The sequence below is a fragment of the Streptomyces sp. NPDC030021 genome (assembly GCF_055574035.1).
The window spans coordinates 22,017-72,769 of the sequence record NZ_JBVIAH010000007.1 but is presented as its reverse complement, the minus strand read 5'-3'; the positions used below and the strand labels follow the sequence as shown (position 1 = coordinate 72,769).

At 72.5% G+C, this 50,753-nt stretch carries 46 protein-coding genes, 1 pseudogene and 1 riboswitch; of the genes and pseudogenes, 24 read left to right on the top strand and 23 right to left on the bottom strand.

Going from position 1 to position 50,753, the window contains the following annotated elements:
- Window positions 1-55 precede the first annotated feature (55 nt).
- Window positions 56-1,477, bottom strand: a complete 1,422-nt coding sequence (cobC, locus tag ACZ4YL_RS15600; RefSeq protein WP_468116879.1) for an Rv2231c family pyridoxal phosphate-dependent protein CobC — start codon at window positions 1,475-1,477, stop codon at window positions 56-58.
- A gap of 143 nt (window positions 1,478-1,620) precedes the next feature.
- On the opposite strand from cobC, the gene ACZ4YL_RS15595 reads away from it, so the two are divergent.
- A complete protein-coding gene (locus ACZ4YL_RS15595) occupies window positions 1,621-2,346 on the top strand; it encodes a ZIP family metal transporter (protein WP_468116878.1) in 726 nt (241 codons plus the stop codon).
- Window positions 2,347-2,366: 20 nt separating this feature from the next.
- Here the strand turns inward: ACZ4YL_RS15595 and ACZ4YL_RS15590 are convergent, their stop codons facing one another.
- From ACZ4YL_RS15590 to ACZ4YL_RS15560, 7 genes and pseudogenes are all read right to left on the bottom strand, one after another.
- Window positions 2,367-3,836, bottom strand: a complete 1,470-nt coding sequence (locus ACZ4YL_RS15590) for a cobyrinate a,c-diamide synthase (RefSeq protein ID WP_468116877.1) — start codon at window positions 3,834-3,836, stop codon at window positions 2,367-2,369.
- Complete coding sequence (gene cobO / locus ACZ4YL_RS15585) at window positions 3,830-4,429, bottom strand: cob(I)yrinic acid a,c-diamide adenosyltransferase (protein ID WP_030013115.1); 600 nt, start codon at window positions 4,427-4,429, stop codon at window positions 3,830-3,832. Before cobO ends, ACZ4YL_RS15590 begins: the two co-directional genes overlap by 7 nt.
- A complete protein-coding gene (locus ACZ4YL_RS15580; RefSeq protein ID WP_468116875.1) occupies window positions 4,429-6,570 on the bottom strand; it encodes a putative cobaltochelatase in 2,142 nt (713 codons plus the stop codon). Before ACZ4YL_RS15580 ends, cobO begins: the two co-directional genes overlap by 1 nt.
- A 271-nt stretch (window positions 6,571-6,841) precedes the next feature.
- A pseudogene (locus tag ACZ4YL_RS15575) lies at window positions 6,842-8,398 on the bottom strand (cobyric acid synthase); the annotation flags it as partial.
- Window positions 8,395-9,357 carry a cobalamin biosynthesis protein gene (locus ACZ4YL_RS15570; RefSeq protein WP_468116873.1) on the bottom strand — a complete coding sequence of 321 codons (963 nt, stop codon included), beginning with the start codon at window positions 9,355-9,357 and terminating at the stop codon, window positions 8,395-8,397. The gene ACZ4YL_RS15570 and the pseudogene ACZ4YL_RS15575, both read right to left, overlap by 4 nt.
- Window positions 9,358-9,393: 36 nt before the next feature.
- Window positions 9,394-9,548: riboswitch (cobalamin riboswitch) on the bottom strand.
- A 123-nt stretch (window positions 9,549-9,671) separates the two neighbouring features.
- Window positions 9,672-9,893 carry a hypothetical protein gene (locus tag ACZ4YL_RS15565; protein WP_030012731.1) on the bottom strand — a complete coding sequence of 74 codons (222 nt, stop codon included), beginning with the start codon at window positions 9,891-9,893 and terminating at the stop codon, window positions 9,672-9,674.
- Window positions 9,894-9,924: 31 nt separating this feature from the next.
- Entirely contained in the window at window positions 9,925-11,193 is a 1,269-nt protein-coding gene (locus tag ACZ4YL_RS15560; protein WP_468116872.1) for an inorganic phosphate transporter, read from the bottom strand.
- 310 nt (window positions 11,194-11,503) lie between these two features.
- On the opposite strand from ACZ4YL_RS15560, the gene ACZ4YL_RS15555 reads away from it, so the two are divergent.
- Both ACZ4YL_RS15555 and ACZ4YL_RS15550 read left to right on the top strand, forming a co-directional pair.
- Window positions 11,504-12,634, top strand: coding sequence for an alpha/beta hydrolase family protein (locus ACZ4YL_RS15555; RefSeq protein WP_468116870.1), 1,131 nt, complete (start codon window positions 11,504-11,506; stop codon window positions 12,632-12,634).
- A 239-nt stretch (window positions 12,635-12,873) separates the two neighbouring features.
- Window positions 12,874-14,301 carry a hypothetical protein gene (locus tag ACZ4YL_RS15550; RefSeq protein WP_468116868.1) on the top strand — a complete coding sequence of 476 codons (1,428 nt, stop codon included), beginning with the start codon at window positions 12,874-12,876 and terminating at the stop codon, window positions 14,299-14,301.
- 77 nt (window positions 14,302-14,378) lie between these two features.
- Here the strand turns inward: ACZ4YL_RS15550 and ACZ4YL_RS15545 are convergent, their stop codons facing one another.
- A complete protein-coding gene (locus tag ACZ4YL_RS15545; RefSeq protein WP_030010786.1) occupies window positions 14,379-14,774 on the bottom strand; it encodes a VOC family protein in 396 nt (131 codons plus the stop codon).
- Between the two features lie 63 nt (window positions 14,775-14,837).
- Complete coding sequence (ypfJ, locus tag ACZ4YL_RS15540; protein WP_468116866.1) at window positions 14,838-15,731, bottom strand: KPN_02809 family neutral zinc metallopeptidase; 894 nt, start codon at window positions 15,729-15,731, stop codon at window positions 14,838-14,840.
- 290 nt (window positions 15,732-16,021) lie between these two features.
- Between ypfJ and ACZ4YL_RS15535 the strand changes: the two genes are divergently transcribed.
- The 8 genes from ACZ4YL_RS15535 to amaP all read left to right on the top strand — a co-directional run bounded on the left by ACZ4YL_RS15535 (window position 16,022) and on the right by amaP (window position 21,415).
- Entirely contained in the window at window positions 16,022-17,620 is a 1,599-nt protein-coding gene (locus tag ACZ4YL_RS15535; RefSeq protein ID WP_468116864.1) for an ABC-F family ATP-binding cassette domain-containing protein, read from the top strand.
- 364 nt (window positions 17,621-17,984) lie between these two features.
- Window positions 17,985-18,206, top strand: a complete 222-nt coding sequence (locus ACZ4YL_RS15530) for a helix-turn-helix domain-containing protein (protein ID WP_030010789.1) — start codon at window positions 17,985-17,987, stop codon at window positions 18,204-18,206.
- A gap of 159 nt (window positions 18,207-18,365) precedes the next feature.
- A complete protein-coding gene (locus ACZ4YL_RS15525) occupies window positions 18,366-19,145 on the top strand; it encodes an enoyl-CoA hydratase/isomerase family protein (RefSeq protein ID WP_189735835.1) in 780 nt (259 codons plus the stop codon).
- Between the two features lie 127 nt (window positions 19,146-19,272).
- Window positions 19,273-19,704, top strand: coding sequence for an Asp23/Gls24 family envelope stress response protein (locus ACZ4YL_RS15520; protein WP_468116861.1), 432 nt, complete (start codon window positions 19,273-19,275; stop codon window positions 19,702-19,704).
- Between the two features lie 15 nt (window positions 19,705-19,719).
- A complete protein-coding gene (locus ACZ4YL_RS15515) occupies window positions 19,720-19,905 on the top strand; it encodes a hypothetical protein (RefSeq protein ID WP_030010792.1) in 186 nt (61 codons plus the stop codon).
- Window positions 19,906-19,912: 7 nt separating this feature from the next.
- Window positions 19,913-20,278 carry a hypothetical protein gene (locus ACZ4YL_RS15510; protein WP_389113358.1) on the top strand — a complete coding sequence of 122 codons (366 nt, stop codon included), beginning with the start codon at window positions 19,913-19,915 and terminating at the stop codon, window positions 20,276-20,278.
- Window positions 20,275-20,853, top strand: coding sequence for a DUF6286 domain-containing protein (locus ACZ4YL_RS15505; protein ID WP_468116859.1), 579 nt, complete (start codon window positions 20,275-20,277; stop codon window positions 20,851-20,853). Before ACZ4YL_RS15510 ends, ACZ4YL_RS15505 begins: the two co-directional genes overlap by 4 nt.
- 4 nt (window positions 20,854-20,857) lie before the next feature.
- Complete coding sequence (amaP, locus tag ACZ4YL_RS15500) at window positions 20,858-21,415, top strand: alkaline shock response membrane anchor protein AmaP (protein WP_468116857.1); 558 nt, start codon at window positions 20,858-20,860, stop codon at window positions 21,413-21,415.
- A gap of 32 nt (window positions 21,416-21,447) precedes the next feature.
- On the opposite strand, the gene ACZ4YL_RS15495 is transcribed toward amaP, so the two are convergent.
- The 6 genes from ACZ4YL_RS15495 to ACZ4YL_RS15470 form a co-directional block, all read right to left on the bottom strand.
- Window positions 21,448-22,203 carry an SDR family oxidoreductase gene (locus tag ACZ4YL_RS15495; protein WP_373042993.1) on the bottom strand — a complete coding sequence of 252 codons (756 nt, stop codon included), beginning with the start codon at window positions 22,201-22,203 and terminating at the stop codon, window positions 21,448-21,450.
- 9 nt (window positions 22,204-22,212) lie between these two features.
- On the bottom strand, window positions 22,213-23,004 hold the full coding sequence (locus ACZ4YL_RS15490) for an SURF1 family cytochrome oxidase biogenesis protein (protein WP_468116855.1): 792 nt from the start codon (window positions 23,002-23,004) through the stop codon (window positions 22,213-22,215).
- 143 nt (window positions 23,005-23,147) lie between these two features.
- Window positions 23,148-23,381 carry a hypothetical protein gene (locus tag ACZ4YL_RS15485; RefSeq protein WP_030009585.1) on the bottom strand — a complete coding sequence of 78 codons (234 nt, stop codon included), beginning with the start codon at window positions 23,379-23,381 and terminating at the stop codon, window positions 23,148-23,150.
- A 92-nt stretch (window positions 23,382-23,473) separates the two neighbouring features.
- On the bottom strand, window positions 23,474-24,451 hold the full coding sequence (locus ACZ4YL_RS15480; protein ID WP_468116853.1) for a DEDDh family exonuclease: 978 nt from the start codon (window positions 24,449-24,451) through the stop codon (window positions 23,474-23,476).
- Between the two features lie 53 nt (window positions 24,452-24,504).
- Complete coding sequence (locus tag ACZ4YL_RS15475) at window positions 24,505-27,093, bottom strand: MXAN_6230/SCO0854 family RING domain-containing protein (protein WP_468116851.1); 2,589 nt, start codon at window positions 27,091-27,093, stop codon at window positions 24,505-24,507.
- 152 nt (window positions 27,094-27,245) lie between these two features.
- Window positions 27,246-27,920, bottom strand: coding sequence for a TetR/AcrR family transcriptional regulator (locus ACZ4YL_RS15470; RefSeq protein WP_468116850.1), 675 nt, complete (start codon window positions 27,918-27,920; stop codon window positions 27,246-27,248).
- A gap of 123 nt (window positions 27,921-28,043) precedes the next feature.
- Between ACZ4YL_RS15470 and ACZ4YL_RS15465 the strand changes: the two genes are divergently transcribed.
- From ACZ4YL_RS15465 to ACZ4YL_RS15450, 4 genes are all read left to right on the top strand, one after another.
- Window positions 28,044-28,841: an acetoacetate decarboxylase family protein gene (locus ACZ4YL_RS15465; RefSeq protein ID WP_468116848.1), complete on the top strand. Its 798-nt coding sequence runs from the start codon at window positions 28,044-28,046 to the stop codon at window positions 28,839-28,841.
- Between the two features lies 1 nt (window position 28,842).
- On the top strand, window positions 28,843-29,727 hold the full coding sequence (locus tag ACZ4YL_RS15460) for an SDR family NAD(P)-dependent oxidoreductase (protein WP_468116847.1): 885 nt from the start codon (window positions 28,843-28,845) through the stop codon (window positions 29,725-29,727).
- An 84-nt stretch (window positions 29,728-29,811) separates the two neighbouring features.
- Window positions 29,812-31,074, top strand: coding sequence for an amidohydrolase family protein (locus tag ACZ4YL_RS15455; RefSeq protein WP_468117256.1), 1,263 nt, complete (start codon window positions 29,812-29,814; stop codon window positions 31,072-31,074).
- Window positions 31,071-32,294 carry an amidohydrolase family protein gene (locus tag ACZ4YL_RS15450; RefSeq protein ID WP_468116846.1) on the top strand — a complete coding sequence of 408 codons (1,224 nt, stop codon included), beginning with the start codon at window positions 31,071-31,073 and terminating at the stop codon, window positions 32,292-32,294. The genes ACZ4YL_RS15455 and ACZ4YL_RS15450 overlap by 4 nt, the downstream gene beginning before the upstream one ends.
- Before the next feature lie 22 nt (window positions 32,295-32,316).
- Here ACZ4YL_RS15450 and ACZ4YL_RS15445 read toward each other — a convergent pair whose 3' ends face one another.
- Window positions 32,317-35,409, bottom strand: coding sequence for an NACHT domain-containing protein (locus ACZ4YL_RS15445; protein ID WP_468116844.1), 3,093 nt, complete (start codon window positions 35,407-35,409; stop codon window positions 32,317-32,319).
- A 115-nt stretch (window positions 35,410-35,524) separates the two neighbouring features.
- On the opposite strand from ACZ4YL_RS15445, the gene ACZ4YL_RS15440 reads away from it, so the two are divergent.
- The 3 genes from ACZ4YL_RS15440 to ACZ4YL_RS15430 are packed head-to-tail and all read left to right on the top strand — an operon-like array spanning window position 35,525 to window position 38,273.
- Window positions 35,525-36,490 carry a sterol desaturase family protein gene (locus ACZ4YL_RS15440; protein WP_468116842.1) on the top strand — a complete coding sequence of 322 codons (966 nt, stop codon included), beginning with the start codon at window positions 35,525-35,527 and terminating at the stop codon, window positions 36,488-36,490.
- Window positions 36,487-37,200 carry a lysoplasmalogenase gene (locus ACZ4YL_RS15435; RefSeq protein ID WP_468116840.1) on the top strand — a complete coding sequence of 238 codons (714 nt, stop codon included), beginning with the start codon at window positions 36,487-36,489 and terminating at the stop codon, window positions 37,198-37,200. Before ACZ4YL_RS15440 ends, ACZ4YL_RS15435 begins: the two co-directional genes overlap by 4 nt.
- Window positions 37,201-37,229: 29 nt before the next feature.
- Window positions 37,230-38,273: a zinc-dependent alcohol dehydrogenase family protein gene (locus tag ACZ4YL_RS15430; protein WP_468116838.1), complete on the top strand. Its 1,044-nt coding sequence runs from the start codon at window positions 37,230-37,232 to the stop codon at window positions 38,271-38,273.
- Window positions 38,274-38,362: 89 nt separating this feature from the next.
- Here ACZ4YL_RS15430 and ACZ4YL_RS15425 read toward each other — a convergent pair whose 3' ends face one another.
- Window positions 38,363-39,919, bottom strand: coding sequence for a S8 family serine peptidase (locus ACZ4YL_RS15425; RefSeq protein ID WP_468116836.1), 1,557 nt, complete (start codon window positions 39,917-39,919; stop codon window positions 38,363-38,365).
- 257 nt (window positions 39,920-40,176) lie between these two features.
- Between ACZ4YL_RS15425 and ACZ4YL_RS15420 the strand changes: the two genes are divergently transcribed.
- From ACZ4YL_RS15420 to moaA, 3 genes are all read left to right on the top strand, one after another.
- Window positions 40,177-40,542 carry a DUF485 domain-containing protein gene (locus ACZ4YL_RS15420; RefSeq protein ID WP_468116835.1) on the top strand — a complete coding sequence of 122 codons (366 nt, stop codon included), beginning with the start codon at window positions 40,177-40,179 and terminating at the stop codon, window positions 40,540-40,542.
- Entirely contained in the window at window positions 40,539-42,167 is a 1,629-nt protein-coding gene (locus ACZ4YL_RS15415; protein WP_468116834.1) for a solute symporter family protein, read from the top strand. The genes ACZ4YL_RS15420 and ACZ4YL_RS15415 overlap by 4 nt, the downstream gene beginning before the upstream one ends.
- Before the next feature lie 178 nt (window positions 42,168-42,345).
- On the top strand, window positions 42,346-43,335 hold the full coding sequence (gene moaA, locus ACZ4YL_RS15410) for a GTP 3',8-cyclase MoaA (protein WP_382536856.1): 990 nt from the start codon (window positions 42,346-42,348) through the stop codon (window positions 43,333-43,335).
- Window positions 43,336-43,415: 80 nt separating this feature from the next.
- Here the strand turns inward: moaA and ACZ4YL_RS15405 are convergent, their stop codons facing one another.
- Entirely contained in the window at window positions 43,416-43,667 is a 252-nt protein-coding gene (locus ACZ4YL_RS15405) for a hypothetical protein (protein ID WP_468116832.1), read from the bottom strand.
- A gap of 136 nt (window positions 43,668-43,803) precedes the next feature.
- The gene (locus tag ACZ4YL_RS15400; protein ID WP_468117254.1) at window positions 43,804-44,082 is read right to left on the bottom strand and encodes a DUF3099 domain-containing protein; all 279 of its coding nucleotides are present in this window, start codon (window positions 44,080-44,082) and stop codon (window positions 43,804-43,806) included.
- Window positions 44,083-44,322: 240 nt separating this feature from the next.
- Between ACZ4YL_RS15400 and ACZ4YL_RS15395 the strand changes: the two genes are divergently transcribed.
- Window positions 44,323-44,598, top strand: a complete 276-nt coding sequence (locus ACZ4YL_RS15395) for a GlsB/YeaQ/YmgE family stress response membrane protein (RefSeq protein ID WP_030720149.1) — start codon at window positions 44,323-44,325, stop codon at window positions 44,596-44,598.
- Between the two features lie 108 nt (window positions 44,599-44,706).
- Here the strand turns inward: ACZ4YL_RS15395 and tyrS are convergent, their stop codons facing one another.
- The 3 genes from tyrS to ACZ4YL_RS15380 all read right to left on the bottom strand — a co-directional run bounded on the left by tyrS (window position 44,707) and on the right by ACZ4YL_RS15380 (window position 49,007).
- Window positions 44,707-45,975 (bottom strand): tyrosine--tRNA ligase, encoded by a 1,269-nt coding sequence (gene tyrS, locus ACZ4YL_RS15390; RefSeq protein ID WP_468116830.1) that lies wholly within the window; start codon window positions 45,973-45,975, stop codon window positions 44,707-44,709.
- A 72-nt stretch (window positions 45,976-46,047) separates the two neighbouring features.
- A complete protein-coding gene (locus tag ACZ4YL_RS15385; protein WP_468116829.1) occupies window positions 46,048-47,448 on the bottom strand; it encodes a metallopeptidase TldD-related protein in 1,401 nt (466 codons plus the stop codon).
- Window positions 47,445-49,007 carry a TldD/PmbA family protein gene (locus ACZ4YL_RS15380; RefSeq protein ID WP_468116827.1) on the bottom strand — a complete coding sequence of 521 codons (1,563 nt, stop codon included), beginning with the start codon at window positions 49,005-49,007 and terminating at the stop codon, window positions 47,445-47,447. Before ACZ4YL_RS15380 ends, ACZ4YL_RS15385 begins: the two co-directional genes overlap by 4 nt.
- 145 nt (window positions 49,008-49,152) lie before the next feature.
- Between ACZ4YL_RS15380 and fabG the strand changes: the two genes are divergently transcribed.
- Together fabG and fabI are read left to right on the top strand one after the other, a co-directional pair.
- Window positions 49,153-49,872 (top strand): 3-oxoacyl-[acyl-carrier-protein] reductase, encoded by a 720-nt coding sequence (fabG, locus tag ACZ4YL_RS15375; protein ID WP_301371981.1) that lies wholly within the window; start codon window positions 49,153-49,155, stop codon window positions 49,870-49,872.
- A gap of 5 nt (window positions 49,873-49,877) precedes the next feature.
- Window positions 49,878-50,648, top strand: a complete 771-nt coding sequence (gene fabI, locus ACZ4YL_RS15370; RefSeq protein WP_314249208.1) for an enoyl-ACP reductase FabI — start codon at window positions 49,878-49,880, stop codon at window positions 50,646-50,648.
- Window positions 50,649-50,753: the final 105 nt, after the last annotated feature.

The window sequence follows — 50,753 nt, the reverse complement described above, 5'->3', positions numbered from 1 at the left end:
ACGCTCGGCCCGCGCAGCTCACGCTCGGCCCGCGCAGCTCGTGCTCGGCTCACGGTCAGCGCGCGGCCAGTGCGAGGGCGTGGTCCAGGGCCTGGAGCAGCCGGCCCGTCGTCGCCCGGTCGCGCACCGCCAGCCGGAGCCAGGAGTGGTCCAGCCCCGGGAAGGTGTCCCCGCGGCGCACGGCGAAGCCGAGGGCGCGCAGCCGGGTGCGGACCTCGGCCCCGCCCGCCACCCGGATCAGGACGAACGGCCCCTCCGCCACCCCGACGACCGTCACCTCGTCGAACTCCGCGAGTCCGGCCAGCAGATGCGCCCGGTCCACCGCGATCCGCCGGGCCGCCTCCTCCGCCTCGGCCAGCGCCGCCGGAGCCACACAGGCCTCGGCCGCCACCAGGGCCGGGGTCGACACCGGCCACAGCGGCTGTGCGGCCGCCAGTTTCGCGATCACCCCGGACTCGGCCAGCACGTAGCCGATCCGCAGCCCCGCCAGCCCCCACGTCTTGGTCAGGCTCCGCAGCACCACCAGCCCCGGCAGGTCCATCCGTCCGGCCAGGGCCTCCCGCTCGCCCGGGACCGCGTCCATGAACGCCTCGTCCACGACCAGGATCCGGCCCGGCCGGGCCAGCGCGGAGAGGGTTCTCGCCGGGTGCAGCACGGACGTCGGGTTGGTCGGATTGCCGATCACCACCAGGTCCGCGTCCTCGGGCACGTCCGCCGGGTCCAGCCGGAAGCCGTCCGCCGCCCGCAGCACCACGCGCTCGACCTGGTGCCCCGCGTCCCGCAGAGCCGCTTCCGGCTCGGTGAACTGCGGATGCACCACGACCGGCCGTACGGCTCCCAGGGCCCGGGCGATCAGTACGAAAGCCTCCGCGGCCCCGGCCGTCAGCAGCACCCGCTCGACCGGCAGCCCGTGCCGGGCCGCCACCGCCGCGCGGGCGCGCCGCCCGTCGGGATATGCGGCGAGATCCCCGAGGGAGGCGGCGATCCGCTGCTTGAGCCAGTCCGGGGGAGTATCCGCCCGTACGTTGACCGCCAAGTCCACCAGCGCGGAGCCCGCGTCGATCACCTCGGCGTCCCCGTGATGGCGCAGGTCGTGCGCGTGAGACGTGGCCACGGCGCAGGTCGCCGACACCGACCGCCGCTTGGGCACGAGGAGTTCCCCGCCGCCCGCGAGGGCCGCGGCCTCCGCCACCGAGGGGGTCCCGGTGGCGGCGCGCGCCGCCTCCGAGGGGTGCGGCACGGCGATGGCGGCCAGCTGTGCGGCGGGGTAGCTCAGCAGGGGCACGCCGAAACGTTCCGCCGCACCCGTGATCCCGGCCTCGCCCGCCTTCGACTCCACCGTGGCCAGCGCCGTCACCGCCCCCACGGCCAGCCCGGCCCCCCGCAGCGTCTCCTCGACCAGGGCGCAGACCTCCGCGACGGAAACCCCCGCGCGTCCGCCGACCCCGACCACCACCTGCGTCGCGTACTCGCCCACCGGGGGCCCTCCTTCCGTAGTCACCGTCGCCGTCGCCGTCACCGTCACTGGAACACCACCGGCCGGTCGGTCGTCAACCCTCCGCCACCCGCTACCCGCGCGGGGACGTGCGCGCGGGGCGAGGAGTCTGTATTCAGGGGCGCATGGCCGTGATCGTGGCGTTGGGCGCGTTCCTGATGACCCTGGCGGGCGGATGGGCGGCGCAGCGCGTCACCGACCGCCGCCACCTCGTGCTGGGCCTGGCCGGCGGGCTGATGCTCGGCGTCGTGGGCCTCGACCTGCTCCCGGAGGCCCTCCACGCGGCGGGCGGCGAGGTGTTCGGCGTACCGCTCGCCCTGCTGCTCTTCGTCGGCGGCTTCCTCGTCGCGCACGTCGTGGAACGGCTGCTGGCGGTCCGCCAGGCCGCGCACGGCGCCGAGAACGGCGGCCGCACCCCCCAGGTCGGGCTCACCGCGGCCGCGGCCATGGTCGGCCACAGCCTCGCCGACGGGGTGGCCCTGGGCGCGGCCTTCCAGGTCGGCGGCGGGATGGGCGTGGCCGTAGCGCTGGCCGTCATCACCCACGACTTCGCCGACGGGTTCAACACGTACACGCTCACCAGCCTCTACGGGAACGACCGCCGCAAGGCCCTGATGATGCTCTTCGCGGACGCCGTCGCCCCCGTCGTGGGCGCGGCGTCCACTCTGCTGTTCACCCTTCCGGAGGAACCCCTCGGCGCATACCTCGGCTTCTTCGGAGGCGTCCTGCTGTACCTCGCGTCCGCCGAGATCCTCCCCGAGGCCCACCACAAGCACCCCGCCCTGTCCACGCTGATGTGCACGGTGGGCGGGGTGGCCGGGATCTGGCTGGTGGTGGGCATCGCGGACTGAGCGCCGGCCGGGGACGGAGGTCACCGCCGTGCTGCCGCGGCTTCCGTGAAACGGCGCGCGACGGACGGCTCCGCCGCCCAGTGCGTGTGCAGATAGCTCGCGTGCACGCCCTGCTGCACGAAGCCCTCGACCCGGCGCTCCGGGTGCGTGAACCCCCACGCCGGGGCCGCCCCGGCGCCCGGCTCGATCACCGTCCGGTGGAACTCGTGCCCGCGCAGCCGGGTCCCGGCCCGCGCGAGCACGCTGTCGGACACCGCCACCGCCTCGCGGTAGCCGAGGGTGAGGCGCTCCGACATCCGCGCGTCGGCGTCGAGCACCCCGCACATGGGCTTCCCGTCCAGCGACCGGCCGAGGTACAGCAGCCCGGCGCACTCCGCGGCGACCGGGCCGCCGGCCGCGGCGAAGGCGGCGACGGCCGCCCGCAGCGGTTCGTTGGCGGACAGTTCGGGCGCGTACATCTCCGGGAAGCCGCCGCCGATCACCAGGCCGGAGGTGCCGGGCGGCAGCGCCTCGTCCCGGAGCGGGTCAAAGGTGACGACCTCCGCTCCGGCGGCGGTGAGCAGCTCCGTGTGCTCGGCGTAGGAGAACGTGAACGCCGGTCCGCCCGCGACGGCGACCACCGGCCGCCTGCCGGGGGCTCCGCTGAGGTCTGCCGGTGCGGCGCCGTTGCCGGGGGCGCTGCCCCCGGACCCCCGCGCCTCAAACGCCGGCGAGGCTGAAGTACGGCCCCGGCTGCGCGTCAGCGCAGCAGCCGGCGACCACGCCTCGCAGTCCAGCGGCGGGGCCGTGCGGGCCAGGGCCATCAGGGCGTCCAGGTCGCAGCCCGCCCGGACCTGCGCGGCCAGCGCCGACACCGAGGCCAGCGCGTCGGTGTGCCGCTCGGCCACCGGGACCAGCCCCAGATGGCGCGAGGGCGTGGCCACCTGCGGAGCCCGCCGCAGGACACCGAGGACCGGCATCCCCGCCTCCTCCAGGGCCTCCCGCAGCATCACCTCGTGCCGGTCGGAGCCGACCTTGTTCAGGATCACGCCCCCCAGCCGCACCTGCGGGTCGAAGGACGCGAAGCCGTGCACCAGCGCCGCCACCGACCGCGACTGCGAGGAGGCGTCGACCACCAGCACCACCGGCGCCCGCAGCAACTTCGCGACCTGCGCCGTCGACGCCAGCTCACCCCGGCCCGCGGCGCCGTCGTAGAGCCCCATGACGCCCTCGACCACGGCCAGATCGCACCCGGCGGCCCCGTGCGCGAACAGCGGAGCGACCAGCTCCGGCCCGCACATGAAGGCGTCGAGGTTGCGTCCCGGCCGGCCGGTGGCCAGAGCGTGGTAGCCGGGGTCGATGTAGTCGGGCCCGGCCTTGTGCGGGGACACGGCGAGGCCGCGCTCCGAGAAGGCCGCCATCAGGCCCGTGGCCACGGTGGTCTTGCCGCTGCCGGACGACGGGGCGGCGATGACCAGCCGGGGCACGCTGAAGCGGTACGAAGTCACCACTCGATGCCCTTCTGGCCCTTCTGTCCCGTGTCCATCGGGTGCTTGACCTTGGTCATCTCGGTGACGAGGTCCGCGAACTCCACCAGCTTCTCCGGCGCGTTGCGGCCCGTGATCACCACGTGCTGCGTGCCGGGACGGTTGCGCAGCACCTCGATGACCTCGTCGACGTCGATCCAGCCCCAGTGCATCGGGTAGGCGAACTCGTCGAGCACGTACAGCTTGTGCGTCTCGGCGGCCAGATCGCGCTTGACCTGCTCCCAGCCCTCCTTGGCCGCCTGCTCGTTGTCGAGCTGCGCGTCCCGCTGGACCCAGGACCAGCCCTCGCCCATCTTGTGCCAGACGACGGAGCCGCCCTCGCCGGAGGCGCCGAGCACCTTGAGCGCGTTCTCCTCGCCGACCTTCCACTTCGCCGACTTGACGAACTGGAACACCCCGATCGGCCAGCCCTGGTTCCAGGCGCGCAGCGCCAGCCCGAAGGCCGCCGTGGACTTGCCCTTGCCGGGGCCGGTGTGGACGAAGACCAGCGGACGGTTGCGGCGCTGGCGCGTGGTGAGCCCGTCGTCCGGAACGACGGACGGCTGTCCCTGAGGCATTACGCGGCCCTCCTGTTGCTGTTGTTGCTGCTGCGGGGTGAAGCGGTGGATGTCACTGCGGTACGTACGTTCTTCACGAGCCCGGCCAGCGAGTCGGCCCGCAGCCCGTCGAGCGTGACGGCCGGACCGCCGAGGTCCCGGGCCAGTACGCCGGCCAGCCCCAGCCGGACCGGCCCGGACTCGCAGTCCACGACCACCGAGGCGACGCCCCCGGCCTGCAGCAGCCGCGCGCTGTGCCCGGCGAGCTCCCGCGGGCTGCTGTCCGTGCGGCCCCCGGCGTTCCCGGCCGAGGTGGCCCGCCCGTCGGTGACGACCACGAGCAGCGGCCGGCGCGAGGGATCCCGCAGCCGCTCGATCCGCAGCACCTCGTGGGCCTTCAGCAGCCCGGCGGCCAGCGGGGTGCGGCCGCCCGTCGGCAGCTGCTCCAGCCGGGCCGCCGCCGCGTCCACCGAGGAGGTCGGCGGCAGGGCCAGCTCGGCCGTGGCACCCCGGAAGGTGATCAGACCGACCTTGTCCCGGCGCTGGTAGGCGTCCAGGAGCAGGGACAGCACCGCCCCCTTGACCGCGCCCATGCGCTGCCGGGCGGCCATGGAACCGGAGGCGTCGACGACGAACAGGACGAGGTTGCCCTCGCGCCCCTCCCGCGTGGCCTGGCGCAGATCGTCCTTGCGGATCACGAGGCCGCGCCCGTCGCGGCCGCGCGCCTTCTGGTGCGGGGCGGCGGCCTGGATGGTGGCGGTCAGGTGCAGTTTCGTCAGGTGCCCGCGCGGGCGCTGGGCGCCGGTGGTGCGGCCGTGGGCGGTGCGGGCACGGGACCGGCGGCCGGACGCGCCCTCGCCGAGGCCGGGCACGCTGAGCATCTTGGTCCGGAACGGCTCTGCGGCACGGACCGCGGCCTGCTCGGGCCCGGCGGCCTCCTGGGCTGAGGGCTGCGGGGCCTCGGGGGCTTCCGCGGGGGCCTCGCCGCCCTCGGGAGCCTCGGGGGTCTCGGCCGAGGCGCCCGGGTCCTGCGGTCCGGCGCCCTGCGGGGGCGTGCCACCAGGGCCGCCGTCGGGACCGCCGTCCCCGGGTCCGTCGTCGTCGGGGCCCTGGGGGTCCGGCTCGGGCTCGGGCTCGGGCTCCGGCTCCTCGTCGGGGAACTCGTCCAGGATCCGGTCGAGCATGTCCTCGTCCAGCCCCGGCGCGTCGAACGGGTTGCGGCGCCGCCGGTGGGGGAGCGCCAGCAGGGCGGCCTGCCGGACGTCCTCCTTGCGTACGTCGGTCCGCCCGGCCCAGGCGGCCAGCGCGGTCGCGGTCCGGGCCATCACGATGTCGGCACGCATCCCGTCGACCTCGAACCCGGCGCAGGTCGCCGCGATCTGCAGCAGCGCGGTGTCGCCGAGCGAGACCTTCGGGAGCAGCGCCCGCGCGGCCACCACCCGGGCGCGGACCTCGTGCTCGTCCCCGGCCCAGCGGGTCGCGAAGCCCGCGGGGTCGTCCTCGTAGGCGAGCCGGCGGCGGACCACCTCGACGCGCTGGGAGGGCTCGCGGGAGGCGGCCACCTCGACGGTGAGCCCGAACCGGTCCAGGAGCTGCGGCCGCAGCTCGCCCTCCTCGGGGTTCATCGTGCCGACGAGCAGGAAGCGGGCGGCGTGCCGGACGGAGACGCCCTCGCGCTCCACGTACGAGGCGCCCATCGCGGCGGCGTCCAGCAGCAGGTCGATCAGGTGGTCGTGGAGGAGATTGACCTCGTCGACGTAGAGGATTCCGCGGTGGGCGTCGGCGAGCAGCCCGGGCTCGAACGCCTTCACGCCCTCGGCGAGGGCCCGTTCGATGTCGAGGGCGCCGACGAGGCGGTCCTCCGAGGCGCCGACGGGCAGCTCCACCATGCGGGCGGGCCGGGCGCCGCCGGGGCCGGACTCGTGCGGGCCGTCCGGGCAGGCCGGGTCCGGCGCGGTGGGCGCGCAGCTGAACCGGCAGCCCGACACGACGTCGACCTGCGGCAGCAGTGCGGACAGCGCGCGGACGGCGGTGGACTTGGCGGTCCCCTTCTCACCGCGCACGAGCACCCCGCCGACCGCCGGGCTCACGGCGTTGAGCAGGAGCGCCAGCCGCAGGTCGGACTGGCCGACCACTGCGGTGAACGGGTAGGGCGTGCTCATGCGTTGCTCACTCCTTGGAAGGTGCGGACCGTTGCCGTGTGCGGCGCCGCTGCCGGGGCTCCGCCCCAGACCCCGCGCGTCAAACGCCGGCGGGGCTTGATGTGGCTGGTGCCGTGCGCCCGGTGCGGCTGGATTGCCGGCAGGGCAATTTCAGCCCCGCCCGGGGGCCCCTCCCCGCGGTAGCCGGGGGAGTTTGAGGCGCGGGTCTGGGCGGAGCCCGGTTTCGGGAAGGGGCGGGGTGGGGGACAGCCCCGCAGGGCCCGGCCCCTCATGGTGCGCCCGGCGGCAGGAAGGGCAGGCCGGCCGGGGCGCCGTCCTCGATCAGCTGCAGCAGCGCACGCGTATCCGCGTGTTCCTCGATCAGGTCGCCCAGCAGGTCCAGCTGCTCCTCCCGCAGCGCGGCGAACGAGGTGTCCGGCGCCGGGACGAAGCGGCGGCCGGCGGCCGTGGCCACCTCCCGCAGGAACGCCCGGCGGAAGCCGTCCGACTCCAGCGATCCGTGCCAGTGGGTGCCCCACACCGACCCGACCCGGCAGCCGTCCAGGAAGGCCTCGCCGCCGAGCACCTCGGCGACGCCGTGGTGGATCTCGTAGCCCGCGACGTCCTCGCCCAGCGCCGAGCCCACCGGTCGGGCCAGGGTCTTCTCGCGCTCGAAGCGGATGCGCACGGGCAGCAGGCCGAGGCCGTCGACCTCGCCCGCCTTCGATTCGACCTCGTCCGAGATCCGCTCGCCCAGGACCTGGAACCCGCCGCAGATGCCCAGGACCGGCCGCCCCTCGGCGGCCCGTCGCAGCAGCGCGTCCGCGAGCCCGCGTTCCCGCAGCCACTGAAGGGCCTTCACCGTGCCCCGGGTGCCGGGTACGACGACCAGGTCCGCGTCGGCCAGTTCCTCGGCCCGGTCCACGAACCGCACCACGACCCCCGGCTCCGCCGCGAGCGCGTCGACGTCCGTGAAGTTCGACATCAGCGGCACCGCGCACACGGCGACCCGCAGCACGTCCTCGCCCACCGGCGGAGCGACCACGGACTCGCGTACCGCCCCGCGCAGGGAGACCCGCAGGCCGTCCTCCTCGTCGATGCCCAGGCCGTGCTGGAACGGCAGCACCCCGTACGTGGCACGGCCCGTCAGGCCGCGGAGCATCTCCATGCCCGGCTCCAGCAGCGACACGTCGCCGCGGAACTTGTTGACCATGTATCCCGCGATCAGGGACTGGTCCTCGGGGGAGAGCAGCGCCGTCGTCCCGAAGAAGGACGCGAAGACCCCGCCGCGGTCGATGTCCCCGACCACGACCACCGGGAACCGCGCGGCCCGCGCGATCCCCATGTTCACGATGTCGGTCCGGCGCAGGTTGATCTCGGCCGGACTCCCCGCCCCCTCGCAGATCACGGCGTCATACGTGCCCCGCAGCTGCTCCAGGCAGTCCGTGACGATGCCGAGCAACTGCTCCTGGCGCCCGCCGTGCAGCGCCTTTCCGGGGGACGACCCCCCAGATCCCCCGAAGAACCCGCGGGCGCTCATCTCGCCCACCGGCTTGCCCAGCAGCACCACCTGGCTGCTGCGGTCACTGCCCGGCTTGAGCAGCACCGGGTTCATCAGCGCGGTCGGCTCCACGCGGGCCGCCTGGGCCTGCATCGCCTGGGCGCGCCCGATCTCGGCGCCCTCCAGCGTCACGAAGGAGTTCAGCGACATGTTCTGCGCCTTGAACGGCGCGACCTTCACACCCTGCCGGGCCAGCCAGCGGCAGATGCCCGCCGTGACCACGCTCTTGCCCGCGTCCGAGGTGGTGCCCGCGACCAGCAGACCGCCGCCGCGCTTCGCGCCGCTCATCCGCGCCGTCCTCTCCGTGCCGTTCGGGAGACCAGCAGCCGGGCGGCCACGCAGGCGCCCAGGGCCAGCCAGGTCACCTGCCGCGACAGCCGTACCGCCCGCTCGATGTCCGCGACCTCCACCGGCCGCCCGGCCCCGCCGTTCAGCACGGCCCGGTGCTCGACCCGGCCGCCGTACGCGAGGGTTCCGCCCAGTCTGACGCCCAGCGCCCCGGCGAAGGAGGCCTCGACGGGTCCGGCGTTCGGGCTCGGGTGCGCGGCGGCGTCCGCACGCCAGGCCCGTACGGCGCCCCGCCGGTCGGGGCCGGCCAGCACGGCGGCGACCGCCGTCAGCCGGGCCCCCGGCCAGCCGGCCAGGTCGTCGAGCCGGGCGGAGGCCCAGCCGTAGTGCAGGTAGCGGGGGGACTTGTGGCCGACCATCGCGTCCAGGGTGTTCACGGCGCGGAAGGCCAGCAGTCCGGGGACTCCGGCGACGGCGCCCCACACGAGGGCCCCGACCACCGCGTCGGAGGTGTTCTCGGCGACGGATTCCACGACGGCGCGGGCCATCTGCTGCCCGTCCAGGGCCTGCGGGTCGCGTCCGCACAGGTGGGGCAGCCGCTCCCGGGCCACCTCGATGTCCCCGGCGGCGAGCGCGCCGCCGATGGCGCGGGCCTCACGGCCCAGGGAGGTACCGCCCACGACGGCCCAGGTGGCGGCGGCCGTCAGGGCGATACGGGCGACTGCGGGCCGGGAGCGCACGGCTCGGGCGCCCAGCGCTCCGACGGCGGCCGCGCCCCCGGCGCACACCAGGGTGTGCAGGAGGCCCCGGGCGCGGTCGTCGCGCCACAGGGAGCGTTCGACGGCGGCGGCGGCCCGTCCGAAGGCGGCCACGGGGTGCCCTCGGCGCGGATCCCCGAGGATCCGGTCGCCGATCAGGCCCGCCGTGGCGCCGTACGCGAAGACGCGATCGGCACGCATGGTGACAGGTATGTCCTCACTCAGGGTCCGCGCCCTGGTTCGACGTGTCCGGCGGCGAGAGTTCCTGGCTCCCGGGACGCACGCGCGGCGTGCGGTTCCGGTGACAGTGGCGGGACCGCGCCGGATTCGCACCGGACTTCCTCTCCATGCCGCCGTATTGGCTCCGGCAGTCCACCACGCACGCCGAAGGCCCGTCAACTCGCCGTTGACCTGCGGCGCGGCAGGGGCGCGGCAGGGGGCGAGGGATGCGAAAGGCTCCCTCCGGGACAAACCCGGAGGGAGCCTTCACGCCTGGTCGGCCGCAGGGCGGCGGATCAGGCGACGATCAGGTAGATCCCGTAGCCCACGGCCGCGGCGATGACCGCGAAGCAGGCGTACGCGCCGCTGCGGGCGAGGGTGGCGGTGCCACCCTGCTCGGTGGCGGTCTCGTGCTTGGACAGGCCCACCAGGCCCAGGGTGAAGAGGGCCACGAGGGCGACGGTGGCGAAGAGGCTGACCCCGAAGACGGAGCCGAGCGCTTCCCAGTCGATCTTCATACTGCCGTTTCCTCTTGTGTCTCTGTCTCGGTCAGACCGCGGCGGCCGGAGCCGCCGGGGTCTGCGTCGCGGCCGGGATGGTGGCCTTGAGGTCTTCGTCCGTGACCGCGGCGGTGGTGCCGGCGGCGGCGACGGTCGGCGGGACGGTGACCGCGGCGATCGCCGTGGTGACGACACCCGGCTCCTCGGCGCGGGCCGGCTCCACCTCGTTGACGTTGTTGTGGTCGACGACCTGGCGGCGCGAGATGAACCAGATGGCCAGGCAGGAGCCGATCAGGAAGAGCGTGACCGCGGCGATGCCGACGTCACCGATGCGCATGACCAGCTCGGCACCGGCCGAGACCAGCGCGGCGGCCGGCAGGGTCAGGCCCCAGGCGATGAACATGCGGGTCGCGGTGGACCAGCGGACCACACCGCCCTTGCGGCCCAGGCCCGCACCCATGACCGCACCGGAGCACGAGTGGGTGGTGGAGAGCGAGAAGCCCAGGTTCGAGGAGGCGAGGATGACGGACGCGGCCGAGGTCTGGGCGGCGAAGCCCTGCTGCGGGTGCAGGTCGGTCAGGCCGCTGCCCATGGTGCGGATGATGCGCCAGCCGCCCAGGTAGGTGCCCATCGCGATGGCCATGCCGGCGGAGACGATGACCCAGACCGGCGGGTTCGCGTCGGGCGCGATCGCGCCGCCGGCGATGAGGGCCAGGGTGATGATGCCCATCGTCTTCTGCGCGTCGTTGGTGCCGTGCGCGAGGGAGACGAGACCGGCCGAGGCGATCTGACCGGCGCGGTAACCCTTGGCGGAGGTCTTCTCGCCGACCTTGTCGCCCAGCTTGTAGGTGAGCTTGGCGGCCAGGTACGCGGCGATGCCGGCCACCAGCGGGGCGGCGATCGCGGGGATGAGGACCTTGGTGACGACGACGCTGCCGTTGACCGCGCCGATGCCGGCGGAGGCGACCGCGGCACCGATCAGGCCGCCCATCAGGGCGTGCGAGGAGCTGGAGGGGAGACCGACCAGCCAGGTGACGAGGTTCCAGAGGATCGCTCCGACCAGGGCGGCGAAGATCACCTCTGGCTGGATGCCCTCCTCGTTGACCAGTCCCTTGGAGATCGTCTTGGCGACCTCCACGGACATGAACGCGCCGACGAGGTTGAGCACGGCGGACATGGCCACCGCCGTCTTGGGCTTGAGGGCGCCGGTCGAGATGGTGGTAGCCATCGCGTTGGCTGTGTCGTGGAAACCGTTCGTGAAGTCGAACACGAGAGCGGTGATGATCACGATCCCGAGGAGAAGCGTTATGTGCTCCATTTACCCAGGCTTCTGTTTGACGTCAGTGGCTCGGCGACCGTAGGCAACCTGGGTGAACGGAAGATGAACTGACTTGGGCGGAGCGGTGTACTGGCACGGGGTGCGATCGGGCCATTCGTCCTGATTCTGGCGTAGATAACACTATTAATGCACGTCAAAGCCGGGTGAATGAACCCCTCCACAGGGGGTTCGCCGCGCATGCGATCCCGCCCCCCGGGCCTCGAATGAGACCTAGATCACTCCTTCCGCGCTCGCCGTGGAGGGATCTCCTCCGGTGGCCCGCACGAGGCCCCGACCCGACACTGGAGCAGTGCGTACCGCGACAGCGACGGCTGCGGCCGTCACGACGACCCTCCTCGGTGCCGGCGCGGCCGCCGTCGCCGTCGCCCGGCACGCCGCCGACGCGGCCCTGCGGTCCGAACCGGGCCGCCCGCTCCCCGGCGGACCGAAGCTCAGCGTCCACTCCGCCGCCGACGGCCGGATCACGCTGACCCGTTCGCTCGCCTCCCTGCGCCCCGGCACGTACGGCCTGGTCGCACCCGGTGTGCACGCCGTCGTCGGGCCCGTGCTTCCGGACGCCGACCCCGGCCCGGACGCCGTCGTCCGGCAGCTCCTCTCCGTCACCCACGGCACCCTCGACCCCGGCACCAGGGTCTCCCTCACCCCCCAGGTGTACGTCGGCAACCCGAGCACCGCCCTCGGGCTCGACCACGCCGACGTGGACGTCCCCGGGGAGCTCGGCGCCCTGCCCGCCTGGTTCGTGCCCGCCGCCCGGGATACCTGGGTGATCACCGTGCACGGGCTCGGCAGCAGCCGGGAACACCCGATGGTGGTCATGCCCTTCCTGCACCGCCACCAGCTGCCCGTTCTGGACCTCGGCTACCGGGGCGACCTGGGCGCCCCCGCCTCCCCGGACGGCCTCGGCCACCTCGGTGAATCGGAATGGCGTGACCTGGACGCCGCCATCCGCTACGCCCTGCGCTACGGAGCCCGCCGCGTGGTCCTGTACGGCTGGTCCACCGGCGCCACCATGGCCCTGCACGCCTTCGAGCGCTCGCCGCTCGCCCACCGGATCTCCGGGCTGGTCCTGGACTCCCCGGTGCTCGACTGGCACACCACCCTGCGCGGGCTCGCCGCGGCGCGCGGGGTCCCCGGCGTGCTGCTGCCGCTGGCAGTCCGGGCCGCCGAGGGCCTCGCGGGCCTGCGCGCCGACCGCCGGCCGGCGGGCTCCGACCCCGGCGCGCTGCGCGTCCCCGTACTGATCCTCCACGGCCCGGACGACGCGCTCGCCCCCTGGGGGCCCTCGCGCAGACTCGCCGCCGCCCGCCCCGACCTCGTCGCGCTGCACACCGTGAGCGGGGCCGGGCACGGGGCGATGTGGAACGCCGACCCGGCCGGCTACGAGGAGGCCCTGCGCCGCTTCCTCACCCCTCTTATGTGAAGACCGGGCGAAGGGCCGCGCGAAGGGCCGGGCGAAGGGCCCGGTGAAGCACCCGGTGAACGGCGAGGGTGAACGGCCGGGTGAATGGCCGTGAAAGGCCATGTGCCGCGGCCCGCCATGTGAAGGCCCTGTGACGGACAGGGCCCCACGGGCGGCTTGTCCCGGTCTGCGCTGCGGTGAACGACGGCAACGGCCGATTCCGTTTGGGCTTTCGGCCAGTGACGGGCGAGACTGCTTCCGTGACGTCCCGAAAGCCTGATGAGCAGTTGGCTCGCGACTCCAGACTCCGACTCGTCTCGCCGCGCTCCGTCGCCGCGGCCCGCAAGGCGGTGACCGACCGACGCACCCGGCCCGCGCCCAGGCCCCCGGCGGGTACGCCCGCCACGGCCGACCTCGCGAACCGGGCCCGGGCCTCGCTCGCCGACGCCGTACGCCTGACCCGCTGGGCCGAGCGCAACCTCGGTGCCGGAGACGGCGGCCGGCCCGCCCCCACGGGCGCCCTGCCCGCGGCCGACGTCGAACGCGCCGCCGTGGAACTGGGCCTGACGCACGGCCAGATCCAGGTCGGCTGGGACCGCGCCCGGCTCGCCGGACTGGTCGAGGTGCACGGCGGCCATGCCCGGCCCGGCTGGCGGCTGCGCGCCTGGGACCGCGACGACACCGCCGTACTGCGCGGCTGGGTCGCCCTCTTCGACGCCTGGTCGCTGGTCCATCCGGCACCCGCCGACATCGCCCCCTCGGCCGTCGCCGAGGTCGTCGAGGCGATGCCCCAACTCCTCTCCCTGCTCCAGCTGTCCGCCGGCCCGGTGACCGTCCCGGACCTGCTCGACCTGCTCGGGCAGCGTGTCACCGAACTGCGCGACGAGCGGTGCGAGATCCCCTACGAGACCGAGCCCGCCGCGGCGCTGACGTCCGCCGCATCCGGCTCCGCGGAGGCCCGCCCCGTCCCGCTCGCCCGGCTGCTGCGCTGGGCGCTCGGCGGACTCGCCGCCGTGGACGCCGTCACCCTCGGCCCCGCCCGGGCCACGCTCACCCCGCTCGGCAGCTGGGCCGTCTGGGTCAAGCTGGAGCAGATCTGCGTCGCGGCGCAGAGCCCCGCCGGGAACATCGAGCAGTCCGCCGCCGCCATGCTGCACGGCTGCGCGCGGCTCACCCCCGGCCCTGCCCGCGCCGAGTACCAGGCCTGGCTCGCCGCCCGGCCCGTCGGCCACGCGGTGGCCGAGCTGCTGCAGGCTGCCCGGGGCGAGGACGCCCTGCTGCGCGGCCTCGCCTTCGAGGCGCTGCGCGTGGTCGGCGCCCCCGCCGAGCCCGAGGTGCGCGCCACCGTGCGCGAGCCCGCCCTGCGCCCCTACGCCCTGCTCTGGCTCGCCGAGCACGACGGGATCGACCCCGACGAGGCGCAGGACGTCCTCACCGCCGAGGAGTCGACCTGGCTCTGGGTGGACACGGCGGCCGCCATCGCCGACCACGGCGAGGCCGAACTGCTGGCCCGCCACCTCGACTCCGCCGTCCGGACCACCGTCCCCCGGCTGCTGGACGAGGTCCGTGCGGTCGGCCATCCGCGCACGGTGCAGGTGCTGGTCGCGCTCGCCGCGGCCCACCCCGACCCGACGCTGGCCAAGGCGGTCCGCCGGGCCGCCTTCCAGGTCCACACCGGCGGCGAGTGATCCCGTAGAGGCGAGGACCCCGTGGAAGCGGGCGACTGCGCAGGAGAACGAGGGCAGGGACGGGCGCGCCGCCCGGGTCAGACCTGCGGCGCGTACGTCCCGAAGCTCCAGACGTTGCCCTCGGCGTCGCGGGCCATGTAGTCGCGGGAGCCGTAGTCCTGGTCGGTGGGCTCCATCACGATCTCGGCGCCGTGCTCGACCGCCCGCCGGTGGTGGGCGTCCACGTCGTCGACCACGACGTAGACCCCTGAGGGGCCGGCGCCCTCCATGGCCTTGTCGAAGACCCCGCCCTTGCCCGAACTGCCCAGCATCACCATGCCGTTGCCGTAAGCCAGCTCGGCGTGCGTCACCGAGCCGTCCTCACCCTCGTAGACGGCGACCTGGCTGAAGCCGAAGGCCTCGGTCAGCAGCCTGATGGCCGCCTTCGCGTCGCGGTAGACCAGCGTGGGACAGATGGACGGAACGCCTGCCATGACGATCACTCCCTCTCGTGACGGTGACCCGCGTCACACCAGCATGGCAGGCGTCACCGACAGTCAGCGGAAGGTGTTGCACTGGGCCATGTCGCCGGTCCGGTAGCCCTGGTAGAACCACTGCTGGCGCTGCTCGGCCGAGCCGTGGGTCCAGGACTCCGGGGAGACCCGGCCCTGGAACTTCTCCTGGATCCGGTCGTCGCCGACCGCGGCGGCCGCGTCCAGCCCGTCCCTGATGTCCGCCTCGGTCAGCGTCTTGATCAGCGGCCGCCCGGTGGAGGCGTCCGCGACGTCCGTCGCGTTGTGCGCCCACACCCCGGCGTAGCAGTCGGCCTGCAGCTCGACCTTGACCGCGTTGCTGTTCGGTCCCTGCCGCCCGTCCTGGGCCCGCTGGAGTGTCCCGGTCAGGTTCTGGATGTGGTGTCCGTACTCGTGGGCGACGACGTAGGCCTGGGCGAAGGGGCCGCCGGTCGCGCCGAACTTCGTCCGCAGGTCGTCGAAGAAGCCCAGGTCCAGATAGACCTTCCGGTCCGCCGGGCAGTAGAAGGGGCCCACCGCCGAGCTGGCGGTCCCGCAGCCGGTGTTCACCCGGTTCTCGAAGAACACGGTCGTCGCCGGGCTGTACTGGCCGCCGCGCCTGGCGAACTCCTGCCTCCAGAAGGCCTGGGTGCTCCGGGTGACCGCCAGCAGCCGGCAGTCCTCCCGCGTGTTCGCGTCCCGCCCCGACTTGCAGGCCTGCTGCACCTGGTTGAACGACGAGGAGACCGGCGCCGGCACCTGCTCCCCGTCGGACAGTCCCAGCTGCTCCGGCCCCACCCCGAACAGCAGCCCGATGACGAGCGCGATCAGACCGACGATGCCGCCGCCGACGGTGGCCTTGCCGCCCGGGATGCGGCCGCCGCCGCGCCTGTCCTCGACCTCGGAGCTGTCGAGCCTGGCGTCGTCGTCGAACTGCATCCCGCACCGCCCTCCACACGTCGAACAGGTGCGGTCGCGTCTCCGCCCATGCGGCGAGTATCAACCCAATCATCCTGGTCTGCGCCTCGGCCGCTCCGTGGAGCCACTGGGCCGGACGGGGGACACGGGGGAGCTGATCCCGCAGGCCGGACGGCCCGGCCCGCGCCCGGAAAGTAGTTGCGCACCCCCGGTAGAATGTCTCTCATGGCAAATCTCCTCGCGGATTAGCGGCGTCGAAGCTTCGCGTCCTGCCCCCCTTCCGCCGTCCCGACCCGCCCTGGAGTATTTCCGTGATCACCGCCACCGGCATCGAGCTGCGCGCCGGCGCCCGCGTCCTTATCGAGTCCGCCTCCTTCCGTGTCGCCAAGGGCGACCGCATCGGCCTGGTCGGCCGCAACGGAGCGGGCAAGACCACCCTCACCAAGTGCCTCGCGGGCGAAGGCCAGCCCGCCGCCGGCTCCATCGCCCGCTCGGGCGAGGTCGGCTACCTCCCGCAGGACCCGCGTACCGGCGACCTCGACGTGCTGGCCCGCGACCGGATCCTGTCCGCGCGCGGCCTCGACGTGCTGATCAAGAAGATGCGCATGAACGAGGAGCGCATCGCCTCCGGCACCGGGGGCACCCGCGACAAGGCGATGAAGCAGTACGAGCGCCAGGAGACCGAGTTCCTGACCAAGGGCGGGTACGCCGCCGAGGCGGAGGCCGCGACCATCTCGGCCGCCCTCGGCCTGCCCGACCGGGTCCTCGGCCAGCCCCTGCACACCCTCTCCGGTGGCCAGCGCCGCCGCGTCGAGCTCGCCCGGATCCTCTTCTCGGACGCCGACACCCTGCTCCTCGACGAGCCCACCAACCACCTCGACGCCGACTCCATCGTCTGGCTGCGCGACTACCTGAAGACCTACCGCGGTGGCTTCATCGTCATCTCCCACGACGTCGACCTGGTCGAGACCGTCGTCAACAAGGTCTTCTACCTGGACGCCAACCGCTCCCAGATCGACGTCTACAACATGGGCTGGAAGCTCTACCAGCAGCAGCGCGAGGCCGACGAGAAGCGCCGCAAGCGCGAGCGCCAGAACGCCGAGAAGAAGGCCGCGGCCCTGAACTCGCAGGCCGACAAGATGCGCGCCAAGGCCACCAAGACCGTCGCCGCGCAGAACATGGCCAAGCGCGCCGACCGGCTGCTCGCCGGCCTGGAGGCCGTCCGCGTCAACGACAAGGTCGCCAAGCTCCGCTTCCCGGACCCGGCGCCCTGCGGCAAGACCCCGCTGACCGCCGAGGGCCTCTCGAAGTCGTACGGCTCCCTGGAGATCTTCACCGACGTCGACCTGGCCATCGACAAGGGCTCCCGCGTGGTCATCCTCGGCCTCAACGGCGCCGGCAAGACCACCCTGCTGCGCCTGCTCTCGGGCACCGAGAAGCCGGACACCGGCAGCGTCGTCCCCGGCCACGGCCTCAAGCTCGGCTACTACGCCCAGGAGCACGAGACCCTGGACCCGGAGCGCACGGTCCTGGAGAACATGCGCTCCTCGGCCCCCGACCTGGACCTGGTCGCCGTACGCAAGACCCTCGGCTCCTTCCTCTTCTCCGGGGACGACGTGGACAAGCCCGCCGGGGTGCTCTCCGGTGGCGAGAAGACCCGGCTGGCCCTGGCCACGCTGGTCGTCTCCTCGGCGAACGTGCTGCTCCTCGACGAGCCCACGAACAACCTCGACCCGGCCAGCCGCGAGGAGATCCTGGGCGCGCTGCGCACGTACAAGGGCGCGGTCATCCTCGTCACGCACGACGAGGGCGCCGTCGAGGCGCTGGAGCCGGAGCGCATCATCCTGCTCCCGGACGGCGTCGAAGACCTCTGGGGACCGGACTACCGGGACCTGGTGGCCCTCGCCTGACCGGGTTCCGGTTCCCGTTCCGCTTCTGATCCAGTTCCTTATGGATCATTCGGCTCACGGGTGATCCATCATCTGAGTGAGACGGTCTCGTACCGTTGCGCGTCGTACGACGGCCCCGGCCGCACCCGCGAAGGTGCGCGACCGGGGCCGTTCGTTTTCCGGTTCCGCGCCCCTGACCTGGTGATTCCCGGCGAGGGCAGCGGAGTGTGACGGAAGTCATGCAGCGGAAGAGAAGATTCCGTTCTGCTCGGGTGTCCACCGGTTGGGAAATGCCGTCGTACCGACCTTGCTGAATGGGTGGCCAGGAAGCGTGGGAGGGGTGATCATGAGAAGTCCAGAGCGCACTTCCCATGAGGAGGCACGGGTGGCCGAGACTCTGAAGAAGGGCAGCCGGGTAACCGGCGCCGCGCGCGACAAGCTCGCGGCAGACCTGAAGAAGAAGTACGACTCCGGTGCGAGTATCCGGGCGCTGGCCGAAGAGACCGGCCGGTCCTACGGATTCGTCCATCGGATGCTCAGTGAGTCCGGGGTGTCGTTGCGTGGTCGCGGAGGCGCGACGCGCGGCAAGAAGGCCGCTACGGCCTGACCCCGGTCCCATCGGTTCCGACGCTTCAACGGCTTCAAGGTTCATCATGATCCGACGGTTCCTTCGGTGACCCCCGGTCGGCCTTCCGGTCGGCTGGGTGGTTACTGTGCAGTCACTTAGGCCGAGCTTGCGGCCGACTGCACACCGGAGGCATGAAAGATGGCTCTGCTCGACAAGGACGGCGTACGACTCACCGTCGACGACACGGTCGCCACGGTGACACTGACCAATCCGGCCAAGCGAAATGCCCAATCCCCCGCGCTCTGGCGGGCTTTGGCCGAGGCCGGGAGGTTGTTGCCGGGCACCGTCCGCATCGTCGTGCTGCGCGGTGAGGGCAAGTCCTTCTCCGCAGGGCTCGACCGGCAGGCGTTCACCCCCGAAGGTTTCGAGGGCGAGCCCTCCTTCCTCGATCTGGCACGCGGTTCGGACGAACTGCTCGACTCCACGATCGCCGAGTACCAGGAGGCATTCACCTGGTGGAGGCGTAACGACATCATCTCCGTCGCCGCCGTGCAGGGGCACGCGATCGGCGCCGGCTTCCAGCTCGCGCTCGCGTGCGACCTGCGCGTGGTCGCGGACGACGTGCAGTTCGCCATGCGCGAGACCAGCCTGGGTCTGGTCCCCGACCTGGCCGGTACCCAGCCCCTGACCTCCCTGGTCGGCTACGCCCGCGCGCTCGAGATCTGCGCGACGGGCCGCTTCGTGCACGCCGAGGAAGCCGAGCGGGTCGGCCTCGCCAACCTCGTCGTCCCCGCGGACGAGCTCGACGCCGCCGTCCAGGACCTCACCACGGCCCTCCTGGCCCCGCCGCGGGACGCCGTGATCGAGACGAAGACGCTGCTGCGTTCCGCCCAGGCGCGCCCCTACGACGACCAGCGCGCCGCCGAGCGCGCGGCCCAGGCCCGCCGCCTGCGGGACCTGGCCGGTCTCTCCGACTGAGGGCCGCCGTGAAGCCGGAGCCCCGGGGAAAGTCGGCCAGCCGACCGGAGTAGTCCCGGGGCGCCCGCGCGCCGTGGCGCCTAACGTGGTGCGGAGTGAGTCCGCCAGCCACGCGAAGGGACACGCGATGACCGAATCCGCATCAGGGGTCTCGGGCAAGGAGCCCGGCGACCGGGGACGCACGAGCATCGCCGACGGGGTGGTCGAGAAGATCGCCGGGCTGGCCGCCCGCGAGGTGGTCGGCGTGCACGCCATGGGCAGCGGCAGCGGCCTCTCCCGAACCTTCGGCGCAGTCCGCGACCGGGTGCCCGGCGGCGGCAAGGCCGGGGTCAGCCGCGGGGTCAAGGCGGAGGTCGGCGAGACCCAGACGGCCCTCGACCTGGAGATCGTCGTGGACTACGGCGTCTCGATCCGTGACGTGGCACGGGCGGTCCGGGAGAACGTCATCTCGGCGGTCGAGCGGATGACCGGCCTGGAGGTCGTCGAGGTCAACATCGCGGTGAGCGACGTCAAGCTGCCCGATGAGCCCGACGAGGAGCCGGAATCCCGTCTCCAGTAGCCGAGAGGAGCCAGCATGAGCATGGCGATCGCCGGACTCTTCGCCGGCATGGCCCTGGCGTTCGCCGGCTACTTCGGCGGTTTCGGGGCCTTCCTGCTGGTGGCCGCCCTCGGCGCCATCGGTTTCGTCGCCGGCCGGTTCCTCGACGGGGACCTGGAACCGGGTGACCTGTTCCGCCGCCGTGACGACCGGCGCGGGTGAGGCGCCGATGAGCAGCCCGCCGCGCTCCGCCCCGCCCCGGGTGGCCGCCGCCGAGCGCGGCTTCACCCGGATCGCCGACCGGGTCGTCGCGAAGATCGCCGCCCAGGCCGCCCGGGAGGCGCTCGCCACCACCCCGGGCACGCCCCCGCACGCCACCGTCACCGTGCACCACGACATCGCCCGGGTCCGGGTCAGCCTGGAGCTGGACTACCCCTCCGACCTGGCCGCCCAGTGCGCCGCCGTACGCCGGCAGGTCGCACTGCGGATCGAGGAGTGCGCGTCGATGTCCGTACCCGAGGTGGACGTCGACATCGAGCACCTGCACTCCACCCACACCCGGACCGCCGCCGGGCGGGACCGGCGGCTGCGGTGACGGCCCCCGGCTCGGGATCCGGCCCGGCCCCGGCCCCGGCCTGGGCCCGCCGGTTCCGCTCCGCCCGGCGGGTGCCCGCCGCGCTCACCGCCCTGGTCGTGCTCGGGGTGGCGGTCCTGTTCCTGTACGACCTGGCCGCCCTGCGGGCCGACCGGCCCGGGATGAGCTGGCGCCGCGACCTCGCCGACCAGCTGGCGGCACGCACCCCCGCGGACCTGGGGGTGCAGCTGATCGCAGGAGCCCTGGTCCTGGCCGGGGCGGTGCTCCTGCTGCTGGCACTGGCCCCCGGGCTGCGCGGAATCCTGCCGATGCGGACCCCGGACCGGCGGGCGGGCGTCCGGGCCGGGCTCGGCCGCAAGGACGCCGCGCAGATCCTGCGGGACCGGGCCATGGAGGTGTCCGGAGTGCGGTCCGTCCGGGTCAAGGTGGGCCGGTCCCACGTCGGGGTGCGGGCCACGTCGCACTTCCGCGAGCTGGACGACGTACGGGCCGACCTCGACGAGGTGCTCGCCGTCGGCATCGAGGAACTGGGCCTCGCACACCCGCCGAAGCCGCGCGTACGGGTCAGGAGGTGACGGAATGCTCGGAACGGTGAACCGGATCCTGCTGGCGCTGGCCGGAGCGGTCCTGGTGGCGGCCGGGACCGTGGTGCTGACGGGCGCGTGGCCGCTGCACGGCCGCCAGGCGCCGCTGCTGAGCGAGCAGACCAGGAACCGGTACTGGCACGCCGAGGGCTGGTGGTGGTGGGCGGTGCTCGCCGCTCTCGCGGTGGGCGTGCTGCTGGCGCTGTGGTGGCTGCTGTCCCAGTTCAGGCGCCGGCGACTGCAGGCGGTGGTGGTGGACACCGGGGACGGGGAGTTCGCCATGCTGCGCGGGCGGGCGCTGGAGGAGGCGGTGGCCGCGGAGGCCGGCGCCCTGGACGGGGTCGCCGGCTGCCGGGTCGCACTGCGCGGGCGGCGCGGATCGCCGGCGCTGCGGGTCGCGCTGGAACTGGAACCCCACGCGGTCCCCGCCGACGCCCTGGCCGCCGTGGCCGGTCCGGTCCTCACCCACGCCCGGACCTCGGCGGGCCTCCCGGAACTGCCCGCGGAGGCCCGCCTCAAGGTGACGTCTCACCGGGCCCAGCGCGTGACGTAGGACTCCGGGAACGGGACCGGGGACACGGTGGGTCAGAAGCCGTGCCGGGAGCCGCCGTCGACCGGGAGCATGATGCCCGTCAGGTACGACGCCGCCGGGGAGAGCAGGAAGGCCGCCGTGCGGCCGAACTCCTCCGGGGCGCCGTACCGGCGCAGCGGGATGCGGGACTCGTTGCCGGCTCGCGCGGCCTCCGCGTCACCGGACAGCGCGTCGAGCTCGCGCACGCGGTCGGTGTCGATGCGGGCCGGCAGCAGGCCGACCACCCGGATCCCGCGCGGGCCGAGCTCCAGCGAGAGGGACTTCGCGAAGCCGGCGAGGCCCGGGCGCAGGCCGTTGGAGATGGTCAGGCCGGGGATCGGCTCGTGGACCGAGCCCGACAGGACGAAGCCGATGACCCCGCCCTCGCCCAGTTCGGCGGCCGCCGCCCGGGCGAGGCGGACCGCGCCCAGGAAGACCGACTCGAAGGCCGCCGACCACTGCGCGTCGGTGTTGTCCGCCGCGAAGCCCGGCGCCGGGCCGCCCACGCTGATGAGGATGCCGTCGAGGCGGCCGAAGCGCTCCCGCGCGGTGGCGACGAGCCGCGCGGCCGCCTCCGGGTCGGAGTTGTCGGCCGCCACACCGGCCGCGTTCGGTCCGAGCTCGGCGGCGGCGTCGGCCGCCCGCTTCTCGTCCCGGCCCGTCAGGAGCACCTTCGCGCCGTCGGCGGCCAGTTCCCGGGCGGAGGCGAGGCCGAGGCCGCGCGTGGCCCCGGTGACGATGTAGACACGGTCTTTCAGTCCAAGATCCATGCCGACACGCTACGCCGTCGCCGGCTCCTGCCGGGAGGCTTCGGCCCGGGCGGCCTCTTCCTCGCGCTCGCGCTTCTCCCGCCGTACGAGGACCACCCAGCCCACCGGAACCGCGCCGGCGAACAGCCACCACTGGACGGCGTACGCCATGTGGGGGCCGATCGAGTCGTGGTCGGGGTCGGCGATGGTCTCCGGGCTGCCGTCCGCCGGGGCCGGAGCGGTGAGCTCCAGGTATCCGCCGAGGACCGTCCGGCCCAGGTACTCCGCCTGCTGCTCGCTGTTGATCAGCATCACCTGGCGGTCCGGCAGGCCCTTGCGGTCCTTGATGCCGCTACCGCTGCTGGTCTCGTCGGCCTTCAGCCGGCCGGTGACCGTGACCTCGCCCGTCGGTGCGGCCGGCACCGGCGGGTACGCGCGCGGGTCGTCGCCGCCCGGCACCCAGCCCCGGTTGACCAGGACCACCCGGCCGTCGGAGAGGACCAGCGGGGTCAGGACGTGGAAGCCGACCTTGTCGTCGTTGTCGGTGCGCATCCGGACGACGACCTCATGCGCGGTGTCGTACGTGCCGGTCGCGGTGACCGAACGCCAGAAGTCCGCGCGGGTGACCCGGTGCCCGGGGGAGGTGATCTCGGTCATGGGGACCGGCTTCGCCCGCAGGTTCGCCTCGATCAGCTGGTTCTGCGTGACCCGGTGCTCATGGCGGTGGTACTGCCAGAACCCCAGCTCGATCATCGCGGGGATGAGGGCGAGGGCCATCAGGGTGAGGAACACCCACTGCCGGGTCAGCACAAAGCGGTACACGCCCACGACGGTACCCGCAGCGCGAAGGACCCCGGCGGCCGGGTGGCCGTCCGGGGTCATGGCGTACGGAACGGGGTGTGGGGACGGGGGCCGGGGCGGGGTGCCGGTACGGGGTGTCGGGACGGGGTCGCGACGCGGGGGAGTCAGACGCGGTCGACGATGCCCACCTTCCCCTCCGCCCGGGCGCAGTGCGCCCCGCAGAACCACTGGCCCGCGACCTCGACTCCCTGGCCGATGATCGAGACCCGGCAGTGCTCGCAGACGGGCGCCATGCGGTGGATGGCGCAGGAGAAGCAGTCGAAGACGTGCACGGCGCCCTGCGCGTGCACCTCGAAGGACATGCCGTAATCGTTTCCGCAGACCTCACAACGTGCCATGGGCCGAATGCTGCGCACGGGGAAGGAGCGGAACAAGATCCAGCGGGGTGAGTCGCCGCGCCTGCACCCGGCCGGCGCAACGGCCCTCCGGTTCAGGACTCGGCCGGGGCCACGTCCCGCAGCAGCTGGGTGAAGGCCGCCTCGTCGACGACCGGCGTGCCGAAGCTCTTCGCCTTGACCGTCTTGGAGGTCGCCGAATCGGGGTCGTTGGTCACCAGGAGGCTGGTGAGACGCGACACACTCGTCGCGATGTGCAGGCCCGCCTCGACCGCACGGTCCTCCAGCAGCTCCCGCTCCACCGAGGTGTCACCGGAGAAGGCGATCCGCATGCCCTGCTTGAGCGGCTTGCCGTCCTCGAAGCGTCCCGGATTCGGGTGCGGGCACGCGGGCCGCTTGCGCGAGGGCCGCCAGCTGCTGCCACGGTAGGAGGCCTGGTACCCGACCCGCGGCGTGACGGCGGAGTCCGACCACTCCGTCAGCGGCCGGCATTCCAGCAGGGGCAGCCGTACGCCGCCCTGCGCGGCCGCGTGCAGCGACGGACGGAACGCCTCCGCGAGCACCCGGGCGTCGTCGAGCGCGTGGTGGGCGCGCTGCTGGACCACGCCGAAGTGCGCGGCGAGCGACTCCAGCTTGTGGTTGGGCAGCGGCAGGTTCAGTTCCTTCGACAGGGCGATGGTGCACAGCCGCTGACGGACCGGTGCGGTCGCGGCGGCCCGCGCGTACTCCCGCGCGATCATCTGCCAGTCGAAGATGGCGTTGTGCGCGACCAGTACCCGGTCCGCGAGCCGGCCGGCGAACTCCTCGGCGATGTCCTCGAAGAGCGGCGCGTCGGCGAGCATCGCGCTCGTCAGCCCGTGGATCCACACCGGTCCCGGGTCCCGCCGCGGGTTGACCAGCGTGTACCAGTGGTCCTCCACATTGCCCTGGGCGTCGAGCCGGTAGACGGCGGCGGAGACTATCCGGTCGTCGCGAGCGAGCCCGGTGGTCTCCACGTCGACGACCGCGTACCCCTGTGGGTACGCGGTCGGCCACATCGTCTCTGCGGTCGTACGGTCGTCGAGCATGGTCACAGAGGATATCGGCCCTGACTGACACCCGTGGCCGCGTCGGCGCTTCCCGGCCGTCAGCCCAGGGCGGCGACCAGGTCGCCCGCCGCGAGCTGTTCGAGGCCGCAGCCGTCAACCGGCCCCGGCAGCAGCCGGTATACGGAGCCGCTCGCGCCGGCGGGCGCGACCTCGCCGTCCACCAGTGCGAGGAACACCGACCGTCCCGAAGCGGCGGTGCCCGCGAGGGCCTCGACGTCCGCGGAGGCCAGCACGCCGTCCGGATCGCGCAGGCCGACCAGCCGGGCGGCGAAGGCCGCGGTGTCCTCGCCGGAGCCCCGCCGGTAGGTCCACAGTTCGTCGGGGTCGCTCGGCCGGGGCGTACGGCGCAGCACGGCCACCTCGGGGCAGCGCGCGGCCGCGTGCCAGCCGGCCAGCTCCCACAGGGTGGTGCGGCCGGTCGAGAAGTACTGGAACAGGTCGCGGCCGATCCGGGCCAGATCCTCCTGGTGCGCCCACACGCTGTGGTAGCCCTCGTCGTCGGGCAGGTGGACGTCGGTCCACAGGAACCCGCGCCGCTCCAGGTCGACGAGGAGCGGCACGTGGATCCTGGAGTTGCCGACCAGGTCGTAGCGCTGGCGCACGGTCCGCGGGTCGTAGCGGGCGGTACGGCCGGAGCGGGTGGGCAGGGCCATGAACCCGGCGAAGGCATCGGGCAGCAGCTCGAAGGGGATGTTGTTGAAGCTGAAGACGACCGGCATGGCGAAGCGCACACCGGAGTCGGCCAGGGCGTCCAGGTCGATGTCCACGTACTCGCTCGCCCCGTGGGGCGCCGGCGCCGAGACCAGGTCGCCGGAGTGGACGACGGCCCGCTCGCCGTGGACGAGGTGCGTGTAGTCGCACAGGCCCGCGTAGTTCCAGTCGGCGTCGAACAGCACCACCGACAGGTCCAGGTCCACGCGCTTGCGCGCCGGCTCCATCCAGTGCAGGAACATGCGCAGCACCTCGCCGTCCGGCAGCGCCTGGAAACTGCCCTTGGGGACGGTGACCAGCGCCTTGGCCGCCGCCCGCTCGGCGGAGGGGACGTGGAGGTGGGCGAGGCGGGAGTCGAGGACCGCCACGTCGTACGGGTCGGCCGTGGCCAGCCGGCGCAGCACCTCGGCCTCGAACAGCTCGCACACCGAACGGGTCACCGCCTCGGCCAGCGGGGCCCGGTCGTCATCCACGGTGAAGGAGTGCGCGACCTGTCCGCGCGGGAAGAACACCCGCCGGGTCCCGGGCAGATGGCGGATCCGCAGCCGTCCGAGCGCGGACAGCACGGGCCCCGGCCCGGCCTTCGGCAGCCGCCGCGCCAGTACCTCGGCGACCTGCGGCGCCAGGGTGTCGGCTGCGTACAGCCGCAGCAGGTGGTCCAGGCGCCGGACGAGTTCACCGGGGCGTTCGGCCAGTACGGCCAGGGCCCGGTCCGGATCCCCGCCGCGCAGGGCCTCCTCGGCGCGGCCCAGCCAGGTGGCCGCCCGGATGCGCGAGCCGTCGATCCGTACCGCGTGCGGGTGCGCGGCCGCGGTGGCGAGCAGCGCGGCGCCGAGGGCGGTGCCGGTGGTGTCGGTGCCCCGCAGCACGGCGAAGGCGAGGGCGGCGCGCGGGTGGCGGGCGTACTGCTCGAAGGGGTGCAGGATCTCGGCGGCCCGCTTCCACAGGTCCTCGTGGCGCAGTACGTCCTCGACGAGCAGTGCGGGATCGAGCCCGTCCAGGACGGCCAGCAGCTCGCGCCGCAGCGGGCGCGGCAGGGAGCGCAGGCGCGGGAGTTCCAGGAGGCCGGCCTCTCCGCCGGACCACACGGCGAGCAGTCGCAGCACGTCGGTGGCGGTGGTGAGCCGCTCGGGAAGCAGGGCCCGTACGGTCTCCCGCGTGCGGCGCTCGCGCAGCAGGGTGCCCAGCACCAGGGCCTTGGTCTCCCGCACCGGGATGACGTCCGGGAGCCAGCCCAGGCCGGCCGGTACGTGGGCGAGGAGCACCCGGGCCTCCTCGGTGTCCTGCGGCGAGAGCGGGGTACGGCGGGCGAGGAGCTTGCCGAGGGCGGTGACGGAGTCGGCCGCGCGGTCGGTGCCGAAGGCCAGCAGCCGCAGCGGACCGCCCCCGGAGGGAACCTCCCCCGGGTCCGGGAACGGCAGGATGAACGGATCGTCGGCATCGACGCGGCGGTGGCAGATCGGGCAGCCGGTGTAGTCCTCGCCGTCCCAGCAGGTCCGGCAGACCAGATGGGCGCACGGCGCGACGGGGTGGACACTGCCGACGGTCGCGCACAGCACGCACGGCTGGTCCGGCCACTGCAGGAGCAGGGTCAGGACGCGGTCGATCCACAGCGCGTGGGTGTCGTCGGGCACCGAGGCCGGGAACGAGCGGAACAGCGGCATGTGGGTGCGGTCCGCGCCCAGCAGGATGTCGATGTCCCCGATCAGCTGCGTGCCGGCGGCGGCGAGTCCGGTGGGTCCCAGCCAGGCGAGCGCCGAACGCAGCGGGCCCGTCAGGGCGTAGCCCCGGTCGAGCAGTTCGGCTTCCAGGGCCGTCAGGCCCTCGGTCGTCGACGGGTCGCCCGGGCGCGGCCCGGCCTGGTCGACGTAGACGGTGTGCAGACGGCGCAACAGGACGGTCGACAGCTCGGGCAAAGGGGGGAGCCCTCCGGAACCGGAAAGGGAGAGTGGGCGGGGGCGGAGAGGGGACGCGCTGCGGTTTTCGGAGGAAGGTGAGAAGGAAGCACGTCGCGGAGCCGCCCCCGCGCCGCAGATACAACCACGGGCCCGGGAGCGCGCCAAGTGATTTATCGCGGCGGGGCCGTGCCGGTCGTGCCGGTCGTGCCGTCCGGCGAGTCCGGCGCGTCCGGCGCGAGCAGGGCGTGCACCAGGGCCCGTACGGACAGCAGGAACAGCCGGTCCGGGTCCGCCGGGCGGGCCAGGGCGCGGGCGAGCGCCGGGTCGTGGGGGGCCGCGGCCGGGTCCCAGAGCTCGCTCTCGGCCGGGGACTGGGCGGGGGAGCGCTCACGATTGCGCTCGACGAGGAGGTACCCGACGACCTGGAACTGGACGGCGCGCACCGCCTCCGCCGCCCGGGCACCCCGCAGCCCGGCGGCGTGCACCTCGTGGACGAGTGCCTGCTGGGCGGGCAGGAACATCCGCTCGGTCAGCCCGCGTTCGTGGACCATCGCGATCAGGTGCGGGCGCCGGCGCAGTTCGCGGCGCAGGATCCGGGCCACCGCCAGGATCCGGTCGGCCGGGGTACGGCCGGTGGGCCGGATCGCCCCCATCTCCTCCACGGTCCGCTCGACCAGGGCGTCGAGCAGCGACTCGCGGTTGCCCACGTGCCAGTAGATGGACGTCACGGCGGTGCCCAACTCGGCGGCGAGCCCCCGCATGGTGAGCGCGGCCGGACCGTGCTGCATGACCAGGGAAGCGGCGGCGTCCAGCACCTCGTCGCGGGTGAGCGTGGTTCTGGCCACGATGTCTCCACCAATCTGTCGGATCGTCAATTCTCGTCCGTGCAGGGGTCTTTACCCTTCATCGATGGCGGTGTAACTGTGTTACAGAACCGACTCCCCCCGAGCCGAGGGATGGTGCGAGACATGGCACGCGTACGGTACGGAGCGCGGACCGAGGCCGAGATCGCGGCGTCGCGCGAGAAGAGTTCCCAACTCCCCGACATCTGGTCCACCGGCGTCGTGGCCGTCTGGGAGAGCGACCCCGACGTGGTCGCGGCGGTCCTGCCGCCGCCGCTCAAACCGGCCGACCGGCCCCTGGTACGGGCCAACATCAGCAAGGTCGACCTGCCCGGTTACCCGCTCGGCGCCGGCTCGGTGGCCGTCGCCGCCCAGCACGGCGGGATCGAGGGCTGGTACCCCCTGGTCATGCCGATGACCCTGGAGCGCGCCCTGACCGGCGGCCGCGAGGTCTTCGGCGAGCCGAAGAAGCTGGGCGAGGTCACCGTGGAGCGCGACGGCCTCGTCGTACGGGCCGCTCTCGCCCGGCACGGGATCGCCTTCGTCGAGGTGCGCGGGGCGGTGGACCGCGCGCTGCCGCTGCCCGAGCCCACCCAGAAGACCGACTTCTACTTCAAGTTCCTGCCCGCCGTGGACGGTTCGGGCTTCGACGTGGACCCGGTGCTCGTGCACTGCACGCGCAACGAGAAGGTCCGCAAGCTGGAGCACGTCACCGGGGACATCGTGCTGCGGGAGTCGATGTTCGATCCGGTCGCCGACCTTCCCGTCCGCCGGATCGTGGAGATCACCATCGGCGAGAAGACCACCGACCAGAAGGGCCGGGTCGTCGAGCGGGTCAGTGCCCAGGCCCTGCTCCCGTACATCCACCAGCGCTACGACGACCCCATGCAGATCCTCGACGGACCGCCCGAAGGGAGTGTCTGACATGCGGCTCGAACCAGGGCAGGTGGCCGTGGTCACCGGAGCCGCCGGCGGCATCGGCCTCGCCATGGCCCGCCGCTTCGCCGCCGAGGGACTGAAGGTGGTCCTCGCCGACGTCGAGGAGGGCGCCCTGCGCAAGGCCGCCGACGAACTCGTCGCGGACGGCGCCCAGGTGCTCGCCAGGGCGGTCGACGTCAGCGACCGCGACTCCGTGACCGCGCTGGCCGACGCCGCGTACGAGGCCTTCGGCGCCGTGCACGTGCTCTGCAACAACGCGGGCGTCGGCTCCGGCGCCGAGGGCCGGATGTGGGAGCACGAGCCCAACGACTGGAAGTGGGCCTTCTCCGTCAACGTGTGGGGGGTCTTCCACGGCATCCAGGCCTTCGCCCCCCGCATGATCGCCGCCGGCGGCCCCGGCCACATCGTCAACACCTCCTCCGGCGACGGCGGCATCGCCCCGCTGCCCACCGCGTCCGTGTACGCCGTCACCAAGGCGGCCGTGGTCACCATGACCGAGTCGCTCTACGCCCACCTCAAGGCGGAGGGCGCCGCCGTCGGGGCCTCCGTCCTCTTCCCCGGACCGCACATGCTGCGCACCGGGCTCTGGGAGTCGCACCGCAACCGGCCCGAGCGGTACGCGAAAGAGCGGCCACGCAAGGCCCCGTACCGCAGCCTCGACCAGTACGAGGCGGCGATGAAGAAGGCCGGCCACGAGGTGGAATTCACCCCGGTCGAGGAGGTCGCCGAGCACGTCGTCGACGGCATCCGCGCCGACCGCTTCTGGATGCTCCCGGCGAGCGAGCACAGCGACCGGCAGATCCGCGCCCGGTCGCAGTCGATGCTCGACCGGACCAACCCCGGCTACCTGGAAAGCTTCATCCTCGACTGAGGGGCGTCTGTGGTGAGTACGAACGAAGACCGGAACGAAGACCGGACCGAAGACCGGACCGAAGGCGGGACCGAAGACCCGTACCTGATCATCTCCTCCGACTGCCACGCCGGCCTGCCCACCGAGCAGTACCGCCCCTACCTGGATTCCCGCTTCCACCCCCAGTTCGACGAGTTCCTCGGCGAACGCGACGCCCGCCGGGCGGAGGCCACCCGCCTCGGCGTCCGGAACGAGGCCTTCGCCGAGAAGTGGTTCCACGACCACGAGGAAGGCCTCAAGGGCGGCTGGGACACCGGGCAGCGGCTGAAGGAACTCGACGGCGACGGCGTGGCCGCCGAGGTCGTCTTCCCCGACGCGGACGCCGTCGACAGCCAGACCGCCGCCCCCTTCGGCGTCGGCCTCGGCCTCTCCGGTGACCAGGACCCCGAGCTCGGCATGGCGGGCGCGCAGGCGCACAACCGCTGGCTCGCGGAGTTCGTGGGGCAGCACCCGGAGCGGCACTGCGGAGTCGCCCTGCTCCCCATCACGGGCGAGCCGGAGAAGGTCGTCGCCGAGATCCACCGGGCCAAGGCGTCCGGGCTGGGCGCGCTGATGATCCCCGCGATGTGGGTGGACAAGGCGCCCTACCACGACCGCCGCTACGACCCCGTATGGGCGGCGGCCGCCGAGACGCAGATGCCGATCGTCACCCACTCCGGGTCCTCGCCGCGCCACGAGTACGGCGACCACCTGGGCATCTTCGTCTCCGAGGTCACCTGGTGGCCGGCCCGCCCGCTGTGGTTCCTGCTCTGGTCGGGGGTGTTCGAGCGCCACCCCGGCCTGAAGTTCGGCGTCGCCGAGGCGGGCTGCTGGTGGCTGCCGAACCAGCTGTGGTTCATGGACCGGCTCTACCTCGGCGCGCACGGCGGCAAGAAGCTCTCGCCGTTCGAGGAGCTGAAGCGGCCGCCCAGCGAGTACCTGGACCGCCAGGTCTTCATCTGTGCGACGAACACCAAGCGCCGGGAGCTCGCGCAGCGGTACGAGATCGGCGTGGACAACATCCTGTGGGGCTCGGACTTCCCGCACCCCGAGGGCACCTGGCCGAACACCCGGACCTGGCTGAAGAACACCTTCCACGACATCCCGGTCGCGGAGACCCGCCGGATGCTCGGGCTCGCGGCGGCCGAGGTCTTCGGCTTCGACACCGCGAAGCTGGCCCCGATCGCCCGCCGGATCGGCCCCACCCCGGCGGAGCTGGGCCAGTCCCCGGACCAGGCGGCGGTGGAGGCCTCCTGGGCCCGCTCCCGCGAGGTGGGCCGCCACTGGCTCACCGACAACGACTTCCCGGTGCTGGGGGTGAACCCGTGACGTCCGAGGACCGCTACACGGTGATCTCGGCGGACTGCCACGCGGGCGCCGACCTGCTGGACTACAAGCCGTACCTGGAGAAACGCCACCACGAGGACTTCGACGCCTGGGCCGCCACGTACGTGAACCCGTACGAGGACCTCCTCGCGGACACCGCCGACCGCAACTGGAACTCCGCGCGGCGCCTTGCGGAACTGGAGGCCGACGGCATCGTCGCCGAGGTCCTCTTCCCCAACACCGTCCCGCCCTTCTTCCCCAAGGCCTCCCTGATGGCCCAGCCCCCGACGGCCGCCGAGTACGAGATGCGGTGGGCGGGGCTCCAGGCCCACAACCGCTGGCTGGCGGACTTCTGCGCGGACGCGCCGGGGCGGCGGGCGGGGGTCGCCCAGATCCTCCTGAACGACGTGGACGCGGCGGTCGGCGAGATCCGCCGGGCCCGGGCGGCCGGCCTGACGGGCGGCATCCTGCTCCCGGGCGTCCCGCCCGGCTCCACCGTCCCCGAGCTGTACTCGGCCGCCTACGACCCCATCTGGGCGGTCTGCGACGAGCTGGACGTCCCGGTCAACCACCACGGCGGCTCGGCCTCGCCGCCGCTGGGCGACGAACCGGCGGCCCGGGCCGTCTTCATGGTGGAGACGACCTGGTTCTCGCACCGCGCCCTGTGGCACCTCGTCTTCGGCGGGGCCTTCCACCGTCACCCGGGGCTGAAGCTGGTCCTGACGGAGCAGGGCTCCGGGTGGATCCCCGGGGTGCTGGAGATGCTGGACTACTACCACGGCCGCCTGGTCGCGGCATCGGCCACGGCCGAGTCCAAGTTCGGGGCGGGCCTCGCGGAGTCGATGGGCCGGGGGCCGAGCGAGGTCTGGCGGGACAACTGCTTCGTGGGAGCGAGCTTCATGCGCCCCCACGAGGTCCCGCTGCGGGAGCGGATCGGCCTCGACAAGATCATGTGGGGCAGCGACTACCCCCACGACGAGGGCACCACCCCCTTCTCCCGCGAAGGCCTCCGCATCGCCTACGCGGGCCTCCCGCGCGAGGAGGTCGCCGCGATGGCCGGCGGCAACGCGGCCCGCGTGTACGGCTTCGACCTCGCCCTGCTGGACGCGGTCGCGGCCAAGCACGGCCCGCTGGTCTCGGAGATCGCGGAGCCGTTGACGGCCGTGCCCCCGGAGGCCACCAGCCCGGCCTTCGCCCGCGGGGGGTCGGTCCGGGTCTGGTGACACCGGCTCCCGCCGGAGCGGCTCAGTTCTTGTACACGAGCCGCTCCGCCGGGATGCTCTCGGAGCCGACCACCCTGGTGCGCCGGTCCACCTCGACGACCAGCCCGTCCACGGCCGCGAGGGGTGAGAGGTCCACCGTTCCGAGGCACTCGCTCAGGGCGAGCAGCCGCAGCCCGGGCAACTCGGCCAGCGGCTCCAGTGTCCCCTCGAACATGCACCTGATCAGCACGAGTTCCTTCAGCCGCCGGTACGGTACGAGGGCCGCGGCCGACACCGGTGCGGCGTGCCGGATCTGCAACGAGCCGAGTTCCGGGAGCGGGAGCGAGTGGACCAGCTGCCGGTACTGCAGGCTGCCCGCGATCGTCAGCTCCTTCACCCCCGGCCACCGGTCGATCCCGTCGAGGGTCATCCGGCGGGCGCCCTGCCACAAGGCCAGGGACGTCAGCCCCTCGGCCGCCGGGACGTCCCCGATCGCCCTCTGCTCGGGCTCGAACCCGATGACCAGGGACTTGAGCCCGCCGACCGCCGCCAGCGGGGCCAGGGAGAGGCCGTCCCGGAGGTAGCCGAAGGCGAGGCTGTCCGCCGACAGTTCGGTGACCACCTCGACGCCCGTGACCTCAGGGCAGTCCAGTACGCCGAGGTGCCGGAGCGTCGGATGCCCGGCCAGCGGCGCGAGATCGGTCAGGGCCGCATTGCGGTGGATGACCAGCCACTCCAGGTCCGGCCGCGCGGATATGTCCGGCGGGAGGGCCCCGTTCCAGGTCAGGTGGACCCGCCGTATGTGCGGCATCCGGCCGAGCACGGCGAGCTGCTCCGGCGTGCGGACGTGCAGATGCCCGACGCGCACCGGGGCGTCGGCCAGGACCGCGTCCGCGTAGTCATCGGTGGGGAACCGCCCCCAGGCGTCGGACAGTTCATGGACCACGTCGTAGCGGTCGTCCCTCCGGAAGCCGGCGATGACCTGGAGAGCCCGGTCCCCGCCGACGAGTGCGGCCGTACGGATGATGGCGGCAGCCTGCTGCTCGTCCAGTCCCGCCGGGTCCGGCAGGAGTTCCAGGACCAGCTCGCCCGCCTTGGCCAGCTCCTCGGCCTGCCCCACCGAGTGCGGCGGCAGCAGGTGCGCCGTACGCGCCTCCACCTCGTGCCAGACCTCGGGGTCCAGTTCCGGGGCGTGCTCCAGGCAGGCCGCGGCCAGCAGCACCAGCCGGTTCCGGCCCCGCTTGACCTTGTCGGCCCGCCGCAGGAGCTGCCGGAGCAGGCGTGCGCGCTCGTCGGGGCGGGCATGCCCCACCGCCATGCGGACCACGTCCTCCCACGCGTCCTCGTGGGCGTTGCCCACCAGCACACCGAAGTCCCGTGCCTCCACGGCCGCCTTGGCCCCCAGGTAGTCCTGGAAGGTGCGGTGCACGAAGTGGACCGACCCCGGAACCGGCTCCCGGAGCAGCCCGCTGCGGATCAGCAGGTGCCGGAACACCTGCTCGGCACCGGCCTGTGCCCGGACCTGGGGCATGGCGCCGAGCCACTCGCCCACCATCTCCTCGGCCTCCGTGCAGGACGCCTCCAGCTGGCCGTTGCGGATGAGCCAGTAGGCGAGCCGCTGGAGCAGCAGGGTCTGTTCGTCCCTGCTGAGGTACACGCCCTCGACACCGGAGATGTCCCGTTCGGTGTCCCGGCGTACGAGGAGCATGTCCAGGGCGGCGTCGTACAGCTCCTTGCGCGCCCTGGGCAGGTGCATGTGACGGTCCCGGTTCAGGGCGCACAGCAAGGCGCACATGAGGGGGTTCGAAGCCAGCCATCCGAGGTCCCGGCGGGAACCGACGGACTGGATCAGTGATCTCTCGTACCGGTCGAGGCTGTCCCGTTCCTCCTCGGAGCCGCACTCGGCACGGGCGGAGTCGTGCCAGTGCGTGATGAAGGCGCTGACGTCGTCGCGCTCCATCGACAGCAGGGAGAGGAGGGAGAAAGCCTGCCCGGTCAGCCAGTCCTCCGGGACCGCCGACGGGCGGGTGGTCACCACGTAGCGGGCCCGGGGATAGGCCGCGAGCAGGGATCTCAGCCACTCCTCCGTGCGGCTGCGCAGCTTGGACGGGACCTCGTCGACGCCGTCGATCAGGACGAGTGCCCGCCCTTCGGACAGCAGGTTCTCGACCCATCCGTCCGGGGCCCGCAGCGGCACGCCCGAGGCGCGCAGCCAGTTCTCCGGCATAGGCAGGCCCTCGGGCGAGTTGAACGAGCGCAGCCGCAGGACGAAGGGGACGAGCGTGTTCCAGTGGCGCAGGCCGAGTTTGAAGCTCCGCCTCGCCGCGTTCAGGGCCAGCCACTGGACCAGGGTGCTCTTGCCCGAACCCGCCGGGCCGCGCAGCAGTACACGCTCGGACGTGCTGAGTGCCTGCTCGGTCTTCATCGCCGAGTGGCGGCCCGGATCCTCCAGCAGCTGCTCGCCCGTCACCGCCAGGCTGATGTACGCCAGGTCCAGGGGCCATTCCTCGCGAGCGTGACCGAGGGTCAGGCCGAACAGCTGGAGGCGGCTGTGGGCGTCGGCGACGTACCGCGCGTACCGCTCCTCGAAGGCGTACGCCGTTCCGTCCCCGGTGGCGCCCAGCCGGTCCACCGCCCGCGCCAGCTCACCCGTCCGCCGGACCAGTTCCACCTCCGCCCGGGCCCCGAAGCCCGGCAGGGTCGTCATGTATTCCACCGCGTGCGCGCAGCACAGCCGGACCAGCCGTCCGTACAGGGCCTCCGCCGCCGGGCTCAGGCCCGCCGGGGGGCCGGGGAGGGCCGCCGCCAGGGCCGCCGGGTCGAGGTCCGCCACGAAGAGGGACTCCGCGTCCAGGGGGCCGAGCGCCGCGAAGGCGTCGCCGACCGCGTCCAGCGCCGCCAGACGCTCGTGCTCCGGCAACGCCGCGGCCTCCGGGCCGAGGCGCTCCGCCAGGGCTTCGGTCAGGCGCCGCATCTCGCCGTCGCCGAGTTCCGCCGGAGGCTTGCGCCAGCGCGGGGCCGGCCGGGCCGGGTCGGCCGCCAGGCCCGCCCCCGGGGCCCTGGCCAGGAGGGACTTCACCAGCGTCCCCGCCGCCGTCCCCGCCACCCGTAAGAGAACCGTCTCCAAGCCCGTCATTCCCCGCCCTTCCCTTGGTCCGGACATCATCTCGCGAACCGCTGGTAACCCCGATGGATACCGATCGGTAACAACCTCTAGCGGCACCCCCGAGAGCGCCTCTATGGTGCGGGACATGCCGAACCTGCCCGATGTCGTGCTGTGGTCCATACCTGCCTTTGTGCTGCTCACCGTCATCGAGGTGGTGAGCTACCGGCTCCATCCCGACGAGGACGCCGCCGGCTACGACACCAAGGACGCCGTCACGAGCGTCACCATGGGGGTCGGCAGTATCGGCTTCGACCTGCTCTGGAAGATCCCGGTCGTCGCCGTCTTCACCGCGGTCTACGAACTGACCCCGCTGCGGGTGCCGTTCCTGTGGTGGACCGCCCTGCTGATGCTGCTCGCCCAGGACTTCCTCTACTACTGGCAGCACCGCCTCCACCACGTCATCCGCATCCTGTGGGCCTGCCACGTGGTCCACCACAGCAGCCGGCGTTTCAACCTCACCACCGCCCTGCGCCAGCCCTGGACCAGCGCCACCACCTGGTGGTTCTACCTGCCGATGGTGGCCCTCGGCGTGCACCCGGCGGCGATCCCGTTCTGCTACGGACTCAACCTGCTCTACCAGTTCTGGGTCCACACCGAGCGCATCGGCAAGCTGCCGCGGCCCTACGAGTACGTCTTCAACACCCCCTCCCACCACCGCGTCCACCACGCCTCGCAGGGCGGCTACCTTGACCGCAACTTCGGCGGCATCCTGATCGTCTGGGACCGGATGTTCGGTTCCTGGGTGGGGGAGACGGACAAGCCCGTCTACGGGCTCACCAAGAACATCGGCACCCACAACCCGCTGCGCGTGGCCACCCACGAGTACGCGGCCATCGCCCGGGACGTGCGCGCCGCCGGGAGCTGGCGCCAGCGGGCCGGACACGTCTTCCGCGGCCCCGGCTGGCAGCCCGCCCCAGCAGCCGCCACCGCATCGACCCCTGCCACCGCAGCCGGCCCCGCTCCGGCCACCGGCAGCGCAGCCGTCCCCGCTCCGGTCACCGGCACCGCAGCCGGCCCCGCCGCCTCGGCCGTACAGGAGACCACCGCGTGAGCACCGCCGAGTCCCCGGGCCGACCCGCCCCCGCCTGGGCGGCGGACCAGGCGCCGGCCGGCCGGCCGCGCCTCGGCCGCATCGCCCTCGTGGCCTTCGCCGTGGCCGCCGCCGTCGACCTCGGCTCGCTGCTCGCCGGCTGGCACCTCGGGCACGTGATCGCCAAGCCGCTGCTGATGCCGCTGCTCGTGACCCACATGGCCACTCGCGGCGCCCCCCGGCTGCTGCTCGCCGCCCTGCTGTTCGGCTGGGGCGGGGACCTGGCCCTGCTCTTCGACGCCGAGCCCGCCTTCCTCGCAGGGATGGGCTCCTTCGCCGTCGGGCACGTCTGCTACCTCGTCCTCTTCGGCAAGCGGCCCGCGAACCCGCTGGTCGGGGGCGCGTACACGCTCGCCCTCCTCGGCACCGTCGCCCTGCTGTGGTCCGATCTGCCGGCCGACCTGCGGATCCCCGTGGCCGGCTACAGCCTGCTGCTCACCGCCATGGCGTTCCGCTCCAGCGCCCTCGGCCTGCGGGCCGGGATCGGCGGCGCACTGTTCCTGCTCTCCGACACCCTCATCGCCACCGGTGTCGCCGAATGGCCCCAGCTGCCCCGCCCGGACTTCTGGATCATGGCCACGTACCTCGCCGCCCAGTACCTGCTGGCGACTGGCGCGACCTCCCGGGAAGCAGGCGTACGGTATGACGGTTCCACAGTCGTACAAGACTGAACGATCCCGAACCGGAGGACTGCACCACCATGCGCGCCACCGTCATCCACGCCCCCCACGACATCCGCGTGGAGGAGGTGCCCGACGCTGCGATCCAGCGCCCCGAGGACGCCGTCGTCCGCGTCCTGCGTGCCTGTATCTGCGGCAGCGACCTGTGGGCCTACCGCGGCGAGGCCGAGCGTCAGCCCGGCCAGCGCATCGGCCATGAGTTCCTCGGCATCGTCGAGGAGACCGGCTCCGCCGTGTCCGGCGTGCGGGTGGGCGACCTCGTCGTCGCGCCCTTCATGTGGTCGGACGGCACCTGCGAGTACTGCAAGGAGGGCCTGTTCACCTCCTGCGACCACGGCGGTTTCTGGGGCTCGGTCGGCCACGACGGAGGCCAGGGCGAGGCCGTCCGCGTCCCGCACGCCGACGGCACCCTGGTGACGCTGCCCGCCGAGGCCGTCTCGGACGACCACCTGCTGACCGGGCTGCTCGCGCTGTCCGACGTCATGGGCACCGGCCACCACGCGGCGCTGGGCGCGGGCGTGCGCATGGGCTCCACGGTCGCCGTCGTCGGCGACGGCGCGGTCGGTCTGTGCGGCGTCCTCGCCGCCAAGCGCCTGGGCGCCGAGCGGATCATCGCCCTGGGCCGCCACACCGTACGTACGGACATCGCCAGGCTCTTCGGGGCCACCGACGTCGTCGCCGAGCGCGGTGAGGCCGCCGAGGCGGCCGTGCGCGAGCTCACCGGCGGCCGGGGCGCGCACGCGGTCATCGAGGCGGTCGGCACCGAGCAGTCGATGCGCACCGCCGTGAACATCACCCGCGACGGCGGGGCCATCGGCTACGTCGGCGTCCCGCACGGCAGCGGCACCGGCCTCGACCTCGGCGTCATGTTCGACCGCAACATCACCCTGCGCGGCGGCGTGGCCCCGGTCCGCGCGTACATCCCGGAGCTGCTGGAGGACGTGCTCAGCGGCGCGATCGACCCGGCGCCCGTCTTCGACCGGACCGTGTCGCTGGACGAGGTCCCGGACGGCTACCGGGCGATGGACGACCGCAGCGCGCTCAAGGTGATGATCAAGCCCTGACCTGCGGGACGAGCGAATGAACGAATGAACGAAAGGACGGGCCGGGCGGGTGATCCCCGCCCGGCCCGTCCGCCTCGCTGCGACCGCTGTTACTTCACGGCCTTGAGCGCGTCGATCACGCCGTATCCGTAGTAGCCCGTCTGCCCCCACTTGCTCTGGCAGGTGGTGGCGTCGATCAGGGTGCCCGCGGCGTCGTATATCTGCGTCGGACAGGCCGCCTTCGTGGACTGGGCCTTCAGCATGGCCTGGAGCTGCGCGGGCGTGGCCGACGGGTGGGCGCTCTTGAGGAGCGCCGCGACGCCCGCGACGTGCGGGGCGGCCATCGAGGTGCCCTGCTTGTAGCCGTAGCCCCCGCCCGGGACGGTCGACAGCACGCGCCCGTTGGCGTCCGGGGTGTCCGGGACCTGCCACTTGTCGCCGCCGGGGGCGGCGACGTCCACGACCCCGAGGCCGTAGCTGGAGTAGTACGAGCGCAGGCCCTTGTCGCCGGTCGCGGAGACGGTGACCACACCCGGCAGCTGCGTGGGCAGGTCCAGGCAGACCTTCGGGTCGATGGTGCGCGGCACCGGGGTGGTGTCGTTCGGGCTGGTCTCGTCGACGAGGGAGTCGGCCGCCAGGTCCTGGTCGGAGTTGCCGGCCGAGGCGATGTGGAGCGTGCCCTTGCGCTCGGCGTACTTGGTGGCCCGGCCGATGGCCTCCACCAGCGCCTTCTGGTCGTCGTCGGACTTGCAGTTGAAGAGCCACGGGTCGACGTAGTAGCTGTTGTTGGTCACCTCGATCCCCTTCTCGGCGGCGAACATGAAGCCGCAGACGACCGCCTCGGTGTAGAAGAGGCTGGTCCCGGGCTCGCTCACCTTGATCGCGGCGATCTTCACGCCCGGCGCGACACCGCTGACGCCGATGCCGTTGCGCGCGGCCCCGATGGTCCCGGCCACGTGCGTGCCGTGGTCGCTGCCGTCGGCGTACGGGCGCCAGGCGCCCTCGGTGGTGTCGGCGACGCCGCCCACGCAGTTGGCCGACTGGCTCTTGGAGAAGTTCGGGGCGAGATCGGGGTGGGTGTCGTCGACACCCGTGTCGATGATGCCCACGGTGACGTTCGGGCTGCCATCGTTGATCTTGTGAGCCTTGTCGGCCTCGATCGTCCGCAGGTCCCACTGGTTGGGCTCCAGCGGCTCCTGACCCTCCTGGGCCGCTGCCGCCGCCTTGGCGGCGTCCGCCGCGCTCAGCTGCTGGGTCGCGCCCTCCTCGGTGGTCCGCGCCGCCGACATCGGGGCCGTGCGGGTGGCGCCGACCGACACGAACAGGCCGCGCTGGGCTCGCAGCTGCTTGGCGAAGTCCGGGTTCTGGGAGTGTGCGACCACGACCCCGATCTGCTCATAGGCCGTCACCACCGTTCCGCCGGCCCGCTCGACGGCCTTCTTCGCCGCCTTCACCGTGGCGTACGCGTTCAGGTTGGCCACGTACGACAGCTTGGGGCCGAAGGTGTCGGCCTTCGAAGCCGTCGCCGTGCCGGCCGTACCGCCCAGCGGGGCGGCCGAGGCCGAGATCGCGGGCAGGAAGGCGAGCGAGGCGGTGAGCGCCAGGCCGACGGGTACGGCGAGAGCACGGCTGCGCTTCTTGGGCGCACGCGACCCCAGCTGATCCATGGGTTCTCCAGGTCATGTTCGAAAAAGCCGCCCGGACGCGGTCGCGTCGGACGGGTTCATGACAAGCGAACCTAGCGTCGCCGTTCCTCTCTGCGCCATCAGTTCGAGAAATCAGTTCCCGAAGAACCAACGGGTGTTGAACCGTCCCGCCGCGCCGTCCGTGCCGTTGACAGGGGGGATCGGCACCACCGTCCCCCCACACGGAGGTTGTTTTGTCCGTCGTCCCCACCGCACCCGCGTCACAAGGAGATCCCCCCGTGACCACCGAAGCAGCGCCGCCGCCGGGCAGCGCGGGAACGCCACCGGCCGCCCCCACGGCAGACGACTACACGAGCGTCCAGCAGAGCGCGGAGTTCGCCGAACTGCGCGGCTCCTACCGCTCCTTCGCCTTCCCGCTCACCGTGGCCTTCATCGCCTGGTACCTGCTCTACGTCCTGCTGTCCAACTACGCGGGCGGCTTCATGGGGACCAAGCTCTTCGGCAACATCAACGTCGCCCTCGTGCTCGGCCTCGCCCAGTTCGCGACGACCTTCCTGATCGCCTGGCTCTACGCACGCCACGCGGCCGCGCAGCTCGACCCCAAGGCCGGGGCCATCAAGGCGCGGATGGAGGCCGCCGAATGAGCGGCGCGACGCACCTGACGACGCTCGCCGCGGGAGCCTCCGAGCACCGCCCGCTGATCATCACCCTGTTCGGGCTGTTCGTCGTCGCCACCCTGATCATCACCGTCTGGGCCGGCCGCCAGACCCGGGGCGCCGCCGACTTCTACGCGGGCGGCCGCCAGTTCACCGGCTTCCAGAACGGCCTCGCCATCTCCGGCGACTACATGTCCGCCGCGTCCTTCCTCGGCATCGCCGGAGCCATCGCCCTCTTCGGCTACGACGGCTTCCTCTACTCGATCGGCTTCCTCGTCGCCTGGCTGGTCGCCCTGCTGCTCGTCGCCGAGCCGCTGCGCAACTCCGGCCGCTACACGATGGGCGACGTCCTCGCGTACCGGATGCGCCAGCGGCCCGTCCGTACCGCCGCCGGCACCTCCACCATCGTGGTCTCGATCTTCTACCTGCTCGCCCAGATGGCCGGCGCCGGCGTGCTCGTCTCGCTGCTCCTGGGCATCACCAGCGACGGCGGCAAGGTGGCCGTCGTCGCGCTGGTCGGCGTACTGATGATCGTCTACGTGACCATCGGCGGCATGAAGGGCACCACCTGGGTCCAGATGATCAAGGCGGTGCTGCTGATCGCGGGCGCCCTGCTGATCACCCTCCTGGTGCTGGTGAAGTTCAACTTCAACATCTCCGACCTGCTGGGCAAGGCCGCCGAGAACAGCGGACAGGGGGCGAAGTTCCTCGAACCCGGCCTCAAGTACGGCAAGGACCCGACCTCGAAGCTGGACTTCATCTCGCTCGGCCTCGCCCTGGTCCTCGGCACAGCAGGCCTGCCGCACATCCTGATCCGCTTCTACACCGTGCCCACCGCGCAGGCCGCCCGTAAGTCCGTCCTCTGGGCCATCGGCATCATCGGCGGCTTCTACCTGATGACGATCGCCCTCGGCTTCGGCGCCGCGGCGCTGCTCGACCGCGACGAGATCATCAAGTCCAACAAGGCCGGCAACACCGCCGCACCGCTGCTCGCCCAGGCCGTCGGCGGCGGCCCCGACTCCACCGGCGGCGCCATCCTGCTCGCCGTGATCTCCGCGGTCGCCTTCGCCACCATCCTGGCCGTCGTCGCGGGCCTCACCCTCGCCTCCTCCTCGTCCTTCGCGCACGACCTGTACGTGAACGTGATCCGCAAGGGCAAGGCCACCGAGAAGGAGGAGATGCGCGCGGCCCGCTGGTCGACCGTCGTCATCGGAGCCGTCGCCATCGGCCTCGGCGCACTGGCCCGCGACCTGAACGTGGCCGGCCTGGTCGCGCTCGCCTTCGCGGTCGCCGCCTCCGCGAACCTGCCGACGATCCTCTACAGCCTCTTCTGGAAGCGCTTCACCACCCGGGGCGCGCTCTGGTCCATCTACGGCGGACTGATCTCGGCGGTCGGCCTGGTGCTGTTCTCCCCGGTCGTGTCCGGAAAGCCCACCTCGATGTTCAAGGACGCGGACTTCTTCTGGTTCCCGCTGGAGAACCCGGGGATCATCTCGATCCCCCTCGGCTTCCTGCTGGGCTGGCTGGGAACCGTCCTCTCCAAGGAGAAGGCCGACCCCCGGAAGTTCGCCGAGCTGGAAGTGCGCTCCCTCACCGGAACAGGGGCGCACTGACATCATCCGAACACCCAGCGTGGCCGCGTCGTAGATCTCTACGACGCGGCCACGTCACGTCTCGTTCATTTGGGCACCCCTGGATGACACAGGCGTCACGTAGTCTCGAAATAGAACGCGTGAAGTAGATCCAACGTCCGCGCGTACCTCTACTTCCGGACAGGGGAGGGGGCCCACAGTGCTTCTCGACACCTACGGCCGCGTGGCCACTGACCTGCGCGTCTCACTGACCGACCGGTGCAATCTGCGCTGCACCTACTGCATGCCCGAGGAGGGCCTGCAGTGGCTCGGCAAGTCGGACCTGCTCAGTGACGACGAGATCGTCCGGCTGATCCGCATCGCGGTCACGCAGCTGGGGATCACCGAGGTCCGGTTCACCGGAGGCGAGCCGCTGCTGCGGCCCGGCCTGGTCGGCATCGTCGAGCGGTGCGCGGCCCTGGAGCCCCGCCCCAAGATGTCGCTGACCACCAACGGCATCGGTCTGAAGCGCACCGCGCAGGCCCTGAAGGCCGCCGGACTGGACCGGGTGAACGTGTCCCTGGACACCCTGCGGCCCGAGGTCTTCAAGACCCTCACCCGCCGGGACCGGCACAAGGACGTCATCGACGGCATGGCCGCGGCCCGCGAGGCCGGCCTCACCCCCGTCAAGGTCAACGCCGTGCTCATGCCCGGCCTCAACGACGACGAGGCCCCCGACCTGCTGGCCTGGGCCGTGGAGAACGAGTACGAGCTCCGCTTCATCGAGCAGATGCCGCTCGACGCCCAGCACGGCTGGAAGCGCGACGGCATGATCACCGCCGGGGACATCCTGGAGTCCCTGCGCACCCGCTTCACGCTCACCGAGGAAGGCGCCGTCGAGCGCGGCTCCGCCCCGGCCGAGCGCTGGGTGGTCGACGGGGGCCCGGCCACCGTCGGCGTCATCGCCTCGGTCACCCGCCCGTTCTGCGGTGCCTGCGACCGTACGCGGCTCACGGCCGACGGCCAGGTGCGTACGTGCCTGTTCGCCACCGAGGAGTCGGACCTGCGCGCGGCCCTGCGCTCGGGCGCGCCGGACGAGGAGATCGCCCGGCTCTGGAAGGTCGCGATGTGGGGCAAGAAGGCCGGATCCGGTCTCGACGACCCGTCCTTCCTGCAGCCCGACCGCCCGATGTCCGCGATCGGCGGCTGACCGGGGCGGCAGATCCCGGGACGCGGGACCCAGGGAGCAGATCCCGGGTCCCGGGTCGGTTCGGGTCAGGTCAGGTCAGGTCAGCGCGGGCGTTCCGAGCCCTCCGGCTGCACCCACTCGTCCAGCTTCACGACGTCCTTGAGGAAACCGCGGACCCCCAGGAACTGGGAGAGGTGTTCGCGGTGCTCCTCGCACGCCAGCCAGGTCTTGCGCCGTTCCGGCGTGTGCAGCGTCGGGTTGTTCCACGCCAGGACCCACACGGCCGCGTCACGGCAGCCCTTGGCGGAGCAGGTGGGATTCTCGTCGAGGCCGGAGGCGTTGGAGGAAGTCACGGCCCCACATTAGAACGGAATGGCGACGCCGAGCAGCCACGGGGGGAGCTGCCCGGCGTCGGTCCGTCGCTCCGACGGGGGATGCGGAGCGCGTGAGCAGTATGTCACGCAGGACCCGGTGGAGTGCACCGGAACTTCATGATTGATCTGAGCTTTTCTTGAGGTTTCCCGCGTCCAGCGCCGGTCGCACGGGAGCCGGAACGAAGTGCGAGGGAAGTGAGGGCGTCGACTCGCGCCCGGCGTTGGCGATGACCACGGCCACGTACGGGAGCAGGGCGCCGGCCACGAGCGTCACCATGGCCACCGGGCGCTGCACGTTCCACAACAGCACGGTCGCGATGACCGAAAGGGTCCTGATCGTCATCGAGATCACGTACCGGCGCTGACGGCCCCGCACGTCCTCGGCGAGACCCATCCGCGCGCCGGTGATCCGGAAGACCTCGGCCCCGTTCTGCTTCTGCCGCTTCGTCCGCTCCACGCTCCACCACCCGATCGCCCGCCGGGCACTCCCGGCCCGGACCCCTCCCACGGTACGCCCGCCCCCCTGCCGTGAGGAGAGGGGGGACCCCCGTACGGAGCTGTCCGAAATGCGCGGTACGCCGGATGGGTCGAAACTGGGCCCACGTGCGCACAACGCGCCAGGAGGAGGCTCGACATGGGTTGGTTGTGGGCGATCATCGTCGGTTTCGTGCTGGGGCTGATAGCCAAGGCCATCCTGCCGGGCAAGCAGCACCAGCCGCTGTGGCTGACCACCCTCTTCGGCATCGCCGGCGCCGTCCTCGGCAACGCGGTGGCCACATGGATCGGTGTCGGCGAGACCAAGGGCATCGACTGGACCCGACACCTGCTGCAGATCGTCGGGGCGGTCGTCATCGTCGCGCTCGGCGAGATGGCGTACGGAGCGATCAAGGGCAAGCGGCAGACGACGTGACGCACCGCGGGTCAGCCGCGGGTCACGACGAAGGGGCCGGCCCGGACCAAGCGTCCGAACCGGCCCCTCCGCCGTGTTCTGCCGTGCTGCCGCGCGTCCTGCGACGCGTCAGGCGCCGGTGACCTCCACCGCGGCCAGGTTCTTCTTGCCGCGGCGCAGCACCAGCCAGCGCCCGTGGAGCAGGTCCTCCTTGGCGGGGACCGCGTCCTCGGCGGTGACCTTCGTGTTGTTCACGTAGGCGCCGCCCTCCTTCACGGTCCGGCGGCCGGCCGACTTGCTCGCGACCAGGCCGGTCTCCGCGAGCATGTCCACCACGAGGCCGGGCTCCGTCACCTGGGCGTGCGGCAGCTCGGACAGGGCCGCGGCCAGCGTGGCCTCGTCCAGCTCCGCCAGGTCGCCCTGACCGAACAGTGCCTTCGACGCGGCGATCACGGCGGCGCACTGGTCGGCGCCGTGCACGAGCGTCGTCAGCTCCTCGGCCAGCGCCCGCTGGGCGGCGCGCGCCTGCGGCCGCTCGGCGGTCTGCGCCTCCAGTGCCTCCAGCTCCTCACGGGACTTGAAGGACAGGATCCGCATGTAGGTGGAAATGTCCCGGTCGTCCACGTTCAGCCAGAACTGGTAGAACGCGTACGGCGTGGTCATCTCCGGGTCGAGCCACACGGCCCCGCTCTCGGACTTGCCGAACTTGGTGCCGTCCGCCTTGACCATCAGCGGGGTCGCCAGCGCGTGCACGACCGCGCCCGGCTCGACCCGGTGGATCAGGTCGAGTCCGGCCGTCAGGTTGCCCCACTGGTCGGAGCCGCCCTGCTGGAGCACGCAGCCGTAGCGCCGGTACAGCTCCAGGAAGTCCATGCCCTGGAGCAGCTGGTAGCTGAACTCGGTGTAGCTGATGCCCTGGTCGGAGTCGAGCCGCTTGGCGACCGAGTCCTTCGTCAGCATCTTGTTGACCCGGAAGTGCTTGCCGATGTCGCGCAGGAACTCGATGGCGGACATGCCCGCCGTCCAGTCCAGGTTGTTCACCATGAGCGCCGCGTTCTCGCCCTCGAAGGACAGGAACGGCTCGATCTGGGTGCGCAGCCGGGTCACCCAGTTCGCGACGGTCTCCGGGTCGTTCAGGGTCCGCTCGGCCGTCGGTCGCGGGTCGCCGATCTGCCCGGTGGCCCCGCCCACCAGCGCCAGCGGCCGGTTACCGGCCTGCTGGAGCCGGCGCACGGTGAGCACCTGGACCAGGTGCCCCACGTGCAGCGAGGCCGCGGTCGGGTCGAAGCCGCAATAGAAGGTGACCGGACCGTCCGCGAAGGCCTTGCGCAGGGCTTCTTCGTCGGTGGACTGGGCGAAGAGCCCGCGCCACTTCAGTTCGTCGACGATGTCAGTCACGGTCGTGACTCTCCTTGAGAGATGGAGTGAGTAGGGATGCGGATGAGGGGTCTACCCGCACATTCTAGGTGGTCAGACGCCCTTGCTCACCGAACTCATGTTGAAATCGGGGATACGCAGCGCCGGCATCGCGGCGCGCGTGAACCAGTCGCTCCACTCGCGCGGCAGGGTCTTCTCGGTCCGGCCGGCCTCCGAGGCCCGCGACAGCAGGTCCACGGGGGACTCGTTGAACCGGAAGTTGTTGACCTCGCCGACCACCTGCCCGTTCTCCACCAGGTAGACGCCGTCCCGGGTCAGGCCCGTGAGCAGCAGCGTCGCCGGGTCCACCTCGCGGATGTACCAGAGGCAGGTCAGCAGCAGACCCCGCTCGGTGGACGCGACCATCTCCTCCAGCGACTTCTCGCCGCCCGCGTCCAGGATCAGGTTCCCGAAGCCGGGGGAGAGCTGCATCCCGGTCAGGCCCGCCGTGTGCCGGGTCGTGCTCAGCCGGTTCAGGTGACCGTCCGCGATCCACTCGGTCGCCGGGACCGGCAGGCCGTTGTCGAACACCGAGGCGTCGTCCCCGGAGCTGTGCGCGATCACGAACGGCGCGGACTCCAGGCCCGCCGCGTTCGGGTCGCTGCGCAGGGAGAGCGGCAGTCCGGACAGCTTCTCGCCGAGCCGGGTGCCGCCGCCGGGCTTGGAGAAGACCGTACGGCCCTCCACCGCGTCCCGGGCCGCCGCCGACCACATCTGGTAGATCAGCAGGTCGGCCACGGCGGTCGGCGGCAGCAGGGTCTCGTACCGGCCCGCGGGCAGGTCGATCTTCCGCTCCGCCCAGCCGAGGCGCACCGCGAGCTCCGCGTCCAGCACGGTCGGGTCCACGTCCTTGAAGTCCCGGGTGGAGCGGCCCGCCCAGGCGGAGCGCTGCCGGTCCGGGGACTTCGCGTTGAGCTCCAGGGTGCCGTTCGGCTGGTCGTGGCGCAGCCGCAGGCCCGTCGAGGTGCCGACGTAGGTGGAGATCAGCTCGTGGTTGGCGAAGCCGTACAGCTCCCGGCCGCCCTCGCGGGCCCGGGCGAAGGCCTCGCCGAGGGCCGGGGCGAAGTCCGCGAAGACCGCCGAGCTCGTCTCGGCCGGGGCGTCGGTGAAGTCCGGCGAGGCCGGGGTCCCGGTGATCAGCTGCTGGGCGTCCTCGGCCGGGCCCGCCCCGCGGGCGGCCGCCTCGGCGGCCCGCACCAGCGGCTCCAGGTCGTCCGCGGTCACGGCGGAGCGCGAGACGACCCCCGAGGCCGTGCCCTCCTTGCCGTCGACCGTGGCGATGACCGTCAGGGTCCGGCCGCGGGTCACGCCGTTCGTCGTCAGGGCGTTGCCCGCCCAGCGCAGATTGGCGCTCGACCCCTCGTCGGCGATGACGACGCAGCCGTCGGCGGTGGACAGCTCCAGGGCCCGCTCGACGATCTCGTGGGGCTTGGTGATGCGGTTCGTCGAGCTCATCGCCCGGCCTCCTGCGTGGTGTTCAGGATGTTCACGTCGCGGAACAGCGCGGACGGGCAGCCGTGCGAGACCGCCGCCACCTGGCCCGGCTGGGCCTTGCCGCAGTTGAAGGCGCCGCCCAGGACGTAGGTCTGCGGGCCGCCGACCTTCTCCATCGAGCCCCAGAAATCGGTGGTGGTGGCCTGGTACGCGACATCGCGCAGCTGCCCGGCCAGTTTGCCGTTCTCGATCCTGTATGCCCGTTGCTGGGTGAATTGGAAGTTGTAGCGCTGCATGTCGATCGACCAGGAGCGGTCGCCGACCACGTAGATCCCGCGCTCCACCCCGCCGATCAGGTCCTCGGTCGAGAGCCCGCCCGGATCCGGCTGGAGGGAGACGTTCGCCATCCGCTGGACGGGCACGTGCCCGGGGGAATCGGCGAAGGCGCAGCCGTTGGAGCGCCCGAGGCCGGTCAGCTTCGCGATCCGCCGGTCCAGCTGGTAGCCGACCAGGGTGCCGTCCTTGACCAGGTCCCAGCTCTGCGCCTGGACGCCCTCGTCGTCGAAGCCGACGGTGGCCAGCCCGTGCTCGGCGGTGCGGTCACCCGTCACGTTCATGATCGGGGAGCCGTACCTGAGCTTGCCCAGCTGGTCGAAGGTGGCGAAGGAGGTCCCCGCGTACGCCGCCTCGTAGCCCAGCGCCCGGTCCAGCTCGGTGGCGTGGCCGATCGACTCGTGGATGGTGAGCCACAGGTTGGACGGGTCCACCACCAGGTCGTAGCGGCCGGCCTCGACGCTCGGCGCCCGCATCTTCTCGGCGAGCAGGCCGGGGATCTGCTCCAGCTCGGAGTTCCAGTCCCAGCCGGTGCCGGTGAGGTACTCCCAGCCGCGGCCGGCGGGCGGGGCGATGGTGCGCATCGAGTCGAACTCGCCGGTCGTGCCGTTCACGGCGACCGCGGTGAGCTGCGGGTGGATCCGGACCCGCTGCTGCGTGGTCGAGGTGCCCGCGGTGTCGGCGTAGAACTTGTTCTCGTGGACGGCGAGCAGCGAGGCGTCCACGTGGGCCACCCCGTCGGCCGCCAGCAGGCGCGCGCTCCAGTCGGCGAGCAGCGCGGCCTTCTCGGCGTCCGGCACCTCGAAGGGGTTCACGTCGTACGCGGAGATCCACGTCCGGTCGGCGTGCACCGGCTCGTCGGCGAGCTCCACCCGCTCGTCCGAACCGGCGGCCTTGATCACCTGGGCGGACAGCTTCGCCATGGCCACGGCCTGCGAGGCCACCTTGGCGGCGGCGTCCATGGTCAGGTCCACACCGGAGGCGAATCCCCAGCTGCCCCCGTGCACGACCCGGACCGCGTACCCGAGATCGGTGGTGTCGGAGCCACCGGAGGGCTTGGCGTCCCGCAGGCGCCAGGAGGCGCTGCGGATCCGCTCCAGCCGGAAGTCGGCATGCTCGGCGCCCAGCGCGCGGGCCCGGGCGAGCGCCGCGTCGGCGAGCGCCCGCAGGGGCAGCGCGGTGAAGGCCGCGTCGATGGAATGGGGCACGGAAGTCCTCCCGTGGTCGGAGCCGGTCGCCCCGATCATGTCGCGATCGGGGCCCTTGTGCCTACATCTTTCTGTAGGGATTCGACAGAGCCGGTCGCAAGGCCCTGTCGGGGGTCGATTCTCCGTACGAGCGATGCGACCTATAGGTTTTTGGTATTCAGACCGCTAGCGAAAGGGTGATCCGTTGAGCCGCTCGGTTCTCGTCACCGGAGGAAACCGGGGCATCGGCCTCGCCATCGCCCAAGCCTTCGCGGAGGCCGGCGACAAGGTCGCGATCACGTACCGGTCGGGTGAGCCGCCGGAGGCGCTCACCTCGATCGGTGTCCTGGCGGTGCGGTGCGACATCACCGACTCCGAGCAGGTGGAGCAGGCCTACAAGGAGATCGAGGACGCGCACGGCGCGGTCGAGGTGCTCGTGGCCAACGCCGGCATCACCAAGGACACGCTGCTGATGCGCATGTCCGAGGAGGACTTCACGTCCGTCCTCGACACCAACCTCACCGGCACCTTCCGGGTGGTCAAGCGCGCGAACCGTGGCATGCTCCGTGCCAAGAAGGGCCGCGTCGTCCTGATCTCCTCGGTCGTCGGGCTCCTGGGCTCAGCCGGCCAGGCCAACTACGCCGCCTCCAAGGCCGCGCTGGTGGGCTTCGCCCGCTCCCTCGCCCGCGAGCTGGGTTCCCGCAACATCACCTTCAACGTCGTCGCCCCCGGTTTCGTGGACACCGACATGACGAAGGTGCTCACCGACGAGCAGCGCGCGGGCATCGTGGGCCAGGTGCCGCTCGGCCGTTACGCGCAGCCCGAGGAGATCGCGGCAGCCGTCCGCTTCCTGGCGTCCGACGACGCCGCGTACATCACCGGAGCCGTCATTCCCGTTGACGGCGGATTGGGCATGGGTCACTGATCACCATGAGCGGAATTCTCGAGGGCAAGCGCATCCTCATCACGGGTGTGCTGATGGAGTCGTCCATCGCCTTCCACACGGCCCGGCTGGCCCAGGAGCAGGGCGCCGAGGTCATCCTCACCGCGTGGCCGCGTCCGTCGCTGACCGAGCGCATCGCGAAGAAGCTGCCGAAGCCGGTCAAGGTGATCGAGCTCGACGTCACCAACGACGAGCACCTGGCCCGTCTGGAGGGCCTCGTCCGCGACGAGCTCGGCGGCCTCGACGGCGTCGTCCACTCCATCGGCTTCGCCCCGCAGGACGCCCTCGGCGGCAACTTCCTGAACACGCCGTTCGAGTCGGTGGCCACCGCCATGCACGTCTCGGCGTTCTCGCTGAAGTCGCTGACCATGGCCTGCAAGCCGCTGTTCCCGGCGGAGGGCGCGGCCGTCGTCGGCCTCACCTTCGACGCGCAGTTCGCCTGGCCGCAGTACGACTGGATGGGCCCGGCCAAGGCCGCCCTGGAGGCCACGAGCCGTTACCTCGCCCGTGACCTGGGCAAGGAGAACATCCGCTGCAACCTGGTCTCGGCCGGGCCGATCGGCTCCATGGCCGCGAAGTCCATCCCGGGCTTCTCGGAGCTGGCGGACGTCTGGAACTCCCGCTCGATGCTGGAGTGGGACATGAGCGACCCGGAGCCGACGGGCAAGGGCGTCGTCGCCCTGCTGTCGGACTGGTTCCCGAAGACCACCGGCGAGATCGTCCACGTGGACGGCGGCCTGCACGCGATGGGTGCCTGATCCCCGATCGGGTCTCCCACGTCCGTACGGCGGCGGGGGGGGGGGGGGGGGGGGGGGGGGGGGTGCGATGATCCCGCGCGCAGAGCGGCCCGCGTTGACTCCGTC

Excerpts from the sequence above, each read along its gene's own strand:
- ACZ4YL_RS15560 (WP_468116872.1), bottom strand. The coding sequence starts at position 11,193 with ATGGAGCACATAACGCTTCTCCTCGGGATCGTGATCATCACCGCTCTC.
- ACZ4YL_RS15395 (WP_030720149.1), top strand. The coding sequence starts at position 44,323 with ATGGGTTGGTTGTGGGCGATCATCGTCGGTTTCGTGCTGGGGCTGATA.
- ACZ4YL_RS15565 (WP_030012731.1), bottom strand. The coding sequence starts at position 9,893 with ATGAAGATCGACTGGGAAGCGCTCGGCTCCGTCTTCGGGGTCAGCCTC.
- ACZ4YL_RS15570 (WP_468116873.1), bottom strand. The coding sequence starts at position 9,357 with ATGCGTGCCGATCGCGTCTTCGCGTACGGCGCCACGGCGGGCCTGATC.
- amaP (WP_468116857.1), top strand. The coding sequence starts at position 20,858 with ATGCTCGGAACGGTGAACCGGATCCTGCTGGCGCTGGCCGGAGCGGTC.
- ACZ4YL_RS15385 (WP_468116829.1), bottom strand. The coding sequence starts at position 47,448 with ATGAGCTCGACGAACCGCATCACCAAGCCCCACGAGATCGTCGAGCGG.
- ACZ4YL_RS15400 (WP_468117254.1), bottom strand. The coding sequence starts at position 44,082 with ATGGGTCTCGCCGAGGACGTGCGGGGCCGTCAGCGCCGGTACGTGATC.
- ACZ4YL_RS15380 (WP_468116827.1), bottom strand. The coding sequence starts at position 49,007 with ATGATCGGGGCGACCGGCTCCGACCACGGGAGGACTTCCGTGCCCCAT.
- ACZ4YL_RS15495 (WP_373042993.1), bottom strand. The coding sequence starts at position 22,203 with ATGGATCTTGGACTGAAAGACCGTGTCTACATCGTCACCGGGGCCACG.
- cobO (WP_030013115.1), bottom strand. The coding sequence starts at position 4,429 with ATGCCTCAGGGACAGCCGTCCGTCGTTCCGGACGACGGGCTCACCACG.
- ACZ4YL_RS15485 (WP_030009585.1), bottom strand. The coding sequence starts at position 23,381 with ATGGCACGTTGTGAGGTCTGCGGAAACGATTACGGCATGTCCTTCGAG.
- ACZ4YL_RS15430 (WP_468116838.1), top strand. The coding sequence starts at position 37,230 with ATGCGCGCCACCGTCATCCACGCCCCCCACGACATCCGCGTGGAGGAG.
- ACZ4YL_RS15440 (WP_468116842.1), top strand. The coding sequence starts at position 35,525 with ATGCCGAACCTGCCCGATGTCGTGCTGTGGTCCATACCTGCCTTTGTG.
- ACZ4YL_RS15445 (WP_468116844.1), bottom strand. The coding sequence starts at position 35,409 with ATGACGGGCTTGGAGACGGTTCTCTTACGGGTGGCGGGGACGGCGGCG.
- ACZ4YL_RS15465 (WP_468116848.1), top strand. The coding sequence starts at position 28,044 with ATGGCACGCGTACGGTACGGAGCGCGGACCGAGGCCGAGATCGCGGCG.
- ACZ4YL_RS15510 (WP_389113358.1), top strand. The coding sequence starts at position 19,913 with ATGAGCAGCCCGCCGCGCTCCGCCCCGCCCCGGGTGGCCGCCGCCGAG.
- ACZ4YL_RS15595 (WP_468116878.1), top strand. The coding sequence starts at position 1,621 with ATGGCCGTGATCGTGGCGTTGGGCGCGTTCCTGATGACCCTGGCGGGC.
- ypfJ (WP_468116866.1), bottom strand. The coding sequence starts at position 15,731 with ATGCAGTTCGACGACGACGCCAGGCTCGACAGCTCCGAGGTCGAGGAC.
- ACZ4YL_RS15525 (WP_189735835.1), top strand. The coding sequence starts at position 18,366 with ATGGCTCTGCTCGACAAGGACGGCGTACGACTCACCGTCGACGACACG.
- ACZ4YL_RS15425 (WP_468116836.1), bottom strand. The coding sequence starts at position 39,919 with ATGGATCAGCTGGGGTCGCGTGCGCCCAAGAAGCGCAGCCGTGCTCTC.
- ACZ4YL_RS15415 (WP_468116834.1), top strand. The coding sequence starts at position 40,539 with ATGAGCGGCGCGACGCACCTGACGACGCTCGCCGCGGGAGCCTCCGAG.
- fabI (WP_314249208.1), top strand. The coding sequence starts at position 49,878 with ATGAGCGGAATTCTCGAGGGCAAGCGCATCCTCATCACGGGTGTGCTG.
- ACZ4YL_RS15460 (WP_468116847.1), top strand. The coding sequence starts at position 28,843 with ATGCGGCTCGAACCAGGGCAGGTGGCCGTGGTCACCGGAGCCGCCGGC.
- ACZ4YL_RS15580 (WP_468116875.1), bottom strand. The coding sequence starts at position 6,570 with ATGAGCACGCCCTACCCGTTCACCGCAGTGGTCGGCCAGTCCGACCTG.
- ACZ4YL_RS15520 (WP_468116861.1), top strand. The coding sequence starts at position 19,273 with ATGACCGAATCCGCATCAGGGGTCTCGGGCAAGGAGCCCGGCGACCGG.
- ACZ4YL_RS15545 (WP_030010786.1), bottom strand. The coding sequence starts at position 14,774 with ATGGCAGGCGTTCCGTCCATCTGTCCCACGCTGGTCTACCGCGACGCG.
- ACZ4YL_RS15515 (WP_030010792.1), top strand. The coding sequence starts at position 19,720 with ATGAGCATGGCGATCGCCGGACTCTTCGCCGGCATGGCCCTGGCGTTC.